Genomic DNA, 57,671 nt, shown 5'->3' with positions numbered 1-57,671 from the left:
AACGTTTGTTGAAATTAGCGAGTGCTTCCATTATTGCAGTAGGGATGGTTGCAGTCATTCTATTGCCGATTATTATTAGTTTAGTTTCTACAAAAGGTGGATTACAAAGCTCTTTAAAATTTGAATGGACTTTGCAAATCAATCCTTTAGAAATTTTGGCTAAATTATTTTTAGGAGCTTTCGACAATGAATCTTGGCCAGCAGGACCAAACTTGCCAAATATTTATGTTGCAAGTTTAGGTATTTTAGGGACTATTTACTATTTTGTTTCTAATAAAATTACAAAATGGGGCAAGATTGCAGCAGGATTTGTATTAACGATTTTCCTCATTTCATGTGCCCATGAGTTTACAAGTAAATTATGGCATATGGGTCAAAACCCTGCCGGATTCTTCTATCGTTTTTCATGGATTATTGCTTTCTTCTTGATTTATCTTTCTTATTTAAGTTTAAGAGAAATGGAACGTTTTACTCCAAAAGAAGCGAGTATTTTATTTGTCGGTATGGCCATTATTTTTGTGATTGTTCAGTATCAAACTCATTCATTCTTGACGGTTTGGCAACGCATAGCCACAATCGGAATTTATATGATTATCCTTCTTGCTTTATTCTGGACAAAGGTAAAGAAACCATGGGTCGTTATTGCAGCACTCACGGTGGTTGAACTGACGGCAAATGCGGCTATTGTTCAGTCTAGAGTGGGGTATACAGATGCCTATAAGTATCATGATGCGGTACTTCAATTAAAAGAAGCGATTAATCCGATTAGACCAGATCATTCTGATTTTTATCGTATTAATAAATCATTTAATTTAAGTAAAAATGATCCATTTATGGTGGATTATCCAGGGTTATCTGTATTTAGTTCTAACTTAGAAAATAGTACGAGAGATTTATTTGACCGATTAGGAAATAACGGAATTAATGCTACTACTTATTATCAAGGTACGCCTTTCCAAGATGCGCTATTCTCTGTGAAATATTTAGTAGCTCCAAAACCTGTATATACGAAGGAATATCCGGATACCTCTAAAATGTACGTATTTGGAAATATGGTAACCAGAAAAGATATTACGACTAAAGAACCTGTGTTTGAAGCAACTAGAACGATTACTTATCAAGGTGGTCCAATTTTACCAATTGCATTTGGAGTGAATGATGATACGACGAAGGTTAAACTTGAAAATCATCAACCTATTCAAAACCATAATAAAATTGTTCAAGCAATGGGACAAACGAGTGAGTCTTACTTAACGATTCTAGCTGCCAATGATGTGCAATTAGAAAATATGGAAGTGTTTGATTCTTCAAAACCTGAAACGTATCGACGAATTGATTCTTCAAAACCAGGAAAGATTACATATCATTTAGTTCCTCAGTCTTCTGAAGACTATTGGGTATCGATTCCTCAGATTCTTTCTCATTCGAATAAAAATAACGTTAGAATTTTGCTGAATGGAAATAGTTATGATTTCCAAAATAAATTTCAACAAGCACAATTAATTCAAATTGCTCACAACTCACTTGGAAAAGCAGTAGATTTGACGATTGAAATTGATTCGAATGAAGAATTTAACCTTTCAGGCTTACGTCTAGCAAGAACGAATGGCACTTTAGCCAATCGCATTATCGAAGAACGACAACGCCAAGGCTTAAAAGTAGAACACTGGAATCAAAGTAGTTTTAAAGGAACTGTAAATATTACGGATGATAGTACTTGGATGATGACAAGTATTCCATATGATAGAGGATGGACAGTGAAGGTAGATGGAAAAGTAGTTGGAACTAAGAAAATTTGGGATAGTTTATTAGCCTTCCCAATTACTTCTGGAGAACATACTATTGAGATGACCTATTTACCAGATGGCTTTATGGCAGGCTTAATCATTTCTATTTTCTCTATCGTAATTTACGGAGTTGCAATTTATAAAAAGTGGATTTAATCCAGTAGGAGTAGACTGTAATGACAATTTCAAAATTGAAATTAAAGTATAGTTCGTTATTTTTTATTCCATTTATATTGATGTTGGGGGTCTTCCTATGTTTAGGTTTGACCCCTTTTTCAAAAAGTTCTATTCATAGTGGAGATTTTCTTTCTCAATACTTTCCATTATATATAGGATTACATAAAATGTTTTGGAATGGCGATTTTAGCGGACTGTTTTGGTCATTTGAAAAATCATTAGGAGGAGCAATGCCGAGTGTGTGGGGATTTAATAGTTTAAGTCCGTTCACTTTTTTATATGTGCTTTTTCCTATCTCGAGTTTTCATGTCATCAGTTATATCATTCCTTTAATTCGTTTTGGAGTTATGGGAGTGGTATTTGGTTATTTTATTGAGAAAAAATATCAAGCTGTATCGAAACGATACTGGCTCGCAGTTGGATTATGTACTTCTTATGCTTTAAGTGGTTTTATCATTTCTCAGCATTATAATCCTAATTTTTTAGATAATTTGGTTTATGTTCCTTTTATCTTTTTGGGGATTGAGGATATTTTCCATGGAAAGAAATCCATAAAACTTCCCGTATTTTTAGCACTTAGTTTGATTACCAATTTCTATACAGGATATATGATGTGCCTTTTGATTATTCTATACACCATGTATATCGCTTTTTCTGAAGAAATAGCGTGGAAAGAAACTTTTGCAAAAATCATGCGAGTAGCTCTTTTTTCTCTCATTGGAGTAGGGATGGCTGCATTTTGGCTGTTACCGGTTTTCAGTGCATTATTAGAAAGCAAAGCCAGCGCTAGTAGTACATTTGAATGGTCCTTTAAAGCGGTTAATGACTTAGTTTCAATGAGTCAAAAATTTATCGTAGGATCTTTCGGGGAAAAAGAATGGGGAGATCCGCAAGCACTTCCTCAGCTATTTGTAGGGAGTCTAGGATTGTTTGGGTTGTTCACCTTTTATGCCTGTCAGGAAATTACCTTAAGGAAAAAAATCATGGCGTCCATTGTGCTAGTTGCAATGATATTGTCTTTTCATATTCAAGGGTTAGATCAAATTTGGCATATGGGACAAAGACCAGTAGGCTTCTATTTTAGAAACTCTTGGATTGCTAATTCGTTTCTATTTGTACTTGCTTCAGAGAGCTTAATGAAATGGAAGGCTGAATTTAATTGGACTCATGTAATAGTGACATCTGTCGGATTTGGGAGTATCCTAGTTTCTTCGTTGATGACTTCTCTAAAAATTGTGGATGCCTCACAAAAAATACTCGCTTTCGTCATTTGGACAATCGTTTTAATGATTGTTTTTATTCCAAAAATCAATATTCGAAGAAGATATCAGCTATTGAGTGGAATTGTGTTGTTTGAACTCGCTTTAAACGCCTTTATTGGTTTAAGAAGGGTTCCTTATTTTGTCAGTCGCGATAGTATACAAGAGCAAATGACATTAGCCTCCAAGTTTGACGAAAAATATGGACAAACTCGCCATGATTTTCAGCGGATGGAAATTCATAAAGGACTTTCCTATGCCAATTTTCCGATTGCGTTTGGCTACAATGGGGGTTCTCATTTTACTTCTAGCTTAGAGTATTCGTTGATTCAAAAGTTGGGACAATTAGGCTTAGCTACTTCTCAATCAGTCGCTAATTATAGCAATCGAAATGTCATTCTCGATTCGATGCTTGGTGTTTCTAGAATGATGATGACAGGAGATGAGAAATCGGCTTTTCCTGATATGAGAGGCCTGTATTTAAAAGAAGATTCCTTTGAAAAATATACGGTCTATAAGAATCCATATGTTTTCTCCTTAGGCTTTTTAACCAATGAATCGACGGCTAGAAATGTTCGCTTCAATCAAAATGCTCCGGTTTCGAATCTCAATCAGTTATTGGAAGTCATTGGATTAAATTCGACTTCAGCTCTCAAGGAAATCACTATCCCTAAACCGATTGTTAAAAATCTAAATCAGTCTGGAGAAAAGTTTACGGCGATTAATGAGGAGGAAGAGACACAAATCCAATGGACGATACCGTTGAGTCCAAATAAACTTTATTTTGTTCAAATCCCTGTATCGCAATCAGGAAATATTAATAAATCTAAAGTAATGCTTGACGGGACGAATTATTCTTATGAAGTTCGGTTCCATTCGAATCAGCTTTGGCCAATTGGAAATGGAAATCTTGCTTCATCCTTAAATTTCTCTTTTGAAAAAGGAAAGGTCAAAGAATGGAATGTTCAAGACATTAAATTTTATGAATTGGATATTCCAACACTCGCAAATGCTTTAGAACAAACCAAAAAAGAAAATTCTATTACGATTGACTCTTACTCTAATTCGACTGTTAAAGCACATGTAACAGTTACAGATTCGAATCAAGGATTTGCGACCTTTACGATTCCTTATCATTCTGGATGGAGTGTATTGGTCGATGGAAAAAAACAAGAGGTGAAAAAATCACTAGATTTGTTTATGGGCGTGACACTAACAAGAGGTGAACATGAAATTGTTTGGGCTTATGATCCGCCAGGGTTGAAAGTCGGAAGTCTCATTTCCTTATTATCAGTCTGTGTACTAATTTTCCTTTTAAAATACAGTGAAATGGATACCTCAAAGTAAAGAGACAACATCAGAAATAGGAATTATTTCTGATGTTGTTTTTTTTAGTGTCTTTATAGAATCTTATCTTTGAAATCCGCTTAAATTCATGGTTATAATGGCCTGTTAATAAAATAGTATGAGAAGAAATGGGAGGAAGATGTTTTGGATGCAACCACTTTAGGGCAAATGGTTTTGTCAAAAGAAATTAGCCCACTAGAATTAGTTGAAGAGTCTATTCAAAAAGCTACATTATTGAATCCTTCCTTAAATGCTATCGTTTATACACAATATGAGGAAGCCATAGAAAAAGCAAAACGTTTTTCATTAAAGAGTCAACCTTTTGCGGGAGTGCCTATCTTTCTAAAAGACCTAGGGCAAGAGCAGAAGGGGACTATCTGTACTTATGGCTCACGTTTATTCAAAGATGTAAAAAGCATGCAGACAGATAACTTTGTCAAACGTTTAGAAGAGCTTGGGTTTATTATTTTGGGACGTACGAATACGCCGGAGTTCGGCTTTAAGACAGTGAGTGACTCCTTGTTACATGGTCCCGTTCGAAATGCGGTGAATCTTGATCGAAATGCTGGTGGTTCTAGTGGTGGATCTGCTACTGTTGTAGCAAGTGGAATCACGCCGGTTGCTGCAGCAAGTGATGGCGGTGGTTCAATCCGAATTCCCGCAAGCCATAATGGTTTGATTGGACTGAAGCCTTCTAGAGGACGTGTGATTGCAGGCCCTGGTTCATATCGTGGCTGGAATGGTGCAACCGTTCATTTTGCACTGACGAAAACCGTCCAAGATACGAGAAATTTATTGTTCCACCTGCAAGAGTGCCAAATGGAAAGTCCGTTCCCGTTGCCGAAATTAAGTGTTGAAGAACTTTATCCAGCAGAACAGTTAAAACCATTAAGAGTTGCCGTGTTAGTAAAGTCGCCAGTGAGTGAAGCGGTCTCTAAAGATGCTGTGGATGCGGTGATGAAGGCGGCCCATTTTTTTGAAAATCATGGTCATTCCGTGACCCTGCTTCAGAAAGATCCAGTCGACGGTATCGCTCTGCAGAAGGGATTTTATATTATTAGTTCGGTGGAAACAGCGTTGATGTTCCAAAATATTGAACGACAGCTAGGACGATCAGTAACGCGTGGCGATATGGAACTGATGACTTGGGCTATTTATCGAAGTGGGCTTGATATTTCAGGGATGGAATATTCAAAAGTAGCATCCAGTTGGGATCGTTATGCGAATCAGATGGCGCAGTTGCACGAGCAGTATGATGTGCTGTTACTACCAACGGTTGCCCAGCCTGCTCCCGGTCTTAATCCATATGAGTTATCTACAGAATTAACGTCCAAACTCATTCGAATCGATGAGTTTACAAAAGACCAGAAGCAACAATTACTCTGGGAAATGTTTGAGGAGAGCGTAGCAGATACGCCGTTTACACAGCGGTTTAATATTACTGGTCAACCAGCGATTAGTTTGCCAGTTCACTGCACCAAAGAGGGACTTCCAATTGGTGTGCAACTCGCTGCAGCAAAAGGAAGGGAAGACCTTCTCCTACAAATCGCAGAATGGTTTGAGCAAGAACAATTATTACAAGTAACAAAACAGTAGAAAGAAGTGAAAGTGTGATAGAAACAGAAGATTTATTTAAGTCTTTCGAATTAAAAAAAGGAGTCACATTGGACAATCGCTTTGTGCTTTCTCCAATGGTGACGAATTCTTCGACAAAAGAAGGGCATATTACAGAAGATGATTTAAAATACGCCGAGCGTCGTGCGCATGCTGCAGCCCTTCAAATTACAGGAGCGGCCTACGTGAATAAGCATGGACAGCTTTTCGAGTATGGATTTAGCGCGACATCTCTTGATGATATCGAAGGCTTAACTAAACTAGCTAAAGCGATGAAATCAGGTGGAGCTAAAGCAATCCTGCAATTAACGCATGCAGGACGTTTTGCAAGCCATGCCTTAAATCGTGACCGCTATGTGTATGGCCCAAGTGCGATGACATTGCAATCGCCGTTCCCACATGAAGTGAAAGAATTAACCGTAGAAGAAATTCATGGTATTATTGGAGATTATCGCCGCGCTGCACAAATTGCCGTTCAATCTGGATTTGACGGGTTAGAAATTTCATCGGCACAACGACTCCTCATTCAAACCTTTTTCTCCACGTTCTCAAACGAACGTACTGATGAGTATGGCTGTAAGACATTAGAGGACCGTTCAAGAATAGGGATGGAAGTTTTAACGGCTGTCCAAGAAGTGATTGATGAAACTGTTTCAGATGATTTTATTTTAGGATTTCGAGCAACTCCTGAAGAAACGCGTGGAAACCAAATTGGATACACGGTGGATGAGTTTCTTGAGTTCTTCGAAGAAGCTCTTCAGAAAGTGAACATTGACTACTTAGCCATTGCAAGCTGGGGACACGATGTCTTTAGAAATAAAGTTCGTGCCAAAGGACCCCATCAAGGCGAACTCGTTAATAAAGTCGTCTATGACCGTTTGAAAGGACGCGTCGCAGTGATTGCTTCAGGCGGTATTAATTCTAAAGAAAAAGCCCTCGAAGCATTGGAAAATGCAGATTTAGTTGGTCTGTCAACACCATTTATCACGGATCCAGAATTTGCCGTGAAGATTCAAGAAGGTAATGAATCAGAAATTCAATTAACGATTAAACCAGAAGCCCTCGAAGCCTTAGCGATTCCAAAGGCAGCCTTTAAAGATATTGTTCCTTTAATGGACTTTGGGGAGTCGCTTGAAAAAGAAGCTAGAGATTTCTTCAGAGGACTAGAAGTGAACTACGAGGGGAGAAAGACAGATGAAAATTAGTCTTTTAGATTATGGTCTCGTAGATGAAGGAAGGACGAGTGTAGAGGCCATTCGTGAAACGCTAGAGTTGGCGCAATTAGCAGATGAACTTGGATTCCATCGTTTCTGGGTAAGTGAACATCATAATGTGCCAGCACTATCGATTAGTGCTCCAGAAGTGGTTATTCCGTACCTTGCTAGCCACACGAAGAACATTCATATTGGTTCTGGTGGAATTATGGGCTTGCATTATTCGCCGTATAAGGTAGCTGAAATTATGTCAACGCTTGAAGGACTATTCCCGGGACGTGTGGATATTGGTCTTGGCAATTCGCCAGGGACTCCTCTTGTAGGTCGTCACTTACAGTCGCCTTATTCGAAAGAGCAATACGCCCTTTGGTTAGAAAAGCTCCAACAGTATTTAAATGAGGCTCGTCGTAAAGGTGTGGTTGTTCCGGAAACTGTAACGGTTCCTGAACAGTTCCTTCTTGGGATGGGAGGTCAGTCGATTGAGTCTGCGGCCTCTCTAGGATTGAGTTTTGTGTATGGTGTATTTCCATATATTCCTCAAGATCCTGTGGAGTTGGCGAAATCTCTTTCCAAGAAATATCGCAGCAACTTTAAAGCAGGTCCACATAGCAAACCAAGTAACTTTGTACTAGCAGTATTTGTGGTTATTGCAGACACGAGTGAAGAAGCAGAAAGAATGGCGAAACCACTAGATTTATGGATGCTTGGAAAACAGGATTTTGCGGAGTTCCATACCTTCCCAACTCAAAAAGATGTGGAAGAATATGAATTTACACAGCGGGACCGTGAGAAAATCGCAAGCAACCGCAGTCGACTCATCGTGGGAAATCCACGTGAAGTTTACGAGCAAATGGAGGCGCTAAGAGCAGTCTCTAATCCTGACGAGCTCTTATTTATTCCACTCGTCGGTTCAATTGAAAAGAGAAAACGTTCAGTGGAATTACTTGCTGAATTGTATAAAGGAGAAAATTAAAATGAGAAAATTTGCAAACTTTTTATGGATTGATAAAGAAGGAGAAAACTACACGATTCGTATGACTCCAGAACTTCAAGATGATGTCGGTACGATTGGTTTCGTTCAATTTAACATGGATGACCAATTAGAAGCTGAAGACGAAATCTTAAGCTTAGAAGCAAGTAAAACAGTGATGTCGATTGTGACTCCACTGGCAGGGAAAGTCGTTGCTAGAAACTTAGCAGCAACTGAAGATCCTAAATTATTAAACTCTGAAAAACCAGAAGAACACTGGTTAGTAACATTGACGGATGTTGATGAAGCAGCATTCTTGGCATTAGAAGATGAATAATCATACAGAAGAGCAGTTGCTCAAACAAATGATTGAGCTTTTGGCGCAGGAAGCAGGAGAATCCCCTGAAGTTGAAGGGAAAACGGTAGAAGAGTTGAAGGAGAAATGGCGTGGGCTTGTGAATATCAGACAACCAAAAGTTGCCCCGGCAGAATATGTCACTTTGGAAAACGAGTATTTAAAAGAGTACCATGCTCCTAGAGTGCAGACTTTAGCAGATTGCATATCAACAGCAAATGACCAAATCAAACTCTATTATGGTGATTTATGTGAACTGAAAGTCGATGCGATTGTGAACGCGGCGAATAGTGAGATGCTAGGATGTTTTATTCCAAACCACCGCTGTATCGATAATGCTATTCACACTTTTTCAGGCATTGAACTTCGAACCTTTTGCCATCATTTAATGAAAAAGCAAGGGAAGAAGGAACCTGTTGGAAAAGCAAAAATTACGCCAGCATTCAACTTACCTTCAAAGTACATTATTCATACGGTAGGGCCATTTTTGTCTCCAGGGCAAAAAGTAACGCCACTACGTGAACAATTACTTGCTAGTTGCTACAAAAGTTGTCTGGAAGCAGCTAGAGAAGCAGGTCTAACCTCGATTGCTTTTTGCGGAATTTCAACAGGAGAGTTTGGATTTCCAAAAGAACCTGCAGCGCTTATTGCGGAGGATACCGTTAACAAGTGGTTACAGGACACGGCTTCAACTATAACCGTTGTCTTTTCGACTTATACCAAGGAAGATCAATCAATTTATCAGAAATTATTATCAGGAGAACAGTAGAATGACGAAATGGAATGCATTACAAAAAGAAAGAACGACTGAAGCTAGTCTACTGGCGGATTTATTCCAGGAAGCAGATGCCATCGTGGTTGGTATCGGAGCTGGGATGTCAGCGGCTGATGGGTTCACCTACATTGGCAGTCGATTCGAAGACGCCTTTCCTGATTTTATTGAAAAGTATCAATTTTTAGATATGTTACAGGCGAGTCTATTTCATTTTCCGAGTTGGGAAGAGTATTGGGCGTTTCAAAGTCGTTTTATCGCGCTTAATTACTTGGACCAACCTGTGGGACAATCCTACGTGGAACTATTAGAAATGCTCAAAGCCAAGCCATACCACATTATCACAACGAATGCGGATAATGCGTTTTGGGTAGCAGGTTATGACAAAGAGAAGGTTTATCATATTCAAGGAGAGTATGGGCTGTTCCAGTGCAACCAGCATTGTCATGCAAAAACATATAGCGATGATGCCTTAGTTCGCAAGATGATTGCCGAGCAAAAAGATATGAAGGTTCCTTATGAACTAATTCCATTCTGTCCAGAATGTGGAGCTCCTCTTGAAATTAATAAGCGTAACGCTGAAAAAGGGATGGTCGAGTCAGCAGATTTCTTTGCGCAAAAGGCACGCTATGATGCGTTCTTAGAAGAACATAAAAATGATAAGGTTCTCTTCTTAGAAATCGGAGTAGGTTTCACAACGCCGCAATTTATCAAGAACCCTTTCCAAAAATGCGTGCAATCTAATCCAAATACGCTGTTTGTGAGTATGAATCATAAGCATTACCGCATCCCACTGGCGCTAAGAGAGCAAACCGTACAATTGTCAGAAAACATCGCCCCATTAATTCATGGGACCTATCAAGAGCTTAAAGGAGAATAAACGATGTATTTAATCGAACCAATCCGTGATGGAAAATATGTAAAAGATGGTGCAGTTGCGCTTGCGATGCAAGTATATGTGCAAAGTAATGTCTTCTTAGATGATGACATCTTGTTCCCATATTACTGCGACCCTAAAGTTGAAATTGGAAAATTCCAAAATACCGTTGCTGAAGTAAACGAGGAATATTTAAAAGAAAACAATATTCTTGTTGTTCGTCGTGACACAGGCGGTGGTGCCGTATATGTGGATTCTGGTGCAGTGAATGTATGCTATTTAATTCAAGATAATGGAATTTTTGGCGACTTCAAGAGAACATATGAACCAGCGATCAAAGCTTTACATGAACTTGGTGCAACAGCTGTCGAACAAACTGGTCGTAACGACTTAACGATTGAAGGTAAAAAAGTATCCGGTGCTGCGATGACGATTAGTAATGGTCGTGTATATGGTGGATTCTCACTCTTATTAGATGTAGACTATGATGCGATGGAAAAAGTCTTGAATCCAAACAAAAAGAAATTACAATCCAAAGGAATCCAATCAGTCCGTGCGCGAGTGGGAAGTATTCGTCCGTATCTTGCTCCAGAATATCAGAATGTGACGGTAGATGAGTTCAAAAACTTAATCACTTGTAAGATTTTAGGAATTAATTCGATTGATGAAGCGAAACGTTATGTATTAACCGAGGAAGATTGGAAAGCAATCGATGAACTCACAGCTTCTAAGTATAAAAACTGGGAATGGAATTATGGCCAATCTCCTCAATATAGTGATTACCGTGATGGCCGTTTTGCATGCGGAACGATTCAATGCTACCTAGAAGTAGAACAAGGGCGAATTTCAAATTGCCGTATTTACGGAGATTTCTTCGCTAAAGGAAATGTTCAAGAAGTCGAAGAAAAACTAAAAGGCGTTCGTATGGTGAAAGAGGACTTAGTAGAAGTCTTAAGTGCCATCGATTTAAGAAACTACTTTGGCGCAGTCACTGCAGAAGAATTTGCTGGACTCGTTTTAGGAGAATAAAAATAGAGTGATACCGTATAAGGTATCACTCGATAAATTTAGAAAAGGATGAAGCGTTGTGCTTCATCCTTTTTGCATGATTAGTCTAATTCTTCTTTTGCTGGAATGCTGTGTGCTAGACGGCTTGCTGCAGCGGCTGCAATAGCTCCTACTAAGTCGTCTAAGAAGATGTTTACTTTACCAGTTGATTTGTCATCTAAGTTTTTAAGAATTCCTGGTTTTACTTTGTCGATATAACCGTAGTTTGTAAATCCAATAGAACCATATACGTTAACGATTGATAATGCTAAGATTTCATCGACTCCATATAGAGGTTCATCTTCAGATAAGATATCGTTTAATAATGGATGTAATTTCTTTTCCTCAGCAAGTTTATCCATTTCAATTCCGGTAATGACAGCATTTTGTACTTCACGTTTCTTTAAAACGCTGTGAACATTACTTAGGCATTCTTCCTTTGTCAAACCTGGAACATATTTTTCTTGTAAGAAATAAACTAAATCAGCAATTTGATCTACGTCTACACCACGTTCAGATAACAATTCTAAAGAACGTTCGTGTAATTCTTTTGGGCTTTTCATAAAAATCCTCCTTTTTATTAATTATGAAACCCTTTTAAAAAGAGTAGCTTTTTATTTTAACACAAAAAAGAAAAACGCCCAAGTGAATTGAGCGTTTTTTTGAAATTTTGTAAACGGTTAGAACATGGATGAACTGTGAATCGTGCTTGGTCGACTATTTGGGTTCACATACGTCATTGCAGCATTAATGGCAATAGGTGCTTCACCAAATCCAGTAGCAATGATTTTTACTTTGCCGTCATATGTTGCGATATCTCCAACCGCAAAGACACCAGGAAGTGTGGTTTCCATTTGGCTATTTGTCATAATACAATTTCTTAGAACTTCAAATCCCCAGTTTTTCATGCCCCCGATAGAAGAAGAGAAGCCGTAGTTCACAATGAAATCGTCAACAGGAATTTCAATTTGATCTTCGCCTTTAGCGTGTTTTAGTACAACGGATTGAATTTTCTCACCATTTCCGATTATTTGCTCAGGAAGATAAGGGGTTAAGATTTCAACGCTTGATTCTTCTAGTTGTTTTACGCTATGTTCTTGAGCTCGAAACTGCGGACGACGATGAATGATAGAAACCTTTTTTGCGATGGGTTCTAAGGCAAGCGCCCAGTCTACAGCAGAGTCACCGCCCCCACAGATAGCGACAGTATGGTCTCTAAAGCGTTCTAGGTTATTGACAAAATAATGTAAATTTTTACCTTCGTAATGTGAAGCTTCATCAATTTCTAGTTTTCTTGGTCGAAAAGCTCCATTTCCGCAGGCAATAATCACCGTTTTTGCTAAATGGGTTTGTTTTGAAGTAATCACTTCATATCCAAACTCAGTTTTGTTTAATTCTAAAGCTTCTTCTTCTAAACAGTACTGAGTGCTTGGGAATCTTTCTAATTGTGCTAATAAGTTTTCAATTAATGTTCCTGCTTGGATTTCAGGAAAAGCAGGGATGTCGTAGATTTTCTTTTCAGGATATAACATCCATGGTTGACCGCCTAATTCTGGTAAACTCTCTATAATTTTAACAGAAGCTTGGCGTAGACCAGCGTAAAAAGCGGTGAAAAGCCCGACAGGCCCACCGCCGATAATAATAATATCAACAATCTCTTGAGTCACTTTGTACCTCCGATTAATAGAACATTCTTAAAATAAAGGCCATTATAATTCCTGTTAATACCCCGGCAAAGACCTCTACTGGTTTGTGACCTAAATACTTTTTAATGATTAATTTTTTATTTTCTTCCGTATCGAAAATATTGATGGGATCATCTTCCGATTCGATTTCAACATGCTTTAGTGCACTAGATTCTTCTCGTAATTGTTCTTCATATAATTTTTGCAATAAAATCCCTTGTTCACCGCTTTGTCGTCTTACCGCCATTGCATCGAACATCACGATTAAGCCAAAAGTAGTGGCAATAGCTACTAAAGGAGAAGTGAATCCATATTCGATAATTAGAGCAGTAATCAAAGAGCTAACTGCTGCAGAATGAGAGCTAGGCATTCCACCAGTACTCGTTACTAAAGAAACATGAGCATCTGGTTTCTTTGAAAAATAGGCAATAGGAAATTTAACAAATTGTGCAAACAGAATCGAACAAATAGAAGCGACTAATGGATAATTCTGAAATATTGTCATTCAACTACACTCTTTCTTTTTTTATACTAATCTACTATACCATGAATTCATCAAAATCACTAAAGAAAATTTATAGAATGAAATGATTTTTTTCTTAAGTTTTGTAGAAAGGCTAAATTGCACCTGTTTGGCTTTTGTGGTTTAATAGAAGAGGTTAGATGAGCAATTCATCATTAAGAAGTAAAAGGAGATGGAAGAATGAGTCAATTTCCACAACTAAATGAATTAAATACAAGTAATCCACTTGTAACGGTGCATACAAATCATGGAGATTTCAAATTGGAATTATTCCCTGAAATTGCACCTAAAACAGTAGAAAACTTTGTGACACACGCTAAAAATGGTTATTATAACGGAGTGATTTTCCACCGTGTTATTGAAGATTTCATGATTCAAGGCGGAGACCCAACTGGTACAGGGATGGGTGGTGAGTCGATTTATGGCCGTACTTTTGAGGATGAATTTTCAAGAGAAGCGTTTAACTTATATGGAGCCCTTTCAATGGCGAATGCGGGTCCAAATACAAATGGGTCACAATTTTTCATCGTTACAGCAAAACAAGTACCCGCTCAAATGTTAAAACAATTAAAAGATGGCGGCTGGCCTGAAGAAATCGTTGAAGAATATGCTAAAATTGGTGGTACACCATGGTTAGATCATCGTCATACTGTATTTGGACGCGTTGTTGAAGGAATGGACGTTGTTCTTGAAATCGAAGGCGTTAAAAGAAATGGACAAGATCGTCCACTTGAAGATGTAGTGATTGAATCCATGGAAGTAAACGCGTAGGGAGGTCCTATGAGTAAAACTTTTAGAATTGGTGACATCGTTACTGCAAAAGTAACAGGTGTACAAAATTACGGAGTTTTCTTAGAGCTAGACGAAGATACGCAAGGATTGATTCATATTTCTGAGTGTAAGCATGGATATATGGATAATGTGCATGCTTTTGTGAAAGTAGGACAGGAAGTGACAGCGAAAGTTATTGACGTCGATGAATTCTCAAATAAGATTAGTTTATCGATTCGAGCACTTGAAAAATTAGATGTACCGGACTTTCCACAGCGTATTAAGAAGAATCGCAAACGTTACACTCCATCGATTGGTTTTTCTAGCTTAGCAAAGAAACTACCAATATGGATTGAAGAAGCTCAAGAAAAATTTGTAAAAGATAAAAATAAGAGTTAATAGATTCGCTTTTTAAACAATCTGTTTGACGAATATTAAAAATTTTAAGGAGGTATTCAAATGGGACATATTTCATTTGATTATTCAAAAGCATTAGGTTTCTTTAATCAAGAAGAAATCGATCACTTGCAATCTACTGTGACTGCATTAGATAAAGATTTGAGAGAAGGGTTAGGAGCAGGAAACGACTTTACAGGTTGGATTAACTTACCTCGCGACTATGACAAAGAAGAATTTGCTCGTATTAAAGCAGCTGCTAAAAAGATTCAAGAAGAATCTGAAGTATTAGTGGTAATCGGTATCGGTGGTTCATACTTAGGAGCGCGTGCAGCGATTGATTTCCTAAACCACGCTTTCTATAACTACTTACCAAGCGACAAACGTAAAACTCCTCAAGTGTTATTTGCAGGAAACAGCATTAGCTCAACTTACTTACAAGGCTTAATTGACTTAATCGGAGACCGTGATTTCTCTGTAAACGTAATTTCTAAATCTGGTACAACAACAGAACCAGCGATTGCTTTCCGTGTATTTAAAGATTTATTAATTAAAAAATATGGTAAAGAAGAAGCTGTAAATCGTATTTACGCTACAACTGACCGTGCTCGTGGAGCATTAAAATCTGAAGCAGATGTGGAAGGATACCAAACATTTGTAATTCCTGATGATGTCGGTGGACGTTTCACAGTGTTAACAGCAGTAGGCTTACTTCCAATCGCAGTAACGGGTGCAGATGTAGATGAATTAATGCAAGGGGCTGAAGATGCACGTGTGGCATACAGCTCACCAAACTTAAAAGAAAACGAAGCTTACCAATACGCTGTAGCACGTAATGTGTTATACCGTAAAGGAAAAGTGACAGAGTTACTCATTAACTACGAACCAACATTACAATACTTCTCTGAATGGTGGAAACAATTATTTGGTGAATCAGAAGGGAAAGACTTCAAAGGAATTTATCCTTCAAGCGCAAACTTCTCAACGGATTTACACTCGCTAGGACAATACATCCAAGAAGGTCGTCGTAACATCTTCGAAACAGTTATCAAAGTGGGTAAACCAAATGAAGAAGTAACAATTCCTGAAACAGAAGAAGATTTAGATGGATTAGGATACTTACAAGGTAAAACAATGGACTTTGTAAATACAAAAGCTTTCCAAGGAACATTACTTGCTCATACAGATGGTCAAGTTCCAAACTTTGTAGTGAACATTCCTGATATGTCAGCTTACACATTAGGACACTTAATCTACTTCTTCGAAATCGCAGTAGGTCTTTCAGGTTACTTAAATGGTGTTAATCCATTTGACCAACCAGGGGTAGAAGCATACAAGAAAAACATGTTTGCTTTACTTGTAAAACCAGGATTCGAAGACTTAGCAAAAGAATTAAACGAACGTCTATAATCGACTTACCGCATTCTCATATTGAGGGTGCGGTATTTTTGTATGTTTTTGGGTGATGGATGTAAAAAGAACTTGCGACAATATCGGTTTTGAACTAACATAGGTCTTACAAGAAGTGTTGGAGGAAAAAGATGAGAGTTATTGGATTAACAGGCGGGATTGCTAGTGGCAAATCAACCATTTCGAATATATTCAAGAACGCGGGCATTCCGATTATCGATGCAGATGTCGTTGCAAGAAAAGTTGTTGAAAAAAATTCAGTAGGACTGACGTCTCTTACAAAACGATTCGGGAACTCTATTTTACTAGACGATGGTTCATTAGATAGAACGCAATTAGGCAGAAAAATGTTTAGTGATGCTTCTGTTTTGAAGGAGGTCAACGACTTGCTTCAACCTCTGATTAGAACGGAAATTGAACTTCAAATACAAGAGGCGAAAAAACAAAACCACCCTCTCATTATTCTAGATATCCCGCTATTATTTGAGATGCATTATGAGACTCTCTGTGATGAAATAATCGTAGTGGTTGTTTCGGTGGAAACTCAGATTCAGCGCCTAAAAAATCGCAATGGATTAACTAAAGAGGAAGCTCTAAAGAGAATCGCCTCTCAAATGTCTTTAGAAGAAAAAGTTAAAAAGGCGGATATCGTTTGGACTAATGAAGGGTCTATTGAAGAATTAGAAGCTAGAGTTCATCAGTGGCTACTCGAAAATTTCCGAAAAAAATGATATAATTAATCGAATAAGCACAAAAAGGAGAGGTGTTTTTTATGCAATGTCCAAAATGTAAAAATAATGGTTCTCGTGTAGTAGATAGTCGTCCGGCAGATGATGGACGTTCGATTCGTAGAAGAAGAGAGTGTGAAGAATGTGGCTACCGCTTTACGACTTTTGAACGTTTAGAAAAAGCACCATTACTCGTCATCAAAAGAAATGGCAATCGTGAAGAATTTAGTCGTGAAAAATTATTAAATGGATTAGTTCGTTCAGCTGAAAAACGTCCTGTATCATTGGGACAGTTAGAAACCATTGTCAATGAAATTGAGCGTTCGATTAACCAAGAAGGGGAAAATGAAGTATCCAGCACTTTAATTGGAGAAATGGTCATGGATCATTTATCTAAAATTGACGATATTGCTTATATTCGTTTTGCCAGTGTGTATCGTCAGTTTACAGACCGAAAAATGTTCTTAAAAGAATTAGAACGCATGTCTTTTGAAATGGACAATAAAGATTAAAGAAAGGAATTGAAGGAATGCAGTCAAAAGAATTTCCGTGGTCCAAATATAAACCAATGGACGGAATTTTGGTGATTCAACCGGTTTGGATTACTGAAAGAGAAATACAATTTTTAATGCAATTATATGCTCCGTTTATTGGAAAAGAAGCCACACTTTTGTATGCTACTTTATACGGTGAATTATCTCCATCTGCCTATCAGAGCGAAGTGTTCTCAATTTCTGAATTACTGTCCATGACAAATTTAGGAATGCCAGATTTTCATTTAGCAAAATCTAGACTTGAAGGAATAGGGTTGTTGAAGACCTATCATAAGGAACCCACTGCTTCTCGTCCTCAAACCTATACAATGGAATTATTAGCGCCAACTTCACCACGTCTCTTTTTTAAAGATGCCCTTCTGTCCACTTTACTGTTGAATCAGGTGGGAAATCATCGGTTTGAAAAATTAAAACAGAGATTTTTAGCTGCTAACGTAGGAGATTTAGGAGATTCAACAAGCGCTCAATTTGAAGAAGTGTACCGACTTCCTTACAATATGGAGTCTTATACGAGAAATCTCTCTCAAGAAAAAAGAATGGTAATGGATGTAAAACAACAAACACCAATGGAATTTTCATCTGAGGTTGATTGGGAATTGATTGAAGGACTGTTGAAGACGGAATTTGTTGATTTGGATTCTTTGACGAAGGAAGTCAAAAGAATCGTTGATGTATTGCATAAAGCGTACGGATTTTCAGAGTCAGAAATCGCTCAATTCCTAGTGATTGCTTCAGATTTATCGACTAAAGTGATTGATGAAGAATTCTTACTGAAATTAGGTCAAGAAGCCGCCCAAAATAAGGTGAATCTAATGAGAGAGAAGAAAGATCATTCTGTCACAGAAGAAATGAAAGAAAAATCTGAAACGTCTGAAGAAGTCTCTTCTGTAGAAGATGACGCAATCGGGATATTAATTCAAGCAGCAAAAGAATTGTCCCCCATTGATTTTGTCTCCAGTATAAAGACGCAGAAAAAAGGGTATGTTTCCAAAGCAGAGAGACAATTAATTTTTGATCTTGTCTCTGTGAGTGGTCTGCCAAATGAAGTGTTGAATATTTTATTCCACTATACGCTAGTTCAGTTGGATCATGCGACGCTTGCAAGGAACTTTGTAGATGCGATTGCTAACGACTGGGCGACCAAAGGGATTCAAAGCGCTAAAGAGGCCATAGATGCTGTAAGGAACCGTGATTTACAAAGAGAGGTTAAGCGGAAACAGCAATTGCATAATGCAGGTAAGAATAACTACAGAAAAAATAGTGGTTATCAAGAGCAATTACCAGAGTGGGCGAAAGAGTCCAAGACGAAGGAAAAACAAACGCCTACACCAAGTAAGAGTCAACCAGAACAAGTTTCAAATCATTTGGCCAATCAAATTGCAAAATTAAAAACGAGTCAACAAAAAGAACAACAATAATGGAGGTGACCACAATGGAAGGTTTTAAAGGATTATTAAATCAAAGAGAGGCGGATCAAAAGATTCCTAATTTAAAAGCCATCGAAGAAAAAATTTATTCTGATGAAGATGTCAAATCTTTTTTAGAGCGTCATAAAAGTGAATTAGATCCGCAAGCCGTTCGTAAAGGAACCTCTGCGTTGTTAGAATTCATTATGGAAAGAGATGCCAGAAAAAATCATCAAGTTGTAAAGGCTCCAGGATTAGAACCATCACTTGAAGTGCATAATGGTTTTATTTTAGTAAATTATAGTCGGACAGAAGAAGCGATTCGCCAGGAAAGAGAACGCAAACGTAGAAAATTGATTCATTCGATTAATATGCCGAAAAATATCGCAGAAGCACGTTTTTCAGATACGGCGCTTACGCCAGAACGACAAGAGGTCATTGGGGAATTGTTGAAATTCATCGAAGGATATAAACCAGAGGATGCCGAATATCAAAAAGGTTTATACTTAGCAGGGCCTTTTGGAGTTGGAAAGACTTATATGATGGGGGCATTAGCGAATGAATTGTCTGAACATGGGATAGAGACGACTTTAGTCAATGTTCCAACTTATAGTTCAGAAATCAAACAGGCGATTGCGACAAATTCGGTTGAATCAAAACTAATGACGATTAAAAATACACCTATTTTAGTTCTAGATGATATTGGTGCTGAAATGAATAGTGCATGGTTTAGAGATGAAGTATTGATGGTGATTTTACAGCACCGTATGTTGCAAGAATTACCAACGTTCTTCACATCGAACTTCACGATTGAACAGTTAGAAGCGCATTTTGCTCATTCGAACAAAGGAGACCAAGAGCTTCTTAAAGCAAAACGTCTGATCGAACGTATTCGTTTCTTAGCAAAAGAATTTTTTGTAGATGGTATTAATCACAGAAATCCATCTTAATTAAAATGCTTGAAAATAAAATAGATTAGTGGTTAAATACTAATGAACTAAATAATTTGAAAATGATGAAAAAGACAAGAAACTATCTCTTGGTTACATTTTAGAGAAAAGTGGGTTGGTGCAACACTTTATCCGGAATAGTTTTACCACTTTTGAATCCTTGCTTGAAATCAGTAGAGTAAGGCGTATCGGAGCGTTAGTCCGTTTAAGATTTGTCAATGAGAGACAAATGAATTTGGGTGGAACCACGTAGAGAATGACGTCCCATAGTTTGCAGTAGCAGACTATGGGATTTTTTGTTTGGTTTAAATTTTTCAAAAGGAAAGAAGGAAGAAAATGTCAATGATTAAAATTACTTTTCCAGATGGTGCCGTTAAGGAGTTTCCAAAAGGAATTACAGTAAAAGAAGTTGCCGAAAGTATTAGTAAAAGTTTAGCGAAAAAAGCATTAGCAGGTAAAGTGAACGGAGAATTAGTAGACTTTGACCGTTCTATTGAAGAAGATGCTTCTATCGAAATCGTTACACCAGATCATGAAGATGCATTAGGAATCTTACGTCACTCAACAGCACACTTATTAGCGCACGCATTAACTCGTTTATACCCAGGAATTCACTTTGGGGTAGGACCAGCAATCGAAACAGGATTCTACTACGATACTGATATGCCAAATCAATTAACAGAAGATGCTCTTCCAGAAGTGGAAGCAGAAATGATGAAAATCGTTAAAGAAAACTACCCAATCGTTCGCCGTGAAGTAAGCCGTAAGGAAGCGCTAGAAATCTTCGCAAATGACCCTTATAAAGTAGAGTTAATTAATGGTTTACCTGAAGACGAAACAATCACTGTTTACCAACAAGAAGATTTCGTTGACTTATGTCGTGGTATCCACGTTCCTTCAACAGGACGTATCCAAGTCTTCAAATTATTATCACTTGCTGGAGCTTATTGGAGAGGTGACTCTAACAACAAGATGATGCAACGTGTTTACGGTACAGCATTCTTCGATAAAGCAGACTTAAAAGAATTCTTGAAGATGCGTGAAGAAGCCAAAGAACGTGATCACCGTAAACTAGGGAAAGAATTAGACTTATTTATGATTAGTCAAGAAGTTGGTTCAGGATTACCATTCTGGTTACCAAAAGGGGCTACAATCCGTCGTACAATCGAACGTTACATTGTGGATAAAGAAATTAGCCTTGGATACCAACACGTGTACACTCCAGTTATGGCTGATGTAGGTCTTTACAAAACTTCAGGGCACTGGGCTCACTATCAAGAAGATATGTTCCCACCAATGGATATGGGTGATGGCGAATTATTAGTATTACGCCCAATGAACTGTCCTCACCACATGATGGTTTACAAAAACCACATCCACAGCTACCGTGAATTACCAATTCGTATTGCTGAATTAGGAATGATGCACCGTTATGAAAAATCAGGTGCCCTATCTGGGTTACAACGTGTACGTGAAATGACTCTTAACGATGGACATACATTCGTTCGTCCAGACCAAATTAAAGACGAATTCAAACGTATCTTAGACTTAATCCGCGAAGTATATAGTGACTTCAACGTTAAAGACTACCGCTTCCGTTTAAGCTATCGTGATCCTGAAGATAAACATAAATACTTCGATGATGATGAAATGTGGAACAAAGCAGAAACAATGTTAAAAGAAGCAATGGATGAAATGGGATTAGAATACTTCGAAGCTATCGGCGAAGCAGCATTCTACGGTCCAAAATTAGATATTCAATTCCGTACAGCAATGGGATTAGAAGAAACAATGTCTACAATCCAATTAGACTTCCTATTGCCAGAACGCTTCGACTTAACCTATGTTGGGGAAGATGGAGATAACACTCACCGTCCAGTGGTAATCCATCGTGGGGTTGTTTCAACTGCAGAACGTTTCGTAGCTTACTTAATCGAAGAGTACAAAGGAGCATTCCCAACTTGGTTAGCTCCAGTTCAAGCAACAATCATTCCTGTAAGTGTAGAACATCATTATGATGCTGCACGTGAGTTGAAAGAAAAAATGGCTCGCTTAGGAATGCGTGTGGAACTTGATGACCGTAATGAAAAAATGGGGTACAAGATTCGTGCCTCTCAAACTCAAAAAATTCCTTATCAATTAGTAATTGGGGATAAAGAGGTTGAAGAAGGTACTGTAACGGTTCGTCGTTATGGTTCTAAAGAAACTAAATCAATGTCTATCGAAGCGTACTTAGAATACGTACAACGCGAGATTGCAAACTTCTCTCGTCCGCTTGAAGACTAATTTTTCAAAGGCTCGTAGCAATACGAGTCTTTTTTTGTGCTTAAGTATAAATATAAAATCAAAATGCGGTAAAAAAGACGAGTCTTGTGAGAAATTAGTTATCGCTAAAATTGGAGCGTCCGCGACCGGTTTTATAGACTACGCATGATTCTTCAGAACGAGTATTAAAATGTTATTCGTATATTTTATAAGGTGAACTATGCTTCTTAGACCGCCATAAATCAAAATGCGGTTAAAAAAGGACGAGTCTTACGAAAAATTAGTTATCGCTAAAATTGGAGCGTCCGTTGCTGCTTTTTTATGGAGCGCTCGCTGGGGTTTCTGAAACCGAAATAGTGGGATGGGATGTTTGACAAATTTAGGTTGCAAAGTTAAGATAAATGTATTGGTAGATCTCTCCGCGGATGGAGGGACTTTTTTTTATGCGTATATACAATTGATTGAGAAGGAGAGTTTTGATGGTAGTTGAAGAAAAACAAAATCCGTTGGGATATGAAAAAATTAGTACATTGGTTCGGAAAATGGCGATTCCTGCGATTGTCGCGAATGTGGTAAACGCCCTCTATAATATCGTTGACCAAATTTTTATCGGGCAAGGAGTAGGGTATTTAGGGAATGCGGCTACGAATATTGCCTTTCCAATTACGACTATCTGTATGGCGATTGGATTAATGGTAGGAATTGGTGCTGCCTCGAACTTTAACTTGGCGCTAGGACGAAAGGAAGATAAACATGCGCGTGAAGTGGCAGGAACTGCAGTTGTGTTACTTTTAACAGCTGGATTAATGATTATGAGCATTGTACTCTTGTTCTTGCAACCTTTACTGAATTTATTTGGTGCAACCGATCAAATTTTAGGGTATGCCAGTGAATATGCTGGTATTACAGCGCTGGGGATTCCATTCTTTATGTTTTCAATTGGCTTTAATCCACTCGTTCGTGCAGATGGTAGAGCAACATATTCGATGATGGCGATTATTATAGGAGCGTTACTGAATACAGTGTTAGATCCGTTATTTATCTTTGGATTTAATATGGGGATTGCTGGAGCTGCTTGGGCAACGGTAATCAGTCAAATCGTTTCTGCTCTTGTATTGGTGGCGTACATTCCAAGGTTTAGATCCGTCCATTTTGAGAGAGGAGATTTTAAATTATCATTTGAAGATGTAAAAGTCATTGCATCTCTTGGGTTAACCTCGTTCATCTTCCAAATTTCTGCGACCATCGTTCAAATCACATCGAACAACTTACTTCGTTCATACGGGGCACAATCAGTTTACGGTAGTGATATTCCGATTGCGGTTGGTGGTGTTGTAAGCAAAATCTTCGTTATTTTCATTGCAGTTGTGATTGGGTTAAATCAAGGAGCACAGCCGATTTTAGGATTTAACTATGGTGCAAAAAAATATTCACGTGTCCATGAAACGATGAACTTGCTATTAAAAGTCACTTTAATTTTATCGATAATACTATGGATATTATTCGAAGCTTTCCCACTCCAACTCATTCAAATGTTTGGAAGCGGGGACGCTCTTTATTATGAATTTGGCGTTCGATATGCGCGTGCTTACCTATTTTTCACTTTTATTAATGGGATAACCATTATTGTGACAACATTTTTCCCTGCAATCGGAAAAGCGAAATTAGGGGCAATTTTATCTCTCACACGTCAATTATTTGTTCTACTTCCAGTGATGCTTCTTCTTTCAACATTGTTTGGAGTGGATGGACTTATTTTTTCAGGACCTGTTTCAGATTTCGTTTCATTCATAATTTGTATCACAGTTTATCTCAATCAAATGCGCAAAATTCCAAAGGTGGACGAACTTTTGGTATAATGGTAAGAGGTAACGGAAGGGGTATGATTTATGGAATGGTCTAAATTACTATCAACAAAACGTATTTCTGGGAAAAAAGCGACTCACCGCAATGAGTTTGATGATGATTACAAACGGATTGTAACGAGTCCGGCTTTTAGACGTTTGCAAGATAAAACGCAGGTATTTCCTTTAGAAAGACTTGATTTTATCCATACGAGACTGACGCACTCATTAGAAGTTGCTATGGTGGCGAGGTCCTTGGCTAAAGAAATTGTGATTCTTTTACAGGAAGAAGTTAAAAAACAACCTGATAGCAGTCGTCAAGAAATGATTGATAGACAAGAAGATGTCTTGAAAATTGTTGAATGTGCGAGTTTAGTTCATGATTTAGGAAACCCTCCGTACGGACATTTTGGAGAAGATATTATCCGTCAATGGTTTAAGAAAAATCTTCCTAATATCTTGAGAGAACGAAGTGATGTTGCTGATGAGTTTTTATCAAGTCCATATGTAAATGATTTTTATCGTTTTGAAGGGAATGCTCAATCCCTACGCATTGTTTCGAAACTTCATGATTTTAAAGGAAAATTTGAAGGTTTGGATTTAACAGTGGCTACTTTAAATACGATTTTAAAATATACTTACCCATCTTCTTATAAAAAAACAAAGGAAATAACTTCTAAGAAAGTTGGGTATTTCTATTCAGAAGAACATGCGTTTAAAACAGTGACGGAAATTACGGGAACAGGCACTAATCGACATCCACTGACCTTTATTTTAGAAGCAGCAGATGACATTGCATATTTGGTTGCAGATATGGAAGATGCGATTGGAAAAGGCGTGATTTCTTTTAGAGATGTGCGAGAATTTCTACTAGCTAATTTGAGTAATGATGCATATAACGCACCACATTCCGTTCATACTCGTGAAATATTAACGACTATCGATGAAGAAGTTTTCAGTGTGAATCGTTTCTTTGTGGATTTACGAGATAAATTAATCGATGGAGCACGTCATAATTTTGTGAATCATTATGATGAAATTATGGAAGGAACGTTTAACCAAGATTTATTCAAAAATTCTTGGGCTGAAGATTTATATTTCATCCTTCGAAAACTTTCTGAAGAACAAATTTATGATCATAAAGGGATTTTGAGACTAGAAATTGCTGGCTATACGACGTTGACCTATTTATTAGATAGTTTCGTGCCTTCTTTAGTTGCGTATGACACGAATCGCCAATTAGACTATGTAGAATTGAAGAAGATTGGTATCATTTCTGAAAGTCAGAGACGCTCGTATCATTATTTTGCTAAAGGAAAGAGTGAAGTAGAAAAATTATACTTACGTCTTCTTTTAGCAACAGACTTTATATCAGGGATGACAGATAGTTATTCACATCGCCTCTATTTAGACATGGTTGGAATCTAAATCAGCAAAAAGACCATATATGATCTTTTTCGGCTCAATATAAAAAAAGAGTACCGCTAATGAAATTGCTTCATTAGCGGTTTTTGATTGCTTCCGTTAATTAAATGAGGGTCGTTTTTTCTCCACAGGGATACTAATTTCAACAAAGTTATCTGCATGGATAATATCAAGGCCATCAGGTTCCATATGGAACAAACGATGAACGACAAATTCAATTTCAACATCTTTAATGCGTCTTTTTTTATTTAAGATGACAATATCACGGTGAGTGGCAGCGTCAGCATAGAAAACAGTTGTTTGGCCAAGAGAGTATACTTTGATATAGAAAGCATCCGTGTTAGCTAACTGTTCATTGACAAGTTGAGAGTGAGAATTAGTAATATCGATAAGTTTCATTTCAGACACAGCCTCCTTTATTTATGTCGAATATTAATATTATTATACAGCGTTTTTAATATTATTTCATCTCTCTTTTTTTGAAAATTTAATTTTTTTGAAAAAGGATGAATAGCTTGCTCTCAGTAAGATGAAAGTGCTTTTAAAAAATATATTGAAATAGTTGTTAAAATCGAAAAAAAATGGTAACCTTATTAAATGAAAGGGTTGTATTTTTGAGGACTACATGCTCTCGAATGTACATTTCTTAAAACAAAATTTACTTTCAAAGGAGACTTTCAATATGGAAAAGAAAGAATATCATGTAATCGCAGAAACAGGAATCCACGCTCGCCCAGCAACTTTATTAGTTCAAACAGCAAGCAAATATAGTTCAGATATCCAATTAGAATACAAAGGAAAATCTGTTAACTTAAAATCAATCATGGGCGTTATGTCATTAGGTGTTGGCCAAGGTGCTGACGTAGTGATTACTGCTGAAGGTGCTGACGAAGCAGAAGCATTAGCAGGAATTGACGAAACAATGAAAAAAGAAGGATTAGCTGAATAATATGAAACCAACATTACAAGGGATTGCTGCTAGTGATGGTATCGCAATTGCCAAAGTATATACTTTGACTGAACCTGATTTAACAGTGACAAAAGTGACTGTAGAAGATTCAGAAAAAGAAGTTTCACGCTTGGATGATGCATTAGCAGCGTCAATCAAAGATGTCGAATTAATCAAGGAAACAGCTTTAAAAAACTTAGGTGAAGAAGAAGCACAAGTATTCGATGCTCACTTAATGGTTTTAAGCGATCCAGAATTAATTGGACAAGTAAAAGATAGCATTACATCTAACAAAGTTAATGCGGAATCTGCATTAAAAGAAGTAACAGATATGTTTATTTCTATTTTTGCAGGAATGGAAGATAACCCTTATATGCAAGAACGTGCTGCGGACATTCGTGACGTATCTAAACGTGTCTTAGCTCACCTTTTAGGCGTTAAAATTCCTAGCCCAGCAACTATCAAAGATGAAGTGATTATTGTAGCTGCCGATTTAACACCGAGTGATACAGCTCAATTAAATCGCCAATACGTTAAAGCTTTCGTTACTGATATTGGTGGACGTACTTCTCACTCAGCGATTATGGCTCGTTCTTTAGAAATTCCAGCAATCGTTGGTACTAAAGAAGTGACTTCAATTGCTAAAGACGGAGATATCATTATCGTTGATGGTTTATCAGGAGATGTATTCCTTAACCCATCTGAAGAAGTGATTGCTGAATACCGCGCTAAAGCTGAAGCATTTGCGGCTCAACAAGCTGAATGGGAAAAACTAAAAGACTCAAAAACTTACACTAAAGATGGCCATCAAGTTGAATTGGCTGCAAACATTGGTACACCAAAAGACCTAGAAGGTGTTGTAAACAATGGTGCAGAAGGTGTTGGTTTATACCGTACAGAATTCTTATACATGGATTCTCACGAAATGCCAACAGAAGAAGATCAATTTGAAGCTTACAAAGCTGTTTTAGAAGGAATGAATGGAAAACCTGTTGTCGTACGTACAATGGACATCGGTGGAGATAAAGAGTTACCATACTTACCATTACCACACGAAATGAACCCATTCTTAGGATATCGTGCAATTCGTATTTCATTAAATGAACCTGAAATGTTCCGTACACAATTACGTGCGTTATTACGCGCATCTGTATACGGTAAATTACGTATCATGTTCCCAATGATTGCGACATTAAATGATTTCCGTGGCGCTAAAGCATTATTAGAAGAAGAAAAAGCTAAATTAATCGCAGAAGGTGTTGCAGTCAGCGATGATATCCAAGTAGGTATCATGATTGAAATTCCTGCAGCGGCAGTTTTAGCTCACCAATTCGCGAAAGAAGTGGACTTCTTCAGTATCGGAACAAACGACTTAATCCAATACACAATGGCTGCTGACCGTATGAACGAACGCGTTTCATACTTATACCAACCATATAACCCATCAATCTTAACGTTAATCAAACACGTAATTGATTCAGCACACAAAGAAGGCAAATGGGCTGGAATGTGTGGGGAAATGGCTGGAGATCAAACAGCTGTGCCTCTATTAGTTGGTCTTGGATTAGATGAGTTCTCAATGTCTGCATCAAGTGTTCTAAAAACACGTAGCTTAATTTCTAAATTAACATTAAGCGATATGCAAGCATTAGCAGCTAAAGCGATTAACGAATGTGCAACTGTAGAAGAAGTTGAAGCATTGGTAGCAGAAGCTGTATCTAAAATCTAATAAATAGATAGCCTGAACACCTAAGGGGAACCTTAGGTGTTTTTTATTCGGCAAAATATCTAAGAAAGTATTAAAACTTTTAAATGTATTTTAAGGGGGATATTCTTCAGCATAGGAATGTGGTATACTTTCCTAGAAGAAACAGAGGATAGGAGTTTAAGAGGGATTATCATGAAAAAAAGAATTGAGAACTGGGTCAAAAAGTTAGACTCACTAGTTGGATGGACACTGTTGTTTTATGTCATCATTACATGTATTATCCTGTATAGTATTTTTACTGATTTTACGAATGCGACAGATTTTATATATAATGCTTTCTAAAAAACTGAAAATAGCTGATTAAAGTTGAATTTTGAAGCTATTTTCAGTTTTTTTGCGTTGATTGGGAGTAGAAAGCTTAGTATAATACAATCATTAAGACTAGAGGTGACAATATGAAAAGAGAAAAAACTTTTCAGATGGTATTAAGTGCGATGTTTATTGCCATTATTATTTTGCAAAGTTTTGTACCATTTTTAGGGAACTTACCCTTATTTATTTTAGATATTACCATTATCCATATAACGGTTATTGTTGGAGGGATTGTATTAGGACCTAAAGCAGGATTCCTTCTTGGGTTCGCATGGGGATTCAGTTCCTTTTTACGTGCGTTTACTTCAGGAAATGCAGTAACTTTTATGATATTTACAAATCCTTTCATTTCAATACTTCCAAGGTTGTTAATGGGAGGACTCATTGCCTTGTTTTATCATAAAATGAGCAAAGTAATTACTTATGACAAATTAAGAATGGCTTTGTCAGGATTTTTAGGAAGCCTGATGAATACCATTTTAGTTTTAGGACTGATTTATCTATTGATGGCAGGACAATATGCAGAATTAACAGGAAAGACGGTAGCTGAATTGCCTCTTGTACTTATGGGGATTGTAATGTCAAATGGGATTGCAGAAGCGATAGCGGCGTCTATTATGACACCGATTATTGCATCTGTTTTACTATCGGTTTCTAAGAAAAGAGGATAGTGTATGTGGAAGGGTAAAAACGTAACCGTCTTTGTAACAGGTGGCATTGCCGCGTTTAAAGCTGCAACACTCGTCCGCTTGTTTGTAAAAGCAGGGGCAAATGTTGAAGTAGCAATGACGAAGAGTGCGTGCGAATTCATCACACCATTAACATTTCAAGTGTTAACGAAGAATAAAGTTCACATCGATACCTTTGACGAAGATGAAGCGAATAAGGTTCAACATATTCATTTGGCGGATCAGACAGATGTGGCTATAGTTGTACCTGCAACGGCCAATACGATTGCGAAAATGGCTAATGGAATTGCTGATAATTTCGTTACAAGTACTTTACTAGCAACAACTGCTCCTATTTATGTAGTTCCAGCGATGAATGAACATATGTGGGAAAATCCAGCAACGGTTCGAAATGTGAAGCAACTTGTTGAAGATGGCAAGTCAGTGATTGAACCTGCAACTGGATTTTTAGCTGAAGGCTATGACGGAAAAGGACGCCTTCCTGAGCCAGAAGAAATCTTCGAACAAGTGACATTTTTCGAGAGTAGAAGAGAATACAAGTCTCCTTTAGAAGGAAAAACAATCTTAATTACTGCTGGTGGGACAAAAGAGCGCATCGATCCAGTTCGTTATATCTCAAATGATTCTTCTGGGAAAATGGGCTATGCACTTGCAAAAGCTGCATCCATCTTAGGGGCTAAGGTGCAATTAGTTTCAACTACAAAGCAATTAAAAGTTCCGTATGGCGTTCAAGTGACTTATGTAGAAAGTGCACTTGAAATGCATGATGCGGTCACACAGCTGTTTCCAAAAACAGACATTGCCGTAATGGTTGCCGCAGTATCGGACTATTATGTGGCCAAACGTTCGAATCAAAAAATAAAAAAACAACAAAATGAATCTGGATTAATGCTAGAGTTGCTTGAAAATCCTGATATTTTAAAAAAATTAGGTCATTCAAAACGAGAAGGACAAGTAGTTATCGGTTTTGCAGCAGAAACGACGAATGTGCTTGAATATGCAAAAGCAAAATTAGAAAAGAAAAAAGCAGATGTCATCATTGCCAATGATGTTTCAAATTCTCGTATCGGTTTTAATTCGGATCATCACCAAGTCACTTTGTTAACAAAAGATGGACATATAGTGAATCTTCCAGAAAAATCTAAAGAAGAATTGGCATTAAATATATGGGAAAGCCTTCTTGAAGAAAAAATTATTCATTAAAGTAGAAAATTTAATAAATAATGATTGAAACTGAAAATGTCGAGTAGATATTTTCAGTTTTTGTTTTCAAAAATTTACCATTAATTTATTCAAGATTAATAGAGAAATTTACCTCAAAAGAAGAAAGTATGGTATAATGGGAAAGGTTATTTAGGCATGAAGGGAGAAGTTATGGAAGAAAAAAATTCTTTGCCAGAATTTATGAGGAATGAACTCGTAATTAACAAACAAAAAGAACTTCGACAGAAAAAGGGGTATTTAATTTCAAAACGCATTTTTGATATAGTAGTGTCCTTGTTACTTTTAATTCCTTTGTCAATTGTGTTTATCATCATTGCAATTGCGATAAAATTAGAAGATGGAGGACCGGTATTTTATAGACAAGAGCGGGTCACTACCAATGGCCGTATTTTTAAAATCTTTAAATTTAGAACGATGATTTTAAATGCAGATAAAGTAGGACCATTAGTTACTCAAGATCATGACCCACGAATTACAAAAGTAGGACGTCGTGTAAGAAATTATCGCTTAGATGAAGTGGCACAATTGTTGAATGTACTTATTGGAGACATGTCTTTTGTAGGGGCTAGACCTGAAGTTAAAAAATATGTAGATGCATATACTCCAGAAATGCAAACAACACTTCTACTACCAGCAGGTGTTACTTCACTAGCTGCTATTGAATTTAGACATGAGGCTGAAAAAATTGCAAAGTGGACAGAACAAGGGTTGAGCGTGGATGAAGCGTATATCCAACATATCCTGCCTGAAAAAATGCAATACAATATTGATTATTTAAATGAATGTAGTTTAAAAAAAGATATTGCAATTATGGTAAAAACTGTGATTGCTGTTTTAAAATAACTTGGAGGGAACAACATGAAAGTTAGAAATATTCCATTTTCACCACCTGATATTTCAGAAAAGGAAATTAATAATGTAATCGAGGTATTAAAGTCTGGTTGGATTACAACCGGGCCTAAAACAAAAGAATTTGAACGTCAATTAGCAGAGTTTATGGGGACAGAAAAAGTGGTTTGCTTAAACTCAGCAACAGCTGCTCTAGAATTAGCGTTACGTGTACTAGGCGTTGGACCTGGAGATGAAGTGATTGTTCCAGCATTTACGTATACGGCTTCTTGTAGTGTGATTGAACACGTTGGTGCAATACCAGTAATGGTGGATATCCAAGAAGACCATTTTGAAATGAATTATGATGCTCTTGAGGCTGCAATTACTGAAAAAACTAAAGTAGTGATTCCAGTAGAATTAGCAGGTGTCCCATGTGATTATCGTCGTATTTTTGAAGTGGTTGAATCTAAACGAAACTTGTTTAAACCAAAAACAAACTTACAACGTCACTTCAATCGTATTGTTGTCGTTTCAGACTGTGCACATGCGATTGGAACGACTCGCGAAGGTGTTTCTATAGCTCAGTTAGCTGACTTTGCGTCCTTCTCATTCCATGCCGTTAAGAACTTAACGACTGCAGAAGGTGGATGTATTACTTGGAATCCAGCAAATGAATTGGATTCTGAAGCAATGTACAAGGAATTCCAAGTATACTCATTACATGGACAAACCAAAGACGCTTTAGCAAAAATTAAACCAGGTTCTTGGGAATACGACATTGTCATTCCAGGATATAAATGTAATATGGCAGATGTGATGGCTGCTATTGGGTTAGGTCAATTAGAACGTTACCCTGAATTACTAGAACGTAGAAAAGAAATCGTTCGTCAATTAGATGCAGGATTAGCGGTTGATTCACGTATTCAAGTATTAAAACATGAAGGTGAAAATTATCAATCTTCACGCCATTTATATATCACTCGAATTAAAGGGGCTTCCTATGATCAACGTGGTGAGATTATCATTAAAATGGCTGAACGTGGAATTTCATGTAATGTTCACTACAAACCACTTCCATTATTGACAGCTTATCAAAATATGGGCTTCAAAATGGAAGATTATCCAAATGCTTACCGCTTCTTTGAAAACGAAGTAACTTTACCATTACATGGATTACTAAGTGATGAGGATATTGACTATATTGTTCAAAATTATTTAGAAGTAATTCAAGAAGTACTTGGACAATAAGAGAGGATGATTTCATGAATAATCGATTTAGAATTTTATTATTATTCATTGTCGATTCGTTACTTGTTGTTGGTTCAGTATTTTTAGGATTTCGATTAGTAACAGAAGGGTTGATTCGTAATATTCACGGATTAACGATTACGGCGATTCTATCTTTAATCGCCTACTATATTTTCTCTTATTTCTTCAATTTATATTGGAGAGATTGGGAATATGCCAGTGTCTATGAAGTCATTACGGTTGTGAAATGTGTTTCTGCAACGGTAATTGTTTCTACAATTTCAGGCTTAGCGTTCTTTGACACGAAAGTAACATGGCAATTTTTAATCGTATGTTGGTTATTGCTGGTGATTTCAATCGGTGGAGTTCGTCTATCGATGCGTGTGTTCCGTGAATTCTTTGCAGATACTAGCGTTATGGAAAATGCGAAACCTACTTTAATTGTAGGAGCAGGAGCTGCAGGTACTTTATTAGTTCGTCAAATGCTCATGCATCCAGCAATGAGAATGGACCCGATTGCCTTTGTGGATGACGATCCAGATAAACTTCGTAAAGATATTTATGGAGTTCGTATTCTTGGTGCTATTAAGGATATTGAGCGTATTGTGGATACAATGGGGATTACAAAAGTAGTTATTGCGATGCCATCTCTTCCAATCAAGAAACTCAATGAAGTATATGATGTAGCCCGTAAGACCGGTGCAGAATGCGTTATTTTACCAAACATTGATGATGTTATGAGTGGAAACTTACATGTTCAACAACTAAGAAATGTGGAGATTGAAGATTTATTAGGGCGTGACCCAGTAGAACTCGATCAAACGATGATTGAAAAACAATTACGTGGTAAGAAAATCCTTGTTACCGGAGCAGGGGGGTCGATTGGTTCAGAAATTTGCCGTCAAGTAGCGAAATTCAAACCAAAAGAAATTATTATCCTAGGACATGGTGAAAATAGTATTTACCAATTGAATATGGAATTAGTTGGCAAATATTCGCAACACTTCACGATTACGCCAGTGATTGCCGATGTGCAAGATCGAAAACGTATCTTCGAAGTGATGGATAAGTATAAACCAGATGTGGTTTATCATGCTGCGGCTCATAAACATGTACCTCTAATGGAAATTAATCCTCGTGAGGCTGTTAAAAATAACATTCTTGGAACAAGAAATGTTGCAGAAGCTGCTAGTCATGCGCGTGTTAAATCGTTCGTAATGGTATCGACTGATAAAGCTGTTAACCCACCAAATATTATGGGAGCGACGAAACGTCTTTGCGAAATGATTGTGCAAGATATGGCGACTCGTAGTGAATATACAAAATTCGTTGCGGTTCGTTTCGGGAATGTTTTAGGTTCACGTGGTTCAGTAATACCGCTCTTCAAGAAGCAAATTGCTGAAGGAGGACCGATTACGGTAACTCACCCTGATATCGTGCGTTACTTTATGACCATTCCAGAAGCTGCCCAATTAGTCATTCAAGCAGGTTCTCTTGCTCGAGGCGGAGAAATCTTCGTTCTTGATATGGGAAAACCGGTGAAAATTGTCGACTTAGCGAAAAACTTAATTCGTCTTTCAGGATTTAGCGAAGGTGATATTGAAATTAAGTTTACTGGATTACGTCCAGGTGAGAAGATGTACGAGGAATTATTAAATGAAGGGGAAGTAAATCCAAAACAAGTCTTTCCGAAGATTCATATTGGAATTGCAGACAATTCTCAAATTAATCGTGTATATAATTTTATCGAAAATTTTGAAAGTTATTCTGAACAAGAATTACATGATGAATTGATTGATATTGCGAATAAAAAGAAATAAAATAAAAAGGATTGGGATGTTTTGTTCCAATCCTTTTATCATATGACCAAGAGGTGGAAAAATGTTAGTTTCCGTTAATATTAGCGCATATAATGAGCAAGATTATTTGCCAGAAATTTTTGAAAGCTTAAAAAATCAAACGTACCCATTAAAAAACATTGAAGTTGTTTTAGTGAACGCAATGTCGACTGATGGTACGCGTTCTTTAATGGATCAATTCAAACTAGAAAATGAGCACTTGTTCTATGGTGTTAAAATTTTAGATAATCCAAGAAAAACATTAAACACTGGCCTTAATTTAGGATTTAAAAATTCTGAAGGGGAGTGTTTCTTAAAGATTGATGCGCACTCCAAAATTCCAGTGAATTTTATTGAAGCAAATGTGAAAGTCATTGAATCTGGAGAAAAGGTTTGTGGAGGAAGAAGACCGACTATTGTGCAGGCGGATGATGATTTTTCAAAAACGTTACATATTGTAGAAGAATCTGCGTTAGGGAGTAGTATTGCTAACTACCGTAAAGGGGATGAGAGTCGTTATGTAGATTCTGTGTTCCAAGGGATGTATCACCGTGATGTTGTAAATCAGGTTGGATATTTTGATGAAAAATTGACTCGTACAGAAGATAACGAATATCATTATCGTATTCGTAAAAATGGATTTAAAATTTGGTACGATACATCAATTGAATCATTTCAATATATTCGCCCGACATTGTCTAAAATGATCCATCAAAAATTTGCCAATGGATATTGGATAGGACTAACATCACATGTTTGTCGTGATTGTTTATCTCTATTCCATTTTGGGCCAGGAGTATTTGTGGCAACTTTATTAGGTTTAATGTTGGTAACGCCAATTAGTTTTGCACCGCTCGTGACCGTATTTTCACTTTATGTTTTAGCGGTCTTGGGATTATCAGCGTTTGAAATTTCTAAGCAAAAATTTAACCCTACATTATTATGGATTCCGTTGATTATGATAGCCATTCATTTTGCGTATGGAATTGGAACCATAAAGGGTTGGATTTTTGGGTTTCAGTTTAAAAAGGATTATTTTAACGAAGAAGTTAATTCTTAAAAAACTATAAATACTCATGAGTTCAAGGGAATCTATGGTATAATTAACTGATTGTATAGTTATTGGAGTGGAATGAATGAGAGTAAACGAAGAAAAAATATCAAATAGAAGAAAACAAAGAAAAAGTCAAAAAAATAGAAAAATTATCCTTACCGTAGCAATCGCTATTGTTGCTGTCCTAATTGCGGGAGTAGCGTATGCATGGAGCCGTATTTCACAAGCTGAAGATGCAATTCACCAGAAAGTGGACACGATGCAGCTTCGTGATAAAGAATTAACAGATGATAGTAGTTTTTCAGTATTACTTTTGGGGATTGATAATGGTGCCTATGGCCGTGATACGGAAGTGGGTCGTTCAGACACAATGTTGTTGGTAACCGTTAATCCAAAACAAAAGAAAACAACGATGATTAGTATTCCTCGTGACTCTTATACGGAAATTATCGGGTATGGTACTTTTGACAAATTGAACCATGCGTATGCATTTGGGAAAGAAAAATTTGCGATTAATAGTGTTCAAAATATGTTAAATATCCCGATTGATTATTATGTAACAGTAGACATGCAAGGGTTAATGGGGCTTGTAAACGCAGTGGGTGGATTAGAAATTACTCCTGCATTGACATTTACTTATGAAGATGAGTCGTTTACTGAAGGTGTAACACGCCATGTAGATGGGGAAGCGGCATTAAGATATGCACGTATGCGTTATGATGATCCAGAAGGAGATACAGGTAGACAGAAACGTCAACAATATGTGATTCAAAAATTAGTCGAAAAATTACTGTCATTAGGTTCAGTAACGAAATATGAAGAGATTTTAAAAACCTTAGAGAATTCGGTAAAAACGAATTTTACAGTTGAAAAATTATTCCAAATTGTTCAAACTCACAAAGAAGCACTTCAACATTTTGAAACAGATACTATTAATGGGGACGGAGCGATGATTAATGGAATTTATTACTTTGTCATCCCAGAAGAAGAAAAAGTGAGAATTTCGAATATATTGAGAAAGTCACTTGATTTAGAAACAATTTCTGAATTGCAGCATATTGAGACAAAAGAAACACAATCAACTGTGGATATTCAAAAGAATGCGCCACAGCAAAGCTCACCAGTACAAGAAAAAGAAGACACTTATGTAGAGCCAAATGTGACTCCAAATTATAACTATAACTACAATAACAATAACAATTACAATAATAGTAATTCGAATAATAATGCTGAGGAAAACGATGCAACGCCTTCAACACCGTCAAGTGCGGCGGATACAAGTGCAGCTACACCGGTTGCTCCTGCTACAAGAGCTCCTGAAGTAACAGCGGCTCCAGAGCAACCTCAAACCCAGGTTCCAGCTACACAAGCAGCACCTGTGACCCAGGAGCCGGTAAAACCAACTCAGCCAACTAAAAACCAAAATCCATAGAAATAGTATTGGAGTGAAACGATGAACGAATCAAACGAATGGAGTAGACAAAGCAGACGTCAACAAAAGAAAAAGAAAAAAGGACGTGTAGCATTTGTATTCATCTGTCTTTTTGCAATTATTGCGGTTCTAGGAACGTATTATGCAAGTAAAATTAATAATACGATTAATACGATTACTCAAAGCGTTGGAAATCGTACAGAACAAGAGGCTAATGAGATTATAAAAAATGCTAAACCAATTAATGTTTTGCTACTAGGAATCGATAATGGTGCATACGGACGTACCGAAGAAGACGGGCGTTCTGACACGATGTTACTTTTAACAATTAATCCTACTACTAAAAAATCTCAATTATTAAGTTTACCTAGAGATACTTATACTGAGATTGTCGGGACAGGTGGATATGATAAATTAAACCACGCCTATGCATATGGGAAAGCTCCTATGGTAATCAATTCTGTAGAAAAATTGTTAGATACAACCATTGACTTTTATGTTCAAATTAACATGGAAGGATTAATGGAGTTTGTTGATGCGGTGGGTGGTATCGAAGTGACGAGTCCATTGACCTTTACGTATGAGGAACGAACATTTATCCAAGGAAAAACAGAAACACTAGACGGAGAAAGTGCTTTACGTTTTGCACGTATGCGTTATGATGATCCAGAAGGAGATTATGGCCGTCAAAAACGTCAAAGAATCGTTATTGAAAAATTAGTTGAGAAACTAATGAGTTTTAGCTCAGTAGCAAACTTTGAACAATTAATGAATGCAGTAAGCAAAAATGTGAAGACTGACTTACCAATTGGACAAGTAATGGCTTTAAAAAATACTTATGGTCCAGCTGTAACCAGTCAAAATTTAACACAATCATTTATTGAAGAAAGACAATTGTTGTTGACTAATAATGCGGGAGAACAAATTTATTATTCTTATGCAACAGATGATGTCTTGTTAGAAAACAGTAATTCTATCCGTAAATTGATGGGACAACCAACTGTTAAAACTTATCCATTATTACAAGAAAGACAAGATTTATATTATTTAACAACTCCTTAATTGGAGAATAAGAGGTGTAGAAAATGATTTATGCAGGGATTTTAGCCGGTGGTACCGGAACTCGTATGGGAATCCAAGAAATGCCAAAACAATTTTTGCCATTAGGAAACAAACCAATTATTATTCACACAGTTGAAAAATTCTTGTTTGTTCCAGATGTAGATGTTGTCTATGTGGCTGTTCATCCAAACTGGGTGAGCTACTTCAATGATTTATTGGACAAACACATTTTGACAAATAAAGATAAAATCCGCGTAGTGAGTGGCGGGGGAAATCGAAATGATAGTATTTTAAGTATTATTTCAGATATTAAGAATAGCAGCTCGTTTTCTAGTGAAGATGTTTTGATTACACATGATGCGGTTCGTCCGTTCGTTTCATACCGCATGATTGTGGACAATATCGAGGCAATGAAAAACTACGATGTTGCAGATACGGTAGTAATGGCAAATGATACCATTGTAGAATCTGTTGATGGTAAAGTGATTTCTTCCATTCCAAACAGAACACATATGTATCAAGGTCAAACTCCTCAAACATTTAAAATCCAAGCCTTCACTGATTTGTATGATGGTTTGGCAGATGATGTCAAAGAAATTTTAACGGACGCTTGTAAAGTATTCGTAGTTAATGATGTAAAAGTAGCTCTTGTCGAAGGCGAATACTCAAATATCAAAATTACGACCGTTACGGATTTAAAAATTGCGCAAGCGATGTTAGGAGAGATTTAAAATGATTAATCGAGTGTATCAACTCATTCGTCCATCGTTTTTCTCAATTAAATATGAAGATGTATCTTTTTATGAAAAAGATACTGTAGTCGTAAGACCGAATTACTTAGCCTTATGTCATGCAGATCAACGGTATTTTCAAGGAACTAGACCTGCTAAAATTCTTCAAAAAAAATTACCGATGGCATTGATTCATGAATGTTGTGGGATCGTCGTAGCGGACCCAACCGGAACCTATAAGCCAGGAGATCATGTGGTGATGATTCCAAACCAACCCCCACGTGATTTTGACCATGATACTGAGTTCTATGAAAACTATGTGAATGGAACATACTTCCGTTCGAGTGGTTACGATGGATTCATGCGCGAATTTGTGACGATTCCAATCGACCGCGTTGTGAAATATGAAGAGGTTCCAGATAAAGTTGCTGCCATTTCTGAATTCGTATCAGTGGGAGTTCATGGACTTCGCCGCTTTGATAAAGTAGCCCATAGTCGTCGTAATCGTATTGTGGTCTGGGGTTCTGGAAGCTTGGCGTATGTCGTAGCAACGATTGCAAAAGCAAAATTCCCTGAATCAACAATTATTGTAGTAGGGAAAGATCCAGAAAAATTACGTTTATTCTCATTTGTTGATGAAGTATATGATGTGAGCAATCTTCCGGAAGATTTTACCTTCGACCATGCGATTGAATGTGTGGGTGGAAGTGGAACACAAGATGCTTATCGCGAAATTATCAGACATATTCAACCTCAAGGAGCAGTTGTAATGATGGGGGTTAGCGAGTTTGAAGTTCCCCTAAATACACGAGATATTCTTGAAAAAGGATTGACATGGGTCGGAAGTTCTCGTTCTGGTCGTAAAGATTTTGAAGAGGCTGTTCAATTCATGTCTGATCCTAAAGTACATGCACGTTTAAATCTAATTATTTTTGAATCCAATCCAATTCAAGAAATGAAAGATATTTATCATTTCTTCGAGGAAGATAAATTAACGCCATTTAAAACAGTGGCAAAATGGGATATTTAAGGAAGTGGGGAAACAATGGAACCATTACAGGAAAAATGTTTAGAAATGGCAGAATACTTTGTGTCATTTTGCAAACAACATGAATTATTATGTTATTTATGCGGTGGTGGGGCCATTGGAGCACTTCGCCATAAAGGATTTATCCCTTGGGATGATGATTTAGATTTCTTTATGCCACGAAAAGACTATGAAAAACTCATCGAATTGTGGCCTAAAGAAGCGGACGCGCGTTATGTGATGTCAAACAGTGACGAACATTACTTAGATCGTAATTTATTCGTAACGATTCGAGATAAAGAAACGACTTGTGTGAAACCATATCAACAAGATTTAGAGATTCCGCATGGTTTAGCGATTGATATCCTTCCATTAGATTATTATCCAAAATCAGAATCTGAACGTAAGAAACAAGTCCGATGGGCATTGATTTATTCATTATTCCGTGCACAAACGATTCCAGAAAAACATGGTGGTTTGATGAAATGGGGAAGTTTATTTTTATTAGGATTATTCCCAACTCGTTCATTACGCTATAAGATTTGGAGCAAGGCTGAGCGCGAGATGACAAAGTATACTCGTGAAGAAAGTGACGGGATTACAGAGTTGTGTGCAGGCCCTGGATATATGAAAAATAAGTATCCAATTGAAAGTTTTGAATCGGCATTGTTCCTACCGTTTGAACAAACAGAGATGCCAATTCCTGTTGGATATGACGCTTATCTAAAAACAGCATTTGGAGATTATATGACACCTCCTCCTGTTGAAAAACAAGTTGCACATCATGATGCTGTATTTGTTGATTTAGAGAATGGATATGAAAAATATAAAGGGGAGTATTATGGAACCAAAAATTAGTATTATCGTTCCTGTTTATAACGTTGAGCAGTACTTAGAACGATGTGTAGAATCTTTAATGAATCAATCCTATAAAAATATTGAGATTCTTTTAATTAATGATGGTTCTACCGACAATAGCGGAAAGCTTTGTGATGAAATTGCGAAACGTGATTCACGAATTACCGTTTACCATAAAGAAAATGGTGGGTTGTCCGATGCCAGAAACTACGGTGTTGATAAAGCAACAGCTGATTTCGTTGGATTTGTGGATAGTGATGACTATGTTGATGAAGATATGTATGAAGTCTTACTCTCAAATCTTTTAAAATATGATGCGGAGATTTCTTTCTGTCGATTATATGATGTTTATAACGATCAAGTTCTAAAAGATGAATCAAAGAATGAGCCTTACTTAATGACAAGTGAAGAAGCCATTAAGATGGTTCTTGAGGCAAAGATATTTTCAGTAACTGCAGTAAATAAACTGTATAAGAAGAGTTTATTTAATCAAATCCGATTTGAAAAAGGAAAAATTGCGGAAGATGCATTTCTAATGGTGGATCTTTTAAGTAGATGTCAAAAAATTGCAGCTACTGAAGTTCATAAATATTATTATATGCATCGTGAAAACAGTATTACTACACAAAAATTCACTCCGAAATTTTTAAATGTGATAGAAGCCTATGAAAAGAATGCAAAAATAGTTGCAGAAAAATATCCTAATTTACAATATCAAGCAGATACGCGTATCTGTTGGGCTTATTTCTACGTTTTAGATCGTCTTTTAAAAGATGAAGCGTACAAAGACAGTGCTTTAGAAGCTCAATTAATTCAAAATTTGAAGAAGTATAAGAAATTTATTTTAGGAAATTCTTTATTCAATAATAAGCGGAAATTATCATTCTTATTACTATTGATTCATAAGAATCTATACAAAATAATTATTAAAAGAGTTTAGGGAGTAAACATAAGATGTTAAAATGGCTAAAATCAACAATGGCTCATTTATTAGGGAACCACAAAGAGAAAATTTTAAAGTTGCCTATTATTAAAAACTTAAATGATTTAGCAAATAAGAAGATTGATGGAGACCGTCAACTCTTATTGAAAGAAAATGCTCACCAAATTTTGAAAGAGTTTGAAGAAGTGAATCGTCAGTTAGGACACAAAATTTGGATTGAAGCTGGAACTTTACTAGGTTATGAAAGAGAAGGGGCTATTTTAGCTCACGATATCGATATGGATTTTGCAATGATGAGTCCCAAAGACTCGAATGAATTAGAAACCATTATTGAGTTTTTATCAAAAAGAAATTTTGTATTGAATCGTAAATTAATCTATCAAAATCAAGTGAAAGAAATTTCGTTTTCCTATAATGGGTTAAATGTTGATATAATTTTGTTTGACCGAGTAGACGATAATGTGATTTCTACGACCATGATTTGGTACGGAATGAATGCATTAAATAAACCTGTCAATGTTGAAGCTTTTTATTATGAACTACCTATGGAAGACCTTAAAGAAGTCACTTTTATGGAAGCAAAAACTTATGCGCCAACAAATGCAGTAGATTATTTGAAAGCTTATTATGGTGAGGATTATTTGATTCCAAATACCAACTATGATTGGCGTCAAAATAAAATCTATGTTCCTGTAGACGGTAAAGAAGCAAAAGTAGAATTGATTTAAAACGAAAGAGAGTGTTCAATGAGTAAAAATAACATTAAAGTGAATGCGATAGCGAGTACTTTAGTGAGGATACTAAATATTATTTTTCCATTATTAACAGGTCCCTATTTAACAAGAATTCTGGATCCAGAATTATTTGGAGAATTTAATAAAGTAAATTCATTAGCAGCATGGTTCATTCCTTTTGCTGGATTTGGAGTTTACAACTATGGGATTCGTCTGGTTAGTGGAGTAAGAGAAAATAAGGCTAAAGCATCTCATAATTTTTCTCTTTTATTTTATGCTAGTACATTGAGTTCAATCGTAGTTACATTGGTTTATATTCTATATATTTGGTTTGCAAATCCTAATAACATGCTATTATACGGGATTTTTATTTTCCAAATTATTGTACAGTTCCTATATGTTGAATGGATGGCAGAAGCGTTCGAAAGCTACAATTTTATTTTGTATAAGACGCTATTTGTTCGTGTATTCATGTTAGTTTCCATCTTCGTATTCGTAAAAAATAGTGACGACATCATTCCTTATGCAATGATTATGACAGTAGCAAACTTCTTAAATTATTTTACAAGTTATATTTACATTCGTAGGAAAGTGAAATTAGTTCGCATTCCATTAAAAGAATTAGTAAAAGTATTTAAGCCTTTGTTTTCAATGCTACTACTTGCAAATGCGAATATGTTATATACGATTTTGGACCGATTATTCCTTTCTTCAGTAAAAAATAATCTTTACATCAGTTATTATACGATATCACTTAATTTATCGATGATGATTACGGGTGTAGTAGTTTCTATTATTATTGTTAGTATTCCGAGACTGGCTAAGTATAATGCCGAAGAACAGTTTGAAAAATTTAATGATTTACAGTTAAAGACAAGTAGACTTTTTCTATTCCTTGTGATTCCAATTTCTATGGGATTAGCCTGTGTTAGTCAATCCATTATATTTTTATACGCAGGCCCAAAATATATATTAGCCGTACCGACCATGATTATTTGTTCGATTCGAATTTTATCATGGACTTTAGATACGATTTTTGCAAATCAGATTATTTTCCTAAAAGGACATGAGTTGAGTTTAACAAGAATTTATTTTGTCGGTGGATTCTTCAATTTGATTTTTAATAGTGCGTTATATATTTTCGGTATAGAAAATCCAGAATATTATATTTTAACGACTGTGTTCGCGGAAGTTATCGTATTATTTTTAGAAGTTAAATTTATTCGAGATCGTTCTTTATATGATATTCGAAAGATAAAAAATAATTTTATACGATATACAATTGCTTCCTTACCTTTTATTGCAATTAAATTAGCCGTTGATTATTTCATTCCATTTGAATATAATTTAACGAAAGGCTTTATGTTAAATACTGGATTGGTAATTGTAGGCTGTGTCGTCTATTACGCATTATTTGCTATTATTTCAGGCGATATTAAAAAAGTAATTAAACTTTAAGGAGGTAAAAGTATACAAGGTTATACAAACTGATTATGAAAATTTTAGACTTTTTCGAGCAAAACTATTTTAAACTTGGAATATCCTATCTATTGTTCTTCACTTTATATATGATGACGAGTATTATTGTTCCACTAAATTTTTTCAATGCTAATAGTTATGTAACAATTTTATTAAGTGGATTAGGAGCTCTTTTCGGACTTTATAATATTGTTGTGAAGAAAGCTTTGACTAAAACCAGAGGAATTCGACCTCTGATAGTGTTATTTGTTGTTATCATCATTTCATTAGTGGTGAATATGAAATACGGATATATTGATAATGTTAAAGACTTAATCGTGTTTTTCGTATATTTCTTTTCAATCTATCCATTTATTAGTTTTATTACTAAAGAACAAGCCAATCAAACTTTATTAAGTGTTGGTGGTGTTCTAGCAGTGTTATCTACAGGGGCGGTTATCGCTTCTCTATTCCAATTTGTGACCTTTGATGGTTATATTATTGAATCCTATAAAGGGAACGTGTTTCGACAAGGATTTATCGACTCTCGTTTGTTTGGGGTATTTACAGATCCAAATATTCAATCTGTGGTTTCACTATTAACCATTACATATTTAGGGTATTTGCAAAATAAAGTTTCTAGACCTTTAAAAGTCCTTCTTTATTTAGCAATATTCTGTAACTTTACTTATATTGTCCTTTCTGGTTCTAGAACGGCTTTAATTATTATTTCTGCAGTATTTGTATATATTTTTATCGTTGCAATCTGTAAGAAAGATCGAAAAAAACAAGTTCTAAATGTAATAATGTTTGGTTTAATTACTTTTGGATCATATCATTTAGTTTACCAAGGCTCTCAGGTGATTCTAAAGGCCAATACACAGGTTATTACTAAGATTAATCAAGAACATAAAAATACCGGGAATTATAAAGTTTTAGCAACATTGCAACGAAATGATACCGATGCGAAAAACATTTCAAATAACCGTTTTTCAATTTGGCAGGATGCTATTAAATTCTCAGTGAAAAGACCGATTTTTGGATATACTTCTGGGAATTGGGAAAAAATTGCAAAAGAAATTGATCCAGATAGCTATATTGTTAAAAAGAGCTATAGGGTCCATAACGGATATTTAGAAATTTTATTCTATAGTGGATTCATTGCCCTACTGGCATTCTTCTGGTATGTAGGAAAACCTATTATCAAAACGATCGTGAATGAATTAAAGACGAATAGTCAAAACCTAATTATAGAGTTTATCTTGATTGGATTAATCATCCTAGGTGTGACCAATATGTTTATTAGTGCAACAATGTATGGTTTTTCAATCTTGGGATTAGTGTTACATTTATCGATTAGCTATTTAAATAATGGGTATTTGCCTCAGTTAGAAACTAAAGACAAATAAAAAGGTCCGGCAGGAATTACCTGCCGGACCTTTTTCTATTTATAATTCAAGATGGTTAATGCTACTTGTAGAACAATAGCCCCAAGGGTTCCGATTAACATTAATACAGCAACCACACGTGTAATTTTTTCAACGGTTGAAAGATTACGTTTTTTCTTTGCCAACACAATCGCTCCTTTTTTCTAGCTTCTGTAATAGTTTACCGTAAACTAGAGTGAATTACTAGTCTTAAATGCTTAAACTACCTTTATAAAATTGAAAATGATTGAAATGAAAACAGAAGAGATGAAAGAAAAGCGGCCAAAAATCTTTCAAATATTAACGATTTTTGTTAACATAGGAATGGAAAATAAAACAAATTGGAGGAAGATTCATGACAAAACAACAAATTGGTGTCGTTGGTATGGCCGTAATGGGACGTAACTTAGCGTTAAATATTGAAAGCCGTGGATATAGTGTTTCAATTTTCAACCGTTCATCATCTAAAACAGATGAGGTTGTTGCACTACATCCTGATAAAAAATTAGTACCAACATACACTGTAGAAGAATTTGTACAATCTTTAGAAAAACCAAGAAGAATCTTATTAATGGTAAAAGCTGGGGAAGCTACTGATAAGACCATTCAAAGTTTACTTCCACATCTAGATAAAGGTGATATTTTAATCGATGGAGGAAATACATTCTTCAGAGATACAATGCGCCGTAATGAAGAACTAGCAAACTCAGGAATTAACTTCATCGGTACTGGTGTATCTGGTGGGGAAGAAGGAGCCCTAAAAGGACCTTCAATCATGCCTGGTGGACAAAAAGATGCTTATGACTTAGTAGCACCAATCTTAGAAGAAATCTCTGCTAAAGCAGACGATGGCGCTCCATGTGTCACTTACATTGGACCAAACGGAGCAGGTCACTACGTAAAAATGGTTCACAACGGAATCGAATATGGGGACATGCAATTAATCGCTGAAAGTTACGATATCTTACGTCGTGTTGGTGGATTATCTGTAGAAGAATGCGCTGAAGTCTTCCAAGAATGGAATCAAGGCGAATTAGATAGCTACTTAATCGAAATCACAGCGGACATTTTAACAAAGAAAGATCCTGAAACAGGTCGTCCAATGGTAGACGTAATCATGGATACTGCTGGAAACAAAGGTACTGGTAAATGGGCTTCACAAAGCGCATTAGACTTAGGGGTGCCACTTCCATTAATTACGGAATCTGTATTTGCACGTTTCGTTTCTACATTGAAAGAAGAACGTGTGGCAGCAAGTAAAGAATTAGCAGCAACTAAGATTCCTGAATTAACAAATTCAGAACGTCAAGCTTTAATCGAACAAGTTCGTAAAGGATTATACTTCTCTAAAATTATGAGTTACGCGCAAGGATTCGCTCAAATGCGTGTAGCTAGTGAAGAGTTCGATTGGGACTTAAACTATGGCGAAATCGCGAAAATCTTCCGTGCAGGATGTATCATCCGCGCACAATTCTTACAAAAGATTACAGATGCGTTCGAACGTGATCCTCAATTGAAGAACCTATTATTAGATAAATATTTCTTATATGTGACTGAATCCTACCAAGATGCAGTTCGTGATGTTGTTGTAACGGCTGTTCGTGCGGGTATTCCTGTTCCAACATTCTCAAGTGCATTAGCATACTATGATTCATATCGTTCAGAAACATTACCTGCAAACTTAATTCAAGCACAACGTGACTACTTCGGTGCTCATACTTACAACCGTGTAGACAAACCAGGAACATTCCACTTCGAATGGACACAAGAAAAAGAAATTGAACAATAATTGTAAAACCAGTCTTTACAGACTGGTTTTTTTATTTTAGGAAGCAAGTGGAGATTTGTTTCGAAATTGGTAACTACCAGTTGATTACGATATCGTTTTCATCTATAATAAACGTATCTATTAGGAGGGAGAATGGAAATGAAATTAAGAAAAGTATTTTTGTGTTTGATTACGTTTTTAGTAGTGGGAGTAGTTCCGTTAAATGATTCAGTAAGTTCTGAAGAGGCTAATTTTAGAAACTGTTCTGAAGCATGGGCTGCAGGATATGGAGACATTTCAGTTGGCGAAGACGGGTATGCGGATCATCTTGACCGAGATAAAGATGGAGTAGCATGTGAAATTGTAAGATCAAAGGGACAATATCGTTCCCGTAGAGCAGATGGAACGCCTTTGAATAAAGTAAAAGCTACTTATTGGGAACAAGTGGGTGGCAATTGGTATTACTATGAAAAAAGTGTTCAAGTTACTGGCTGGAAACAAATCAGCGGTACTTGGTATTATTTCAATAGTAATGGAGTAATGCAGACTGGTTGGAAACAAATCAGTAATATTTGGTACTACTTCAATAGTAACGGATATATGCAAACGGGTTGGAAACAAATCGGCTCTAACTGGTATTATTTAAAAGATTCTGGAGCAATGGTAACAGATTGGCAATATTTAGATGGTACGTGGTATCTATTTAATTCTTCAGGTGAGATGCTCACTGGCTGGCAAAAAAATAATAATGTTTGGTATTACTTCAGTAAAGAAGGATATATGCAAACCGGTTGGAAACAAATTAGTGGTAACTGGTATTATCTAAATCAATCAGGTGGTATGGAAACTGGATTGAAACGCATTAGTGGAGAGTTCTATTATTTTGCAGAGTCTGGCGTGATGCAAACCGGTTGGAAACTTATCAATGGAATTTACCATTACTTTAAAGATAGTGGAGCTATGTTAAAAGGTTGGTATCAAGAATACAATCATTGGTATTATTTAGATGAAGATGGAAGAATGGTGACAGGCTTCTATACGGTTTATAAATCAGATTATTATTTTGAAAAATCGGGTGTGATGCAAACTGGTTGGAAATTCATTCAAAATAATTGGTATTATTTTGAACAATCAGGAGCAATGTTAAAAGATCAGTTAACACCAGATGGGTATCGAGTTGATAAAGATGGTATTTGGAGAGTTACAGTGGAAACTACGACTACTACTACAACTACAGCTGTGCCATTGACAACTTCTCAAGAAGCACCAAGAGAAAACACAGAACCCACTACGCAAGAGACAACTCAAATCCAAATTACAACTGAAGAAGTGAAAGCTCATTAATTTTCTAGTGAAAAGAATTAAACGATTTAATCGTTTAATTCTTTTTTTATCATATAGAAAAAATTCATTAAATTCTGTTAAGAAACTTATGAATATGGTATGATAATTCTATTAGGGAGAATAATGGAAGGGAGTTTAAATATGCAAGGAAATCAACGTATTTTAATTATTGAAGATGAAAAAAATTTAAGTCGTTTTGTAGAATTAGAGTTGCAGCACGAAGGATATGAAACTAAAGTTTGTTCTGACGGAAGAACGGGATTACAAACCGCAATGATGAGTCTTGGGATGCTATTTTATTAGATTTAATGTTACCAGAAATGAATGGATTAGAAGTTGTTCGCAGACTACGACAAGTCAAACAAACACCAGTCATCATTATGACTGCACGTGACTCTGTGATGGATAGAGTAGTTGGACTAGATCAAGGGGCAGATGACTATGTGGTAAAACCATTTGAAATTGAAGAAATATTGGCTAGATTACGAGCTTTATTTAGACGTCTTCAAATGGAAGAACAATCTCGTAATATAAAACAAACAAAAGTGGAATATCGTGATTTAGTGATTGAAGTTGAAAATCGTGTAGTACGAAGAGCTGGTGAAGTCATTGACTTAACTAAAAAAGAGTATGAACTCCTTCTTCTATTGATGGAAAATATTGATATTGTTTTATCTCGAGAAATCTTATTGAAAAAAGTCTGGGGATATAAAAATGAAGTTGAGACGAATGTTATCGACGTTTATGTTCGATATATCCGTAATAAAATTGATGTCCCTGGAAAGGAAAGTTATATTCAAACAGTCCGTGGTACGGGTTATGTAATGAGAAGTTGAGGAAAAGATGATGAACTCAAATAGTCAACATAAATCAGTAGCAAAAAAATGGTGGTGGGTTATTTCAGCCACCATTTTTGCCTTGCTGGGGATATTAACCACAATTCTTATTCATGGTCAAATTATGACCTTACGTGAAAACGAAAAAAATCAGACAATTGTTTATGCTCAAGTAGTTTCCGACTTACTTTCAAGGAAGTCAGAAAATTTAACGGCTGCGGATATTGTTTCTATCTTAAATGAAGCGGAGCAGTATGAGCAAGGACAAAACGGTATCTATAAAAAGAACAGTAGCTTTTATCCAATGAATGAGGAATTAAACATTCGAGTATTTGATACAAGTAGGGAACTAATCTTCCAAACGCAACAATGGCAAGATCCTTTGCAAGTATCTAGTACGCTAGAAACCAAATTCGTTCCTTTATCAACCGGAGAAGAAAGCATTCAAGTAACAATGCCGATTTTATCGAGAACGAATCGTTTGCTAATTGGTCATTTGCAAATTATTAATCGGATGGCAAAATTAACAGAAATGAAAAAACAGTTGCAGAAATTATATATCCAATTGTTGATTATGGAAGCTTTGGTATCTATTGGGTTGGCTTATTTCATCTCTAGACTTATTTCCAAACCTATCGAACAGATTCATGATATTATTGCGTCCATTAACGAAGATAATATTGATAGTAAGCGGCTGATTATTCCTAAGAAAAATGATGAATTTGCAGTAGTTTCTCAACAGTTTAATGAATTACTAGATAAAATTAGTTTTTATATATCTCAGCAAAAACATTTCGTGGAAGATGTTTCTCATGAGTTACGAACGCCTGTAGCAATTGTCGAAGGACACCTTAAACTGCTGAATCGATGGGGAAAAGATGATCCAGAGGTACTTGAAGAGTCTTTAGAAGCCTCATTAGCAGAAATAAAACGTATGAAAACTCTTGTTCAAGAGATGCTCGATTTGTCTAGAGCCCCTCAAGTAAGAGAGCAGTATAAAGACGCGACTACAGAAGTGGTGGATACTTTAACCCAAATAGTGGCTAATTTTAAAGTATTGTATCCAGATTTTACGTTTGTCTTGGATATTGATTCAAAAGCTGACTTATTGTCACCTATTTATAGAAATCATTTTGAACAAGTCATTATCATTTTGTTGGATAATGCGGTCAAATATTCAACGAATCGTAAAGAAATTATCGTTAGCTTATCAACGGTAGCGGATCAAGTGGAAATTGGAATCCAAGATTTTGGGATGGGGTTAAGTGAAGAAGATAAAAAGAAAGTGTTCTCTAGATTCTATCGAGTCGATAAAGCCCGTTCAAGAGAACGTGGGGGGAATGGATTAGGTCTCTCAATTGCAAAAGAACTGATAGAAGGATACAACGGAAGTATCAGCTTAACGTCCCATTTGGACCAGGGAACAGTTTTTAAAGTGAAATTACCGATTGTAAGTTCATAAAAAAGATTAAAATTTCACCCGATTTTACTAGATATCTTTCTAAAAGATGGTAAAATTGGGTGAAAATTATTTTTGAATGGGGAGAATCATTTGGTTAGGATAAAAGCTTTTGGTATTGCAATCGTGCTATCGATTATTTCAGTGGTAGCTTTTCTATTTTTCTATATTCCTTATATTAATAGTTATTATAAGGTAACAGATAATTCTATTAGATATGGGATTAGTCAGGAAAAATATAAAAGCGTTGATATTATTAAAGAGAATTTAGATAAAAATACGCTTGTATTATTCGGTTCATCAGAATTAGAAATTACAAATCACAAAGAATATAGTTTTAATAAAGTATTCAATACAGAAGATTTTCATATTATGCAAATTGGAAGTGGGAATTATCAAAATATTATCCATGCAGCAATGATGGGAGCTCTAGGAGATTCCATTCCAAAGAAAAAAATTGCGATTGTTGAGTCGATGCAATGGTTTGAAGAAAATGATCAGAACCGCAAAGCTTTCGCAAGCAAGGTTTCTAAAGAAGCGGTTTATGGTGCTTTAACAAACGAGAAACTTAGTCTGGATACAAAGACAAAACTGATTGATCGCATTATCAGTTTGAGTAGCGAGAATAAATCTTTAAAAGAGACATTTGAACGTTACAAACGAGTGCTAGTGGATAAAGAACCTCTTCCAGGAGACGAATGGATTATGCAAGTAGATTTAATGCAGTACAATCAGATATTGAAATCCGGTTTTGCAAAAAACAAAAAATCTTTTGGACCAAAAGGGGTTAAGTCTGAAAAAGCAGCAGATATTGATTGGGCAAAACTTGAGGATAATGCCGTTAAGGATGCTGAAAAAAATACTCAAGATAATCCTTTTGACATGGATGATGCCACTTATAAAAAATATTATGCGGACAAAGTAAGTAAGGTAAAAGATTCTAAGAAGAATGTCAATTTTGAGAATGCAGCGGAGTTTGATGACTTCAAGTTATTTCTACAGATTGCTAAGGAGCTTGGCATTGAAACTAAAGTAGTGCTGTTTCCTGTAAATGGAAAATGGTATGATCATCTAGGGCTAAATAAAGAAACTAGAGAAAAATATTATTCAAAGATGAAATCTATTATTGAATCTTACGGAGCTTCTGCTTGGGATTTATCTTCTAAAGAATATGAACAAGATTATATGCATGATGGAATTCATCCAGGCTGGAAATCCTGGATTGAAACCAATAAAGCATTGTATGATTTTTTTAATAAATAAATGAAGTTCACTGTTATTAACAGTGAACTTTTTTTGTGATACAATTTACTTGTTGAGAAAATGTAAAGATTAAGCTTTGTTCAACAATGGGAGGAATAAAATGAAAAAAAGAGTAAGTGTGTTACTAGGGCTTGCATGTTTGCTATCCTTGAACATGAAAAATGTATACGCAGATGAACATTCCGTGAATAGAATTCATTTCATTAATACAAAAGGGAATTCAGGAAGCGATGCAATTTTATTAGAAAGTAATGGGCACTTTGCCCTTATTGATACAGGAGAAGATTTTGATTTTCCTGATGGAACGAATCCGCTGTATCCTATTCGTAAAGGAAATACAACTCAAAATTATAAAGTGCTGGAGGACAGGGTCCTCCGTCATCTGAAAAATGTTGGAGTGAATAAATTAGACTTTGTTCTAGGTACCCATGTGCATAGTGATCATATTGGGGGAGTAGATGAAGTATTGAATCACTATTCTGTCGAAAAACTATATTTAAAACGATACAGTGATAATAGATTAACAGATTCTACTAGACTATGGGATAATCTATTCAATTATGACAATGCCCTAAAAGCAGCCAAAAATAAAAATGTTAAGATTATTCAAGATATTTCTGAAAAAGATAGTCACTTTAAATTAGGGGATATGGATATCCAACTTTATAATTATAAGAATGAATATGACAATAATGGAAATCTAAAACGAGTCTATGATGATAATTCAAACTCAATTGTCGCAGTCATTACCGTGAATGGGCAAAAAATCTATTTAGGTGGAGATTTGGATAATGCAGAAGGTGCAGAAGACCAATTAGGACCACAAATTGGGAAAGTGGATTTGATGAAATGGAATCATCATTCGGAATCTACTAAATCCAATTCTATTAACTTCTTAGAAAATTTAAAACCAAGTTTAGTTGTTCAAACAACTGGACAAGATATTAATGTTCCTTCTACGAAAAAATGGTTAGAAGATCGAGGAACAAAAATTGTAAAAGCTACAAGTAAACAATATGATGCAACTGTTTATGACATCAACCAAGCTGGATTTACAGATGTTTCACATCAATTTCCTCAAATTCCAACAGTTGAAACAAAATGGTATGTAAAAGATGGTTTCCGTATGTATCAATTAGATTCAGGAGAAAAGGCCATTGGATGGCATACGATTGATAATGAAAGTTATTTCTTTGATGGAAAAGGACATCTACAAACAGAAAAGTGGCAATTATCTGATGATTATTGGTATTACTTGCATAAAGATGGGAAGATGGCCAAAGCTGGTTGGCTCCAACTAGGGGATGATTGGTACTATCTAAATCCAAGTGGATCAAGAGAAAATGATAAGTTGTCGCAAATTAATGGCAAGACTTATTTATTCGATGAGAATGGAAAAATGCAGACAGGTTGGAAGACGGTGAATAAGGAAGCAATGTTCTTTGAAGAGAGCGGAGCTTTAAAAGAAACAAATCTCAAACCGTCCTCTTGGAAGCAACACGATTCAAAATGGTATTACTTTGATGAAAATAATCAGATTGTCAAAGGGACAAGAATTGTAAATGGTAAAACATATTACTTTGATTCTAAAGGAATTATGCAAACTGGTTGGAAATGGCATAATGGAGCGTATCATTTTTATGAAGAAAATGGCTCTCAAAAGACAGGGTGGTACGAAGAATCTGGTAAGTGGTATTATTTAACTCCAGAAAATGGCGAAATGGCTGTAGGAACTGCTAAAGTATATGGTCTTACTTATTATTTCAATAACGCAGGTGAAATGCAAACCGGATGGAAATGGCATGATGGAGTATACCGTTACTATCAAGAAAGTGGTTCTCAAAAGACAGGATGGTTAAAAGAATCTGAAAAATGGTACTATTTAACTCCAAAAGATGGAAGTATGGCTGTTGGAACGCATGAAATTAAAGGGGCTAAGTACTATTTCAATACTGCAGGTGAAATGCAAACAGGTTGGAAATGGCACGATGATGCATATCATTATTATCAAGAAAGTGGTGCTCAAAAGCTTGGCTGGTTCCAAGAGTCCGGTAAGTGGTATTACCTACAAGCTCCAGAAGGAAGAATGGTAATAGGTCTTCATGAAGTAGCCAATGAGTATTATTACTTCAATACTGCAGGTGAGATGCAAACAGGCTGGAAATGGATTGAAGGATATTATCATTATTTCCAAGAATCTGGGAAAATGATTCGTGACGGAGAAACTCCGGATGGATATAAAGTAGATCATAAAGGCAGATGGTTACAAGGCGAAGAAACGACTACTACAGTTGAGACAACAGTAGTAGAGACGACTAAAGAAACCACAGTTGTTCCAACGACGGAAGTGACTTCAACTCAAGAACCAACAACAGTTGAACCTACAACCGTTGAAGAAACGACAACAGAACCAACGTCTCAAGAAACAACCACGAAGGAAAAAATTACCATTCCGATTATTCGAGATGATAAGATAATTCGTAGAGTTCAGGATATTTTTTAAGCAAAACGCCCTTTCTGAGAGGAAGGGCGTTTTATAGTTTACTTTTCTATTCTTATAACTTACACTAGAAAAGTAGTATTTTATCAATTGCAGGCTGCATGCTTGCGTATTATATTCAAGGAGGACAACTCATGCGCGAACAACATGTACTTATTACATTGTTTGGAGCAACTGGTGATTTAGCTCATCGTAAACTTTATCCTGCAATTTTCCGTTTATTCCAAAAAGGATTCATTAAAAATCATTTTGCTGTCATTGGGACAGCACGTAGAGAGTGGACTGATGACTATTTTAGAGATGTCGTAAAACAGTCTGTACAATCTTTAGTAAAGAGTGAGGAAGAATTAAATGAATTCTTATCGCATTTTTACTATCAACCACATAATGTGAATGATACTCATCATTATGTCGTTTTAAAAGAGCTTTCTGAAAGATTAGATGAAACTTATCAAATCAATGGGAATCGTGTCTTTTATCTTGCGATGGCTCCAAATTTCTTTGGGACCATTACAGAGCATTTAAAAGCAGAGCAATTATTAACACCAAATGGTTATAATCGCTTAATTATTGAAAAACCATTCGGAAAAGATTTTGCATCGGCTCAGGAGTTGAATCATCAACTTCGTCAATCATTTGATGAAAACCAAATTTATCGAATTGATCATTATTTAGGAAAAGAAATGATTCAAAATATTTCAGCGGTTCGATTTGCAAATCGTGTTTTTGAGGCATTATGGAATAAAGAAAATATTGACCATGTCCAAATTTCATTGTTGGAGCAAGTCAGTGTAGAAGAGCGTGGCGGGTATTACGATACTAGTGGCGCACTTCGTGATATGGTCCAAAACCATATTTTACAAATCCTTGCTCTAGTAGCGATGGAACCACCCGTTTCATTTGGAGACATTCGTAAAAATAAAATTAAAGTATTAGAACAACTTCGACCATATACTCCCGAAGAAGTGAAGGAAAACTTTGTCCGCGGGCAATATGGGCCTTCCGAAGATGGATTGAAGCCGGGATACCGAGAAGATGCAAATGTAGCAGATGATTCGAATATGGAAACATTTGTTGCAGGAAAAGTATTAATTGATAACGAACGTTGGCAAGGGGTTCCTTTCTATGTCCGTACAGGAAAGAGCTTAAATGCCAAAGAAACCATAATCGATGTTGTGTTTAAGGAAGCAAGTTCTCCATTATTCTGTGGAGTAGAAGGATGTCCTTCAAACCGTATTTCCATTCACATCACTCCTCGTGAGGGATTCTGTTTTGTGATTAATTCGAAAGCAGTTGGAAATACCATTGCACTGCAAACGAGTCATTTAGAAAAAATCTTTGATGAAACATTCTCGCTAAGAAGTCCAGAAGCCTATGAACGTTTAATTTTAGACTGTATTGAAGGCGATATGACAAACTTCACTCACTGGGAAGAAGTTGCGGCTTCTTGGAAATATGTAGATACGATTCGACAAACTTGGGACAGCGAAATTGCTGAAGAGTTTCCAAATTATGCTGCTGGAAGCAAAGGACCAAAAGTCAGCTTTGAACTTTTAGAGCGTGAAGGTCGTAAGTGGGTTGAAAGAGATTAATAGCCAAAAATGAAGACTAGGGAGTTCCCTAGTCTTTTTTTGTTCTATAAAAAGTGTAGAAAGCACAATTATTCCCATCTTCAAAAGCGAAGAAAAGCTTCTAAAGGAATTCCTAAAAAAACGTGGATTTCTTATAGTAGCAGTAACGTGAAGAACATCGAAAGTGAATTATGCGGAGTAGGGATAAATCCCGTACTCCGCGTTTGAATCTTCGAAGGTGAGAGACAGAATGGCTCGAACCGGTGTAACGTTACCGCTACTATAAAAAGAAATCCGTAAGGATTTTTAGGAATAGTCATAGAAGCAATTCCTTCGCGCAACCTTGTTTTCTTGAAATGGACGCGCTTTTTCTGTAAACTGTTCTCTATATAGGAGGCGCGCATGACGATTAAAGAATTTATTCGACTTAGTTTATTAAAACCTAATAAAATTTGGACTATTTTACAAAATCCATTGAAAAAGATAAAAGGAATTTTTTTCTTGTTGGTCCTTATCATTTCCATTCCGAATTTTCTTCGAGCAAATGAATTTATTGGAAAAATTGCGGAGAATATAAAAGTAGTAGAACAAAAATTTCCTGAACTTTCAGTAAAGGATGGAAAATTAGTTGCGGATCAACAATCTGGTTTCTTGTATCGTTCGGACGCCTTTAATGTGTTGTTTGATCCAACTGGAAAATCTACAGATAATGATGTTAGTGCGGAATCTAACCAAGGAATTCCAACTATTGCATTTCTACAAGATCATATGGCCTTAGATACAGTCTTAAATTCAGCAAAAATTTCTTATAGTGATATTGGTGAGTTAAACAAAGAGATGATTCATCAGTATATCCAAGAGTTTAATGCGAATCTGTGGATGGTATTATTGGGTGTCATGTTATTCATGTTTGTATACAACAGCTTATTATTATACGTAATATTGATTATTGTAGGCTTTATTGTTCGATTGTTTGCAGCTTTATTTATGGGGGCTTGGATTCAAATGCCAACCTCCGTTTCGAAGCAATTAACGATGGCAGCAGCCTTTCTTCCAGCTGTTTTGTATAGTTTGATTGCCATTTTAGGCGTCGGTGGAGGAATCAGTATTTTCTATTACTTATTAGTAACAACGACTTTTAACTGGCTTCTCGGAATGAAAGAATTTATTGATATAGAAAGTAAAAAGAAACAGTAATTTAAAAACCACCTAGAAACTAATTTTAGTTTCTAGGTGGTTTTCTTTTGATAAAATCTACAAAAATAAATAGCAGAGACTGAATTTCTAAACTAAGATGACGAAGAAATATACGGATTCTATAGTAATAGTGACGGGAAGTCGCGTTAAAACGAGGGAGAAAGACAGAAATGGCCAAAATAGATTCTTCTATTTTGGCCATTTCGTTTTCTTTCCCCCACAAAGTTGAATAGGAACGAGCGAGTTACATGTAGCGAAGCTCGTTCCATTCAACCACTGTGCATAGGGGACGTAGGAATATAATTCCGTACGTCCCCTTTGAGGCTTTAAAGGTGAGAGACCTTAGGCTCGAACCGGTACCCCATTACAGCGATTATAGAAAAATCCGAAAGGATTCGAAGTAATCTGATAGTAAGGAAAGTAATCTGTACTATTTATTTTTTGTACGATTTTGTCTGCGCTGTTTTTGACGGATTTCCTGCCCGAGTTTTTTCTTATAGCCTGGTTTTACTTTTTTCTTCGCCTTCTTAATCATTCCTTTAAGGCGTGGATCCAAGTCTTTTGATTGCGTGTTTTTACGTTTTTCGCGACGAGAGCGGTCATAACTTTCCACAAGCTCGCCATTTTTCAATTCAACCGTTTCAAATGAAATACCTTTTCCTTCTAATGTTTGGATGGCCTGCTCTTGATCTGGTGTGTAGAAGGTGATGGCTGTTCCTTCAAGACCATTACGTCCTGTACGACCCACACGGTGAATGAAGAATTCTAATTC

Annotated in this window: 49 protein-coding genes, 1 pseudogene and 1 other annotated feature (2 of these 51 running past the window's edge); of the genes and pseudogenes, 44 read left to right on the top strand and 6 right to left on the bottom strand. The window is 36.3% G+C overall.

What is annotated here, in order from left to right:
• The 9 genes from NQ540_RS07330 to NQ540_RS07290 form a co-directional block, all read left to right on the top strand.
• Positions 1-1,943 carry the 3' portion of a YfhO family protein gene (locus NQ540_RS07330; protein WP_005606865.1) on the top strand. 685 nt of this gene lie to the left of the window's left edge, so only the last 1,943 of its 2,628 coding nucleotides appear in the window; its start codon lies beyond the left edge, outside the window; it ends in the stop codon at positions 1,941-1,943.
• A 20-nt stretch (positions 1,944-1,963) separates the two neighbouring features.
• Positions 1,964-4,570 (top strand): YfhO family protein, encoded by a 2,607-nt coding sequence (locus NQ540_RS07325; RefSeq protein ID WP_005606864.1) that lies wholly within the window; start codon positions 1,964-1,966, stop codon positions 4,568-4,570.
• Positions 4,571-4,714: 144 nt separating this feature from the next.
• Complete coding sequence (locus tag NQ540_RS07320; RefSeq protein ID WP_223429370.1) at positions 4,715-6,166, top strand: amidase; 1,452 nt, start codon at positions 4,715-4,717, stop codon at positions 6,164-6,166.
• Between the two features lie 14 nt (positions 6,167-6,180).
• The gene (locus NQ540_RS07315) at positions 6,181-7,389 is read left to right on the top strand and encodes an NADH-dependent flavin oxidoreductase (protein ID WP_005606861.1); all 1,209 of its coding nucleotides are present in this window, start codon (positions 6,181-6,183) and stop codon (positions 7,387-7,389) included.
• Positions 7,379-8,371, top strand: a complete 993-nt coding sequence (locus NQ540_RS07310) for an MsnO8 family LLM class oxidoreductase (protein WP_005606859.1) — start codon at positions 7,379-7,381, stop codon at positions 8,369-8,371. The genes NQ540_RS07315 and NQ540_RS07310 overlap by 11 nt, the downstream gene beginning before the upstream one ends.
• A gap of 1 nt (position 8,372) precedes the next feature.
• The gene (locus NQ540_RS07305; protein WP_039849108.1) at positions 8,373-8,705 is read left to right on the top strand and encodes a glycine cleavage system H family protein; all 333 of its coding nucleotides are present in this window, start codon (positions 8,373-8,375) and stop codon (positions 8,703-8,705) included.
• Complete coding sequence (locus tag NQ540_RS07300) at positions 8,698-9,492, top strand: protein-ADP-ribose hydrolase (protein ID WP_005606855.1); 795 nt, start codon at positions 8,698-8,700, stop codon at positions 9,490-9,492. Before NQ540_RS07305 ends, NQ540_RS07300 begins: the two co-directional genes overlap by 8 nt.
• Position 9,493: 1 nt before the next feature.
• Complete coding sequence (locus tag NQ540_RS07295; RefSeq protein WP_005606854.1) at positions 9,494-10,375, top strand: SIR2 family NAD-dependent protein deacylase; 882 nt, start codon at positions 9,494-9,496, stop codon at positions 10,373-10,375.
• A gap of 3 nt (positions 10,376-10,378) precedes the next feature.
• Entirely contained in the window at positions 10,379-11,401 is a 1,023-nt protein-coding gene (locus tag NQ540_RS07290; RefSeq protein WP_005606852.1) for a lipoate--protein ligase, read from the top strand.
• An 80-nt stretch (positions 11,402-11,481) separates the two neighbouring features.
• Here NQ540_RS07290 and NQ540_RS07285 read toward each other — a convergent pair whose 3' ends face one another.
• The 3 genes from NQ540_RS07285 to NQ540_RS07275 all read right to left on the bottom strand — a co-directional run bounded on the left by NQ540_RS07285 (position 11,482) and on the right by NQ540_RS07275 (position 13,609).
• Positions 11,482-11,982, bottom strand: a complete 501-nt coding sequence (locus NQ540_RS07285) for a phosphatidylglycerophosphatase A family protein (protein WP_005606850.1) — start codon at positions 11,980-11,982, stop codon at positions 11,482-11,484.
• A gap of 117 nt (positions 11,983-12,099) precedes the next feature.
• The gene (locus tag NQ540_RS07280; protein WP_005606848.1) at positions 12,100-13,086 is read right to left on the bottom strand and encodes an NAD(P)/FAD-dependent oxidoreductase; all 987 of its coding nucleotides are present in this window, start codon (positions 13,084-13,086) and stop codon (positions 12,100-12,102) included.
• A 13-nt stretch (positions 13,087-13,099) separates the two neighbouring features.
• Entirely contained in the window at positions 13,100-13,609 is a 510-nt protein-coding gene (locus tag NQ540_RS07275) for a divergent PAP2 family protein (protein ID WP_005606846.1), read from the bottom strand.
• 198 nt (positions 13,610-13,807) lie between these two features.
• On the opposite strand from NQ540_RS07275, the gene NQ540_RS07270 reads away from it, so the two are divergent.
• The 10 genes from NQ540_RS07270 (at position 13,808) to NQ540_RS07225 (ending at position 25,379) form a co-directional block, all read left to right on the top strand.
• Positions 13,808-14,398, top strand: a complete 591-nt coding sequence (locus tag NQ540_RS07270; RefSeq protein ID WP_005606845.1) for a peptidylprolyl isomerase — start codon at positions 13,808-13,810, stop codon at positions 14,396-14,398.
• Positions 14,399-14,407: 9 nt separating this feature from the next.
• The gene (locus NQ540_RS07265) at positions 14,408-14,797 is read left to right on the top strand and encodes a CvfD/Ygs/GSP13 family RNA-binding post-transcriptional regulator (protein ID WP_005606843.1); all 390 of its coding nucleotides are present in this window, start codon (positions 14,408-14,410) and stop codon (positions 14,795-14,797) included.
• Between the two features lie 60 nt (positions 14,798-14,857).
• Positions 14,858-16,204 (top strand): glucose-6-phosphate isomerase, encoded by a 1,347-nt coding sequence (locus NQ540_RS07260; protein WP_005606841.1) that lies wholly within the window; start codon positions 14,858-14,860, stop codon positions 16,202-16,204.
• A gap of 131 nt (positions 16,205-16,335) precedes the next feature.
• Entirely contained in the window at positions 16,336-16,935 is a 600-nt protein-coding gene (gene coaE / locus NQ540_RS07255; RefSeq protein ID WP_005606840.1) for a dephospho-CoA kinase, read from the top strand.
• 41 nt (positions 16,936-16,976) lie between these two features.
• Positions 16,977-17,444 (top strand): transcriptional regulator NrdR, encoded by a 468-nt coding sequence (nrdR, locus tag NQ540_RS07250; protein WP_005606839.1) that lies wholly within the window; start codon positions 16,977-16,979, stop codon positions 17,442-17,444.
• A 17-nt stretch (positions 17,445-17,461) separates the two neighbouring features.
• The gene (locus NQ540_RS07245; protein WP_005606837.1) at positions 17,462-18,904 is read left to right on the top strand and encodes a DnaD domain protein; all 1,443 of its coding nucleotides are present in this window, start codon (positions 17,462-17,464) and stop codon (positions 18,902-18,904) included.
• A 14-nt stretch (positions 18,905-18,918) separates the two neighbouring features.
• A complete protein-coding gene (gene dnaI / locus NQ540_RS07240) occupies positions 18,919-19,842 on the top strand; it encodes a primosomal protein DnaI (RefSeq protein WP_050755099.1) in 924 nt (307 codons plus the stop codon).
• A gap of 56 nt (positions 19,843-19,898) precedes the next feature.
• Positions 19,899-20,112: a binding site (T-box leader), on the top strand.
• Between the two features lie 72 nt (positions 20,113-20,184).
• The gene (gene thrS, locus NQ540_RS07235) at positions 20,185-22,128 is read left to right on the top strand and encodes a threonine--tRNA ligase (protein WP_005606834.1); all 1,944 of its coding nucleotides are present in this window, start codon (positions 20,185-20,187) and stop codon (positions 22,126-22,128) included.
• A 458-nt stretch (positions 22,129-22,586) separates the two neighbouring features.
• Positions 22,587-23,966: an MATE family efflux transporter gene (locus NQ540_RS07230; RefSeq protein ID WP_005606831.1), complete on the top strand. Its 1,380-nt coding sequence runs from the start codon at positions 22,587-22,589 to the stop codon at positions 23,964-23,966.
• A 30-nt stretch (positions 23,967-23,996) separates the two neighbouring features.
• A complete protein-coding gene (locus NQ540_RS07225; RefSeq protein WP_005606829.1) occupies positions 23,997-25,379 on the top strand; it encodes a deoxyguanosinetriphosphate triphosphohydrolase in 1,383 nt (460 codons plus the stop codon).
• A gap of 96 nt (positions 25,380-25,475) precedes the next feature.
• On the opposite strand, the gene NQ540_RS07220 is transcribed toward NQ540_RS07225, so the two are convergent.
• Complete coding sequence (locus NQ540_RS07220) at positions 25,476-25,775, bottom strand: DUF1827 family protein (RefSeq protein WP_005606827.1); 300 nt, start codon at positions 25,773-25,775, stop codon at positions 25,476-25,478.
• A gap of 283 nt (positions 25,776-26,058) precedes the next feature.
• Here NQ540_RS07220 and NQ540_RS07215 point away from each other — a divergent pair, with 283 nt between their 5' ends.
• From NQ540_RS07215 to NQ540_RS07135, 17 genes are all read left to right on the top strand, one after another.
• A complete protein-coding gene (locus NQ540_RS07215) occupies positions 26,059-26,325 on the top strand; it encodes a phosphocarrier protein HPr (protein WP_039849104.1) in 267 nt (88 codons plus the stop codon).
• 1 nt (position 26,326) lies between these two features.
• Positions 26,327-28,054 (top strand): phosphoenolpyruvate--protein phosphotransferase, encoded by a 1,728-nt coding sequence (gene ptsP / locus NQ540_RS07210; RefSeq protein ID WP_005606823.1) that lies wholly within the window; start codon positions 26,327-26,329, stop codon positions 28,052-28,054.
• A 434-nt stretch (positions 28,055-28,488) separates the two neighbouring features.
• Complete coding sequence (locus tag NQ540_RS07205; RefSeq protein ID WP_005606819.1) at positions 28,489-29,076, top strand: ECF transporter S component; 588 nt, start codon at positions 28,489-28,491, stop codon at positions 29,074-29,076.
• Positions 29,077-29,079: 3 nt separating this feature from the next.
• Positions 29,080-30,297: a bifunctional phosphopantothenoylcysteine decarboxylase/phosphopantothenate--cysteine ligase CoaBC gene (gene coaBC / locus NQ540_RS07200; RefSeq protein WP_005606818.1), complete on the top strand. Its 1,218-nt coding sequence runs from the start codon at positions 29,080-29,082 to the stop codon at positions 30,295-30,297.
• Positions 30,298-30,468: 171 nt separating this feature from the next.
• Positions 30,469-31,161, top strand: coding sequence for a sugar transferase (locus NQ540_RS07195; protein WP_156780453.1), 693 nt, complete (start codon positions 30,469-30,471; stop codon positions 31,159-31,161).
• 15 nt (positions 31,162-31,176) lie between these two features.
• Positions 31,177-32,397 (top strand): DegT/DnrJ/EryC1/StrS family aminotransferase, encoded by a 1,221-nt coding sequence (locus tag NQ540_RS07190; protein WP_005606815.1) that lies wholly within the window; start codon positions 31,177-31,179, stop codon positions 32,395-32,397.
• A 14-nt stretch (positions 32,398-32,411) separates the two neighbouring features.
• On the top strand, positions 32,412-34,217 hold the full coding sequence (locus tag NQ540_RS07185; RefSeq protein ID WP_005606813.1) for a polysaccharide biosynthesis protein: 1,806 nt from the start codon (positions 32,412-32,414) through the stop codon (positions 34,215-34,217).
• Positions 34,218-34,278: 61 nt separating this feature from the next.
• Entirely contained in the window at positions 34,279-35,295 is a 1,017-nt protein-coding gene (locus NQ540_RS07180; protein WP_005606811.1) for a glycosyltransferase family 2 protein, read from the top strand.
• Between the two features lie 76 nt (positions 35,296-35,371).
• Positions 35,372-36,721, top strand: a complete 1,350-nt coding sequence (locus NQ540_RS07175) for an LCP family glycopolymer transferase (protein ID WP_005606809.1) — start codon at positions 35,372-35,374, stop codon at positions 36,719-36,721.
• Positions 36,722-36,742: 21 nt separating this feature from the next.
• Positions 36,743-37,783: an LCP family glycopolymer transferase gene (locus tag NQ540_RS07170; RefSeq protein ID WP_005606808.1), complete on the top strand. Its 1,041-nt coding sequence runs from the start codon at positions 36,743-36,745 to the stop codon at positions 37,781-37,783.
• Between the two features lie 23 nt (positions 37,784-37,806).
• On the top strand, positions 37,807-38,514 hold the full coding sequence (locus NQ540_RS07165; protein ID WP_005606807.1) for an IspD/TarI family cytidylyltransferase: 708 nt from the start codon (positions 37,807-37,809) through the stop codon (positions 38,512-38,514).
• 1 nt (position 38,515) lies between these two features.
• Positions 38,516-39,544, top strand: a complete 1,029-nt coding sequence (locus NQ540_RS07160) for an alcohol dehydrogenase catalytic domain-containing protein (RefSeq protein WP_005606806.1) — start codon at positions 38,516-38,518, stop codon at positions 39,542-39,544.
• Positions 39,545-39,559: 15 nt separating this feature from the next.
• Entirely contained in the window at positions 39,560-40,399 is an 840-nt protein-coding gene (locus NQ540_RS07155) for a LicD family protein (RefSeq protein ID WP_005606805.1), read from the top strand.
• On the top strand, positions 40,383-41,339 hold the full coding sequence (locus NQ540_RS07150) for a glycosyltransferase family 2 protein (protein WP_039849102.1): 957 nt from the start codon (positions 40,383-40,385) through the stop codon (positions 41,337-41,339). Before NQ540_RS07155 ends, NQ540_RS07150 begins: the two co-directional genes overlap by 17 nt.
• 14 nt (positions 41,340-41,353) lie before the next feature.
• On the top strand, positions 41,354-42,070 hold the full coding sequence (locus tag NQ540_RS07145) for a hypothetical protein (protein ID WP_005606803.1): 717 nt from the start codon (positions 41,354-41,356) through the stop codon (positions 42,068-42,070).
• A gap of 18 nt (positions 42,071-42,088) precedes the next feature.
• Entirely contained in the window at positions 42,089-43,534 is a 1,446-nt protein-coding gene (locus tag NQ540_RS07140; RefSeq protein WP_005606802.1) for an oligosaccharide flippase family protein, read from the top strand.
• Between the two features lie 35 nt (positions 43,535-43,569).
• A complete protein-coding gene (locus tag NQ540_RS07135) occupies positions 43,570-44,943 on the top strand; it encodes an O-antigen ligase family protein (protein WP_005606801.1) in 1,374 nt (457 codons plus the stop codon).
• Between the two features lie 35 nt (positions 44,944-44,978).
• Here NQ540_RS07135 and NQ540_RS07130 read toward each other — a convergent pair whose 3' ends face one another.
• Complete coding sequence (locus NQ540_RS07130; protein WP_160313167.1) at positions 44,979-45,107, bottom strand: DUF4044 domain-containing protein; 129 nt, start codon at positions 45,105-45,107, stop codon at positions 44,979-44,981.
• A 209-nt stretch (positions 45,108-45,316) separates the two neighbouring features.
• On the opposite strand from NQ540_RS07130, the gene gndA reads away from it, so the two are divergent.
• The 8 genes and pseudogenes from gndA (at position 45,317) to NQ540_RS07090 (ending at position 56,899) form a co-directional block, all read left to right on the top strand.
• A complete protein-coding gene (gene gndA / locus NQ540_RS07125) occupies positions 45,317-46,750 on the top strand; it encodes an NADP-dependent phosphogluconate dehydrogenase (protein ID WP_005606799.1) in 1,434 nt (477 codons plus the stop codon).
• Positions 46,751-46,882: 132 nt separating this feature from the next.
• On the top strand, positions 46,883-48,073 hold the full coding sequence (locus tag NQ540_RS07120; protein ID WP_005606798.1) for an excalibur calcium-binding domain-containing protein: 1,191 nt from the start codon (positions 46,883-46,885) through the stop codon (positions 48,071-48,073).
• Between the two features lie 141 nt (positions 48,074-48,214).
• Positions 48,215-48,909 (top strand): annotated as a pseudogene (locus NQ540_RS07115) (response regulator transcription factor).
• Positions 48,910-48,916: 7 nt separating this feature from the next.
• A complete protein-coding gene (locus NQ540_RS07110; RefSeq protein ID WP_005606794.1) occupies positions 48,917-50,371 on the top strand; it encodes a sensor histidine kinase in 1,455 nt (484 codons plus the stop codon).
• Positions 50,372-50,461: 90 nt separating this feature from the next.
• A complete protein-coding gene (gene dltD, locus NQ540_RS07105) occupies positions 50,462-51,631 on the top strand; it encodes a D-alanyl-lipoteichoic acid biosynthesis protein DltD (protein ID WP_039849101.1) in 1,170 nt (389 codons plus the stop codon).
• A gap of 100 nt (positions 51,632-51,731) precedes the next feature.
• On the top strand, positions 51,732-54,134 hold the full coding sequence (locus tag NQ540_RS07100) for an MBL fold metallo-hydrolase (RefSeq protein WP_005606791.1): 2,403 nt from the start codon (positions 51,732-51,734) through the stop codon (positions 54,132-54,134).
• A gap of 131 nt (positions 54,135-54,265) precedes the next feature.
• The gene (gene zwf / locus NQ540_RS07095) at positions 54,266-55,723 is read left to right on the top strand and encodes a glucose-6-phosphate dehydrogenase (RefSeq protein ID WP_039849100.1); all 1,458 of its coding nucleotides are present in this window, start codon (positions 54,266-54,268) and stop codon (positions 55,721-55,723) included.
• 381 nt (positions 55,724-56,104) lie between these two features.
• Positions 56,105-56,899: a DUF1189 family protein gene (locus NQ540_RS07090; protein ID WP_005606788.1), complete on the top strand. Its 795-nt coding sequence runs from the start codon at positions 56,105-56,107 to the stop codon at positions 56,897-56,899.
• A 430-nt stretch (positions 56,900-57,329) separates the two neighbouring features.
• Here the strand turns inward: NQ540_RS07090 and NQ540_RS07085 are convergent, their stop codons facing one another.
• A protein-coding gene (locus tag NQ540_RS07085) for a DEAD/DEAH box helicase (RefSeq protein ID WP_039849098.1) crosses the window boundary here: on the bottom strand, positions 57,330-57,671 show its 3' portion. Its footprint extends 963 nt past the window's final position; 342 of the gene's 1,305 nt are visible here — the last part of the coding sequence; its start codon lies off the right edge, out of view; the stop codon is at positions 57,330-57,332.

The sequence above is a fragment of the Granulicatella adiacens ATCC 49175 genome, assembly GCF_025150565.1.
Lineage (GTDB): Bacteria > Bacillota > Bacilli > Lactobacillales > Aerococcaceae > Granulicatella > Granulicatella adiacens.
The sequence above is the reverse complement of the archived record's forward strand: the minus strand, read 5'-3'. Positions and strand labels throughout refer to the sequence as shown.

Excerpts from the sequence above, each read along its gene's own strand:
- NQ540_RS07325 (WP_005606864.1), top strand. The coding sequence starts at position 1,964 with ATGACAATTTCAAAATTGAAATTAAAGTATAGTTCGTTATTTTTTATT.
- NQ540_RS07310 (WP_005606859.1), top strand. The coding sequence starts at position 7,379 with ATGAAAATTAGTCTTTTAGATTATGGTCTCGTAGATGAAGGAAGGACG.
- NQ540_RS07305 (WP_039849108.1), top strand. The coding sequence starts at position 8,373 with ATGAGAAAATTTGCAAACTTTTTATGGATTGATAAAGAAGGAGAAAAC.
- NQ540_RS07300 (WP_005606855.1), top strand. The coding sequence starts at position 8,698 with ATGAATAATCATACAGAAGAGCAGTTGCTCAAACAAATGATTGAGCTT.
- NQ540_RS07295 (WP_005606854.1), top strand. The coding sequence starts at position 9,494 with ATGACGAAATGGAATGCATTACAAAAAGAAAGAACGACTGAAGCTAGT.
- NQ540_RS07290 (WP_005606852.1), top strand. The coding sequence starts at position 10,379 with ATGTATTTAATCGAACCAATCCGTGATGGAAAATATGTAAAAGATGGT.
- NQ540_RS07285 (WP_005606850.1), bottom strand. The coding sequence starts at position 11,982 with ATGAAAAGCCCAAAAGAATTACACGAACGTTCTTTAGAATTGTTATCT.
- NQ540_RS07275 (WP_005606846.1), bottom strand. The coding sequence starts at position 13,609 with ATGACAATATTTCAGAATTATCCATTAGTCGCTTCTATTTGTTCGATT.
- NQ540_RS07270 (WP_005606845.1), top strand. The coding sequence starts at position 13,808 with ATGAGTCAATTTCCACAACTAAATGAATTAAATACAAGTAATCCACTT.
- NQ540_RS07265 (WP_005606843.1), top strand. The coding sequence starts at position 14,408 with ATGAGTAAAACTTTTAGAATTGGTGACATCGTTACTGCAAAAGTAACA.
- NQ540_RS07260 (WP_005606841.1), top strand. The coding sequence starts at position 14,858 with ATGGGACATATTTCATTTGATTATTCAAAAGCATTAGGTTTCTTTAAT.
- coaE (WP_005606840.1), top strand. The coding sequence starts at position 16,336 with ATGAGAGTTATTGGATTAACAGGCGGGATTGCTAGTGGCAAATCAACC.
- nrdR (WP_005606839.1), top strand. The coding sequence starts at position 16,977 with ATGCAATGTCCAAAATGTAAAAATAATGGTTCTCGTGTAGTAGATAGT.
- NQ540_RS07245 (WP_005606837.1), top strand. The coding sequence starts at position 17,462 with ATGCAGTCAAAAGAATTTCCGTGGTCCAAATATAAACCAATGGACGGA.
- dnaI (WP_050755099.1), top strand. The coding sequence starts at position 18,919 with ATGGAAGGTTTTAAAGGATTATTAAATCAAAGAGAGGCGGATCAAAAG.
- thrS (WP_005606834.1), top strand. The coding sequence starts at position 20,185 with ATGATTAAAATTACTTTTCCAGATGGTGCCGTTAAGGAGTTTCCAAAA.
- NQ540_RS07230 (WP_005606831.1), top strand. The coding sequence starts at position 22,587 with ATGGTAGTTGAAGAAAAACAAAATCCGTTGGGATATGAAAAAATTAGT.
- NQ540_RS07225 (WP_005606829.1), top strand. The coding sequence starts at position 23,997 with ATGGAATGGTCTAAATTACTATCAACAAAACGTATTTCTGGGAAAAAA.
- NQ540_RS07220 (WP_005606827.1), bottom strand. The coding sequence starts at position 25,775 with ATGAAACTTATCGATATTACTAATTCTCACTCTCAACTTGTCAATGAA.
- NQ540_RS07215 (WP_039849104.1), top strand. The coding sequence starts at position 26,059 with ATGGAAAAGAAAGAATATCATGTAATCGCAGAAACAGGAATCCACGCT.
- ptsP (WP_005606823.1), top strand. The coding sequence starts at position 26,327 with ATGAAACCAACATTACAAGGGATTGCTGCTAGTGATGGTATCGCAATT.
- NQ540_RS07205 (WP_005606819.1), top strand. The coding sequence starts at position 28,489 with ATGAAAAGAGAAAAAACTTTTCAGATGGTATTAAGTGCGATGTTTATT.
- coaBC (WP_005606818.1), top strand. The coding sequence starts at position 29,080 with ATGTGGAAGGGTAAAAACGTAACCGTCTTTGTAACAGGTGGCATTGCC.
- NQ540_RS07195 (WP_156780453.1), top strand. The coding sequence starts at position 30,469 with ATGGAAGAAAAAAATTCTTTGCCAGAATTTATGAGGAATGAACTCGTA.
- NQ540_RS07190 (WP_005606815.1), top strand. The coding sequence starts at position 31,177 with ATGAAAGTTAGAAATATTCCATTTTCACCACCTGATATTTCAGAAAAG.
- NQ540_RS07185 (WP_005606813.1), top strand. The coding sequence starts at position 32,412 with ATGAATAATCGATTTAGAATTTTATTATTATTCATTGTCGATTCGTTA.
- NQ540_RS07180 (WP_005606811.1), top strand. The coding sequence starts at position 34,279 with ATGTTAGTTTCCGTTAATATTAGCGCATATAATGAGCAAGATTATTTG.
- NQ540_RS07175 (WP_005606809.1), top strand. The coding sequence starts at position 35,372 with ATGAGAGTAAACGAAGAAAAAATATCAAATAGAAGAAAACAAAGAAAA.
- NQ540_RS07170 (WP_005606808.1), top strand. The coding sequence starts at position 36,743 with ATGAACGAATCAAACGAATGGAGTAGACAAAGCAGACGTCAACAAAAG.
- NQ540_RS07165 (WP_005606807.1), top strand. The coding sequence starts at position 37,807 with ATGATTTATGCAGGGATTTTAGCCGGTGGTACCGGAACTCGTATGGGA.
- NQ540_RS07160 (WP_005606806.1), top strand. The coding sequence starts at position 38,516 with ATGATTAATCGAGTGTATCAACTCATTCGTCCATCGTTTTTCTCAATT.
- NQ540_RS07155 (WP_005606805.1), top strand. The coding sequence starts at position 39,560 with ATGGAACCATTACAGGAAAAATGTTTAGAAATGGCAGAATACTTTGTG.
- NQ540_RS07150 (WP_039849102.1), top strand. The coding sequence starts at position 40,383 with ATGGAACCAAAAATTAGTATTATCGTTCCTGTTTATAACGTTGAGCAG.
- NQ540_RS07145 (WP_005606803.1), top strand. The coding sequence starts at position 41,354 with ATGTTAAAATGGCTAAAATCAACAATGGCTCATTTATTAGGGAACCAC.
- NQ540_RS07140 (WP_005606802.1), top strand. The coding sequence starts at position 42,089 with ATGAGTAAAAATAACATTAAAGTGAATGCGATAGCGAGTACTTTAGTG.
- NQ540_RS07135 (WP_005606801.1), top strand. The coding sequence starts at position 43,570 with ATGAAAATTTTAGACTTTTTCGAGCAAAACTATTTTAAACTTGGAATA.
- gndA (WP_005606799.1), top strand. The coding sequence starts at position 45,317 with ATGACAAAACAACAAATTGGTGTCGTTGGTATGGCCGTAATGGGACGT.
- NQ540_RS07120 (WP_005606798.1), top strand. The coding sequence starts at position 46,883 with ATGGAAATGAAATTAAGAAAAGTATTTTTGTGTTTGATTACGTTTTTA.
- NQ540_RS07110 (WP_005606794.1), top strand. The coding sequence starts at position 48,917 with ATGATGAACTCAAATAGTCAACATAAATCAGTAGCAAAAAAATGGTGG.
- NQ540_RS07100 (WP_005606791.1), top strand. The coding sequence starts at position 51,732 with ATGAAAAAAAGAGTAAGTGTGTTACTAGGGCTTGCATGTTTGCTATCC.
- zwf (WP_039849100.1), top strand. The coding sequence starts at position 54,266 with ATGCGCGAACAACATGTACTTATTACATTGTTTGGAGCAACTGGTGAT.
- NQ540_RS07090 (WP_005606788.1), top strand. The coding sequence starts at position 56,105 with ATGACGATTAAAGAATTTATTCGACTTAGTTTATTAAAACCTAATAAA.